The sequence below is a fragment of the Thalassospira sp. genome, assembly GCF_040218635.1.
GTDB lineage: Bacteria > Pseudomonadota > Alphaproteobacteria > Rhodospirillales > Thalassospiraceae > Thalassospira.
In genome coordinates this window covers 1-57,671 of record NZ_JAVJRB010000003.1, presented here as the reverse complement: position 1 = coordinate 57,671, position 57,671 = coordinate 1, and the positions used below count along the sequence as shown (strand labels likewise).

51 protein-coding genes (1 of these 51 running past the window's edge) are annotated in these 57,671 nt (G+C 53.1%); 34 read left to right on the top strand and 17 right to left on the bottom strand.

What is annotated here, in order from left to right; all coding sequences use genetic code 11:
- The 11 genes from RIC05_RS01660 to RIC05_RS01610 form a co-directional block, all read left to right on the top strand.
- Positions 1-318 carry the 3' end of an aspartate kinase gene (locus RIC05_RS01660; RefSeq protein ID WP_350047537.1) on the top strand. The gene continues 903 nt to the left of window position 1, outside the view, so only the last 318 of its 1,221 coding nucleotides appear in the window; its start codon lies beyond the left edge, outside the window; it ends in the stop codon at positions 316-318.
- A gap of 150 nt (positions 319-468) precedes the next feature.
- Positions 469-1,497 (top strand): NAD(P)H-dependent flavin oxidoreductase, encoded by a 1,029-nt coding sequence (locus RIC05_RS01655; protein ID WP_350047535.1) that lies wholly within the window; start codon positions 469-471, stop codon positions 1,495-1,497.
- Between the two features lie 5 nt (positions 1,498-1,502).
- A complete protein-coding gene (gene ptsP, locus RIC05_RS01650; protein WP_350044384.1) occupies positions 1,503-3,785 on the top strand; it encodes a phosphoenolpyruvate--protein phosphotransferase in 2,283 nt (760 codons plus the stop codon).
- A gap of 168 nt (positions 3,786-3,953) precedes the next feature.
- Complete coding sequence (locus tag RIC05_RS01645) at positions 3,954-5,108, top strand: helix-turn-helix domain-containing protein (protein ID WP_350047533.1); 1,155 nt, start codon at positions 3,954-3,956, stop codon at positions 5,106-5,108.
- A gap of 180 nt (positions 5,109-5,288) precedes the next feature.
- Complete coding sequence (ispG, locus tag RIC05_RS01640; protein ID WP_350044382.1) at positions 5,289-6,413, top strand: flavodoxin-dependent (E)-4-hydroxy-3-methylbut-2-enyl-diphosphate synthase; 1,125 nt, start codon at positions 5,289-5,291, stop codon at positions 6,411-6,413.
- A 127-nt stretch (positions 6,414-6,540) separates the two neighbouring features.
- The gene (gene hisS, locus RIC05_RS01635; protein WP_350047531.1) at positions 6,541-7,782 is read left to right on the top strand and encodes a histidine--tRNA ligase; all 1,242 of its coding nucleotides are present in this window, start codon (positions 6,541-6,543) and stop codon (positions 7,780-7,782) included.
- Positions 7,783-7,789: 7 nt separating this feature from the next.
- Positions 7,790-9,136 (top strand): glutamyl-tRNA reductase, encoded by a 1,347-nt coding sequence (gene hemA, locus RIC05_RS01630; RefSeq protein ID WP_350047529.1) that lies wholly within the window; start codon positions 7,790-7,792, stop codon positions 9,134-9,136.
- Positions 9,133-10,215 (top strand): peptide chain release factor 1, encoded by a 1,083-nt coding sequence (gene prfA, locus RIC05_RS01625; RefSeq protein ID WP_350047527.1) that lies wholly within the window; start codon positions 9,133-9,135, stop codon positions 10,213-10,215. The genes hemA and prfA overlap by 4 nt, the downstream gene beginning before the upstream one ends.
- A 3-nt stretch (positions 10,216-10,218) precedes the next feature.
- Complete coding sequence (gene prmC / locus RIC05_RS01620; protein ID WP_350047525.1) at positions 10,219-11,142, top strand: peptide chain release factor N(5)-glutamine methyltransferase; 924 nt, start codon at positions 10,219-10,221, stop codon at positions 11,140-11,142.
- Between the two features lie 292 nt (positions 11,143-11,434).
- On the top strand, positions 11,435-12,289 hold the full coding sequence (locus tag RIC05_RS01615) for a DUF4167 domain-containing protein (RefSeq protein ID WP_350047523.1): 855 nt from the start codon (positions 11,435-11,437) through the stop codon (positions 12,287-12,289).
- 280 nt (positions 12,290-12,569) lie between these two features.
- Positions 12,570-14,159: a type IV secretory system conjugative DNA transfer family protein gene (locus RIC05_RS01610; protein ID WP_350044376.1), complete on the top strand. Its 1,590-nt coding sequence runs from the start codon at positions 12,570-12,572 to the stop codon at positions 14,157-14,159.
- Between the two features lie 72 nt (positions 14,160-14,231).
- Here RIC05_RS01610 and RIC05_RS01605 read toward each other — a convergent pair whose 3' ends face one another.
- On the bottom strand, positions 14,232-14,996 hold the full coding sequence (locus RIC05_RS01605) for an MOSC domain-containing protein (RefSeq protein ID WP_350047521.1): 765 nt from the start codon (positions 14,994-14,996) through the stop codon (positions 14,232-14,234).
- 351 nt (positions 14,997-15,347) lie between these two features.
- Between RIC05_RS01605 and clpB the strand changes: the two genes are divergently transcribed.
- Both clpB and RIC05_RS01595 read left to right on the top strand, forming a co-directional pair.
- Positions 15,348-17,939 (top strand): ATP-dependent chaperone ClpB, encoded by a 2,592-nt coding sequence (gene clpB / locus RIC05_RS01600; protein ID WP_350047519.1) that lies wholly within the window; start codon positions 15,348-15,350, stop codon positions 17,937-17,939.
- A gap of 114 nt (positions 17,940-18,053) precedes the next feature.
- Positions 18,054-18,866 (top strand): DUF4197 domain-containing protein, encoded by an 813-nt coding sequence (locus tag RIC05_RS01595; protein ID WP_350047517.1) that lies wholly within the window; start codon positions 18,054-18,056, stop codon positions 18,864-18,866.
- A 20-nt stretch (positions 18,867-18,886) separates the two neighbouring features.
- On the opposite strand, the gene RIC05_RS01590 is transcribed toward RIC05_RS01595, so the two are convergent.
- Both RIC05_RS01590 and RIC05_RS01585 read right to left on the bottom strand, forming a co-directional pair.
- Positions 18,887-19,312: a P-loop nucleotide/nucleoside kinase family protein gene (locus tag RIC05_RS01590; RefSeq protein WP_350047515.1), complete on the bottom strand. Its 426-nt coding sequence runs from the start codon at positions 19,310-19,312 to the stop codon at positions 18,887-18,889.
- Between the two features lie 8 nt (positions 19,313-19,320).
- Positions 19,321-21,141, bottom strand: a complete 1,821-nt coding sequence (locus tag RIC05_RS01585) for an AMP-dependent synthetase/ligase (RefSeq protein ID WP_350047513.1) — start codon at positions 21,139-21,141, stop codon at positions 19,321-19,323.
- A gap of 448 nt (positions 21,142-21,589) precedes the next feature.
- Here RIC05_RS01585 and RIC05_RS01580 point away from each other — a divergent pair, with 448 nt between their 5' ends.
- From RIC05_RS01580 to RIC05_RS01545, 8 genes are all read left to right on the top strand, one after another.
- A complete protein-coding gene (locus RIC05_RS01580) occupies positions 21,590-23,365 on the top strand; it encodes a M3 family oligoendopeptidase (protein ID WP_350047511.1) in 1,776 nt (591 codons plus the stop codon).
- A 1-nt stretch (position 23,366) separates the two neighbouring features.
- Positions 23,367-24,746, top strand: coding sequence for an ABC1 kinase family protein (locus RIC05_RS01575; protein WP_350047509.1), 1,380 nt, complete (start codon positions 23,367-23,369; stop codon positions 24,744-24,746).
- 720 nt (positions 24,747-25,466) lie between these two features.
- Positions 25,467-26,630: a Re/Si-specific NAD(P)(+) transhydrogenase subunit alpha gene (locus RIC05_RS01570; RefSeq protein WP_350047507.1), complete on the top strand. Its 1,164-nt coding sequence runs from the start codon at positions 25,467-25,469 to the stop codon at positions 26,628-26,630.
- Complete coding sequence (locus RIC05_RS01565; RefSeq protein ID WP_350047505.1) at positions 26,623-27,054, top strand: NAD(P) transhydrogenase subunit alpha part 2; 432 nt, start codon at positions 26,623-26,625, stop codon at positions 27,052-27,054. The genes RIC05_RS01570 and RIC05_RS01565 overlap by 8 nt, the downstream gene beginning before the upstream one ends.
- 12 nt (positions 27,055-27,066) lie before the next feature.
- Entirely contained in the window at positions 27,067-28,464 is a 1,398-nt protein-coding gene (locus tag RIC05_RS01560; RefSeq protein ID WP_350047503.1) for an NAD(P)(+) transhydrogenase (Re/Si-specific) subunit beta, read from the top strand.
- A gap of 114 nt (positions 28,465-28,578) precedes the next feature.
- A complete protein-coding gene (locus RIC05_RS01555; RefSeq protein WP_350047501.1) occupies positions 28,579-29,454 on the top strand; it encodes a DUF4238 domain-containing protein in 876 nt (291 codons plus the stop codon).
- Positions 29,455-29,517: 63 nt separating this feature from the next.
- The gene (locus tag RIC05_RS01550) at positions 29,518-30,105 is read left to right on the top strand and encodes a hypothetical protein (protein ID WP_350047499.1); all 588 of its coding nucleotides are present in this window, start codon (positions 29,518-29,520) and stop codon (positions 30,103-30,105) included.
- 179 nt (positions 30,106-30,284) lie between these two features.
- Positions 30,285-31,049 (top strand): SDR family oxidoreductase, encoded by a 765-nt coding sequence (locus RIC05_RS01545; protein ID WP_350047497.1) that lies wholly within the window; start codon positions 30,285-30,287, stop codon positions 31,047-31,049.
- A gap of 46 nt (positions 31,050-31,095) precedes the next feature.
- Here the strand turns inward: RIC05_RS01545 and RIC05_RS01540 are convergent, their stop codons facing one another.
- From RIC05_RS01540 to rpsU, 3 genes are all read right to left on the bottom strand, one after another.
- Positions 31,096-32,517: a PepSY-associated TM helix domain-containing protein gene (locus RIC05_RS01540; protein WP_350047495.1), complete on the bottom strand. Its 1,422-nt coding sequence runs from the start codon at positions 32,515-32,517 to the stop codon at positions 31,096-31,098.
- A gap of 86 nt (positions 32,518-32,603) precedes the next feature.
- Complete coding sequence (locus tag RIC05_RS01535) at positions 32,604-32,987, bottom strand: hypothetical protein (RefSeq protein ID WP_350047493.1); 384 nt, start codon at positions 32,985-32,987, stop codon at positions 32,604-32,606.
- Positions 32,988-33,256: 269 nt separating this feature from the next.
- Positions 33,257-33,460: a 30S ribosomal protein S21 gene (gene rpsU / locus RIC05_RS01530; protein WP_007091098.1), complete on the bottom strand. Its 204-nt coding sequence runs from the start codon at positions 33,458-33,460 to the stop codon at positions 33,257-33,259.
- Between the two features lie 355 nt (positions 33,461-33,815).
- Between rpsU and RIC05_RS01525 the strand changes: the two genes are divergently transcribed.
- From RIC05_RS01525 to RIC05_RS01510, 4 genes are read left to right on the top strand one after another with little or no spacing between them, the layout of a single operon-like run.
- Positions 33,816-34,304, top strand: coding sequence for a hypothetical protein (locus RIC05_RS01525; RefSeq protein WP_350047491.1), 489 nt, complete (start codon positions 33,816-33,818; stop codon positions 34,302-34,304).
- Positions 34,297-35,529 carry an HlyD family secretion protein gene (locus RIC05_RS01520; RefSeq protein WP_350047489.1) on the top strand — a complete coding sequence of 411 codons (1,233 nt, stop codon included), beginning with the start codon at positions 34,297-34,299 and terminating at the stop codon, positions 35,527-35,529. The genes RIC05_RS01525 and RIC05_RS01520 overlap by 8 nt, the downstream gene beginning before the upstream one ends.
- Positions 35,530-35,582: 53 nt before the next feature.
- Complete coding sequence (gene def / locus RIC05_RS01515; RefSeq protein ID WP_350047487.1) at positions 35,583-36,194, top strand: peptide deformylase; 612 nt, start codon at positions 35,583-35,585, stop codon at positions 36,192-36,194.
- A gap of 1 nt (position 36,195) precedes the next feature.
- On the top strand, positions 36,196-36,891 hold the full coding sequence (locus tag RIC05_RS01510; RefSeq protein ID WP_350047485.1) for a COQ9 family protein: 696 nt from the start codon (positions 36,196-36,198) through the stop codon (positions 36,889-36,891).
- Positions 36,892-36,994: 103 nt separating this feature from the next.
- On the opposite strand, the gene RIC05_RS01505 is transcribed toward RIC05_RS01510, so the two are convergent.
- The 3 genes from RIC05_RS01505 to purE all read right to left on the bottom strand — a co-directional run bounded on the left by RIC05_RS01505 (position 36,995) and on the right by purE (position 39,559).
- A complete protein-coding gene (locus tag RIC05_RS01505; protein ID WP_350047483.1) occupies positions 36,995-37,675 on the bottom strand; it encodes a thermonuclease family protein in 681 nt (226 codons plus the stop codon).
- A gap of 180 nt (positions 37,676-37,855) precedes the next feature.
- The gene (locus tag RIC05_RS01500) at positions 37,856-38,944 is read right to left on the bottom strand and encodes a 5-(carboxyamino)imidazole ribonucleotide synthase (RefSeq protein WP_350047481.1); all 1,089 of its coding nucleotides are present in this window, start codon (positions 38,942-38,944) and stop codon (positions 37,856-37,858) included.
- 114 nt (positions 38,945-39,058) lie between these two features.
- Positions 39,059-39,559, bottom strand: a complete 501-nt coding sequence (gene purE / locus RIC05_RS01495; RefSeq protein ID WP_350044352.1) for a 5-(carboxyamino)imidazole ribonucleotide mutase — start codon at positions 39,557-39,559, stop codon at positions 39,059-39,061.
- Between the two features lie 260 nt (positions 39,560-39,819).
- On the opposite strand from purE, the gene RIC05_RS01490 reads away from it, so the two are divergent.
- On the top strand, positions 39,820-40,656 hold the full coding sequence (locus tag RIC05_RS01490) for a GGDEF domain-containing protein (RefSeq protein WP_350047479.1): 837 nt from the start codon (positions 39,820-39,822) through the stop codon (positions 40,654-40,656).
- A gap of 245 nt (positions 40,657-40,901) precedes the next feature.
- Here RIC05_RS01490 and RIC05_RS01485 read toward each other — a convergent pair whose 3' ends face one another.
- Positions 40,902-41,108: a YdcH family protein gene (locus RIC05_RS01485; RefSeq protein ID WP_350044349.1), complete on the bottom strand. Its 207-nt coding sequence runs from the start codon at positions 41,106-41,108 to the stop codon at positions 40,902-40,904.
- A gap of 108 nt (positions 41,109-41,216) precedes the next feature.
- On the opposite strand from RIC05_RS01485, the gene RIC05_RS01480 reads away from it, so the two are divergent.
- Together RIC05_RS01480 and RIC05_RS01475 are read left to right on the top strand one after the other, a co-directional pair.
- Complete coding sequence (locus RIC05_RS01480) at positions 41,217-42,323, top strand: ATP-dependent 6-phosphofructokinase (protein ID WP_350047477.1); 1,107 nt, start codon at positions 41,217-41,219, stop codon at positions 42,321-42,323.
- A 28-nt stretch (positions 42,324-42,351) separates the two neighbouring features.
- Positions 42,352-42,813 carry a TIGR02444 family protein gene (locus RIC05_RS01475; protein WP_350047475.1) on the top strand — a complete coding sequence of 154 codons (462 nt, stop codon included), beginning with the start codon at positions 42,352-42,354 and terminating at the stop codon, positions 42,811-42,813.
- Here RIC05_RS01475 and RIC05_RS01470 read toward each other — a convergent pair.
- Positions 42,810-43,427: a UbiX family flavin prenyltransferase gene (locus RIC05_RS01470; RefSeq protein WP_350047473.1), complete on the bottom strand. Its 618-nt coding sequence runs from the start codon at positions 43,425-43,427 to the stop codon at positions 42,810-42,812. The two genes, RIC05_RS01475 and RIC05_RS01470, sit on opposite strands and share 4 nt — an antisense overlap.
- 115 nt (positions 43,428-43,542) lie before the next feature.
- Between RIC05_RS01470 and RIC05_RS01465 the strand changes: the two genes are divergently transcribed.
- Together RIC05_RS01465 and RIC05_RS01460 are read left to right on the top strand one after the other, a co-directional pair.
- On the top strand, positions 43,543-43,707 hold the full coding sequence (locus RIC05_RS01465) for a YdcH family protein (RefSeq protein ID WP_350044345.1): 165 nt from the start codon (positions 43,543-43,545) through the stop codon (positions 43,705-43,707).
- A gap of 357 nt (positions 43,708-44,064) precedes the next feature.
- The gene (locus RIC05_RS01460; protein WP_350047471.1) at positions 44,065-45,984 is read left to right on the top strand and encodes a propionyl-CoA synthetase; all 1,920 of its coding nucleotides are present in this window, start codon (positions 44,065-44,067) and stop codon (positions 45,982-45,984) included.
- A gap of 121 nt (positions 45,985-46,105) precedes the next feature.
- Here RIC05_RS01460 and RIC05_RS01455 read toward each other — a convergent pair whose 3' ends face one another.
- The 3 genes from RIC05_RS01455 to RIC05_RS01445 all read right to left on the bottom strand — a co-directional run bounded on the left by RIC05_RS01455 (position 46,106) and on the right by RIC05_RS01445 (position 49,069).
- Positions 46,106-46,918, bottom strand: a complete 813-nt coding sequence (locus RIC05_RS01455) for a DeoR/GlpR family DNA-binding transcription regulator (protein WP_350047469.1) — start codon at positions 46,916-46,918, stop codon at positions 46,106-46,108.
- A gap of 165 nt (positions 46,919-47,083) precedes the next feature.
- Positions 47,084-47,764 carry a DUF1013 domain-containing protein gene (locus RIC05_RS01450; protein WP_350040683.1) on the bottom strand — a complete coding sequence of 227 codons (681 nt, stop codon included), beginning with the start codon at positions 47,762-47,764 and terminating at the stop codon, positions 47,084-47,086.
- Between the two features lie 297 nt (positions 47,765-48,061).
- Positions 48,062-49,069: an NAD(P)H-quinone oxidoreductase gene (locus RIC05_RS01445; protein ID WP_350047467.1), complete on the bottom strand. Its 1,008-nt coding sequence runs from the start codon at positions 49,067-49,069 to the stop codon at positions 48,062-48,064.
- A 129-nt stretch (positions 49,070-49,198) separates the two neighbouring features.
- On the opposite strand from RIC05_RS01445, the gene RIC05_RS01440 reads away from it, so the two are divergent.
- Positions 49,199-49,393 (top strand): DUF1192 domain-containing protein, encoded by a 195-nt coding sequence (locus tag RIC05_RS01440; RefSeq protein WP_350040681.1) that lies wholly within the window; start codon positions 49,199-49,201, stop codon positions 49,391-49,393.
- A 583-nt stretch (positions 49,394-49,976) separates the two neighbouring features.
- Positions 49,977-50,435 (top strand): DUF1465 family protein, encoded by a 459-nt coding sequence (locus tag RIC05_RS01435; protein ID WP_350047465.1) that lies wholly within the window; start codon positions 49,977-49,979, stop codon positions 50,433-50,435.
- Positions 50,436-50,559: 124 nt separating this feature from the next.
- Here the strand turns inward: RIC05_RS01435 and RIC05_RS01430 are convergent, their stop codons facing one another.
- Positions 50,560-52,398, bottom strand: a complete 1,839-nt coding sequence (locus RIC05_RS01430) for an adenylate/guanylate cyclase domain-containing protein (protein ID WP_350047463.1) — start codon at positions 52,396-52,398, stop codon at positions 50,560-50,562.
- Positions 52,399-52,652: 254 nt separating this feature from the next.
- Positions 52,653-52,877, bottom strand: a complete 225-nt coding sequence (gene rpmE / locus RIC05_RS01425; protein WP_350047461.1) for a 50S ribosomal protein L31 — start codon at positions 52,875-52,877, stop codon at positions 52,653-52,655.
- 278 nt (positions 52,878-53,155) lie between these two features.
- On the opposite strand from rpmE, the gene cyaY reads away from it, so the two are divergent.
- Both cyaY and RIC05_RS01415 read left to right on the top strand, forming a co-directional pair.
- Complete coding sequence (cyaY, locus tag RIC05_RS01420; protein WP_350047459.1) at positions 53,156-53,488, top strand: iron donor protein CyaY; 333 nt, start codon at positions 53,156-53,158, stop codon at positions 53,486-53,488.
- A 45-nt stretch (positions 53,489-53,533) separates the two neighbouring features.
- Positions 53,534-55,330 carry an ABC transporter transmembrane domain-containing protein gene (locus RIC05_RS01415; RefSeq protein ID WP_350047457.1) on the top strand — a complete coding sequence of 599 codons (1,797 nt, stop codon included), beginning with the start codon at positions 53,534-53,536 and terminating at the stop codon, positions 55,328-55,330.
- 201 nt (positions 55,331-55,531) lie between these two features.
- Here the strand turns inward: RIC05_RS01415 and RIC05_RS01410 are convergent, their stop codons facing one another.
- On the bottom strand, positions 55,532-56,776 hold the full coding sequence (locus tag RIC05_RS01410) for a M23 family metallopeptidase (protein WP_350047455.1): 1,245 nt from the start codon (positions 56,774-56,776) through the stop codon (positions 55,532-55,534).
- Between the last annotated feature and the right edge of the window lie 895 nt (positions 56,777-57,671).

Below are 57,671 nucleotides of genomic sequence, written 5' to 3'. Positions count from 1 at the left end.
AAAAGCACGGACATGACCTTTACCGTTCCGCGGGGTGAATTCCAGCGTGCGCTTCAGGTTATCGAGAAAAACAAAGGGCAGATCGCCTATCAGGAGCTTCTCAGCACCTCTGATGTGACCAAAGTGTCGATCATTGGCGTTGGCATGCGCTCCCACGTTGGCGTTGCGCGCAAAATGTTTGAGACCCTTGCTGAAAAGGGCATCAACATTCAGGTCATCTCGACTTCGGAAATCAAGGTCAGTGTTCTGATCGCCGAAGAATATACCGAACTTGCGGTTCGTGCCCTGCACACCGCATACGGTCTTGATGACGAATAATTCGACATGGCAATCGCTTTGACGCGATTAAGCCACTGTTAAATTACGTGTAATAATACATACTGGTTGAAGCGAACGTGTTTCGGCCTTTGTAATGAAATGGCAGGGAACCTCGCGTTCCCTGCATTTCTGCTTTGGGGTACAAAGAATATGAGCGATCCGAAATTTGACGCAGCACACGCGCGCCTGGAAAAGCTATGGGCTGCGGGCAAGGATTTCCTTGGAACCGATTATGCGATCATGGCCGGGGCAATGTCGTGGGTGTCTGAACGTCACCTTGTTTCGGCTGTCTCCAATGCGGGTGGTTTTGGTGTTATTGCCTGCGGGTCGATGACCCCGGACCTGCTGTCTGCGGAAATTGCCGCGACCAAGGAAATGACCAAGAAGCCGTTTGGCGTTAACCTGATTACCATGCATCCGATGCTTGATGATCTGATCGAAGTTTGCCGCGAGCACAATGTTGGTCATGTGGTTCTGGCAGGCGGTCTTCCGTCTTCGGCATCGATCAAACAGGCCAAGGAATTTGCCAAGGTCGTTTGTTTTGCCCCGGCACTGGTTCTTGCCAAGAAACTGATCCGTTCGGGTGCCGATGCGCTTGTGATTGAAGGCAGCGAAGCAGGCGGTCATATCGGCCCGGTTTCGCTAACAGTTCTGGTTCAGGAAATCCTGCCAAACATTTCCGACATTCCGGTTTTCTGCGCGGGCGGCATTGGCCGCGGCGAAGCAATTACCGGATTGCTTGAACAGGGGGCAGCCGGGGTTCAGATCGGAACGCGTCTTGTTTGTGCGCAAGAATGTATTGCCCATCCTGATTTCAAAAAGGCCTTCATCCGTGCCAGCGCACGCGATGCGGTGACGACTGTGCAGCTTGATGAACGTTTCCCGGTTATTCCGGTGCGCGCCCTTGCCAACAAAGGCAGCGACGAGTTCCGTGAAAAACAGCGCACCGTCATTGAGAAGTTCCGTTCTGGTGAACTTGATCAGGGCGAAGCGCAGCTTGAAATCGAACATTTCTGGGCGGGTGCATTGCGCCGTGCCGTGATCGATGGTGACGTTGAAAGCGGATCGGTTATGGCAGGGCAGTCGGTTGGTATGGTAAAGAAAGAACAACCGGTAGCCGAAATCCTTCAAGAGTTGGTCGAACAGGCCGTTCAATCCCTGGTCAAGAGAGACATCTAAGCCAAATGAGCATTCCGTCCGCCGCAGTCTCTGGTCCGCGACGCCTTTTAAAGCGCGTCCGAGACGTCATGGCTGGGCCGGGAACTGCCGAGGAACGTCTTGGCAAGATCGTGACCATCATTGCTGCTGATATGGTGGCTGAGGTCTGCTCGGTCTATGTCATGCGGGCGGGCGAGGTGCTTGAGCTTTTTGCGACATGTGGTCTGTCCAAAGAGGCCGTCCACATGACCCGCCTTCGGGTCGGCGAGGGGATTGTCGGTTTCGTTGCGGCGCATGCGCGTCCCTTGAACCTGAAAGATGCGCAGCGCCATCCGAACTTTGCCTATCGTCCGGAAACCGGCGAGGAAATCTATCATTCCATGATCGGTGTGCCGATCTTGCGCGGTGGCCGGATTATTGGTGTTCTTGCGGTCCAGAACCGGACCGAACGGCTTTATTCCGAAGACGAGCAGGAAGCGCTTGAAAACGTCACCATGGTGCTGGCCGAAATGGTCGCCGGGGGTGAGCTTGTCAGCCGGGATGAGTTGATCCAGACCGACGGGATTGCGTTGCTTCCCTTGCGTCTTGGCGGGGCGCGTCTTGCACCGGGGATTGGCAAAGGTCTGGCCGTGCTGCACGAGCCGCGCATTGTCATTGACCGGATGGTTTCCGATGATCCGGAAGAAGAACTGACGCGCTTGCGCGAAGCAATGCACGGGCTGCAAAACCATCTTGATAAGATGCTTGAAGCGGTTTCTGACATTGACGGGATTGATGAGGCGGACGATCCGGGCGACATCCTTGAAGCGTACCGGATGATTGCCCAGGATACCGGCTGGTTGAACCGGATTACCGAAGCGGTTCATACCGGGCTTACCGCCGAAGCTGCCGTACAGAAGGTGCATGACGATACACGTGCCCGTATGGCGCAGGTGTCTGATCCGTATTTGCGCGAACGGTTGCATGATCTTGAAGATCTGGCGAACCGTTTGTTGCAGCATCTTTCAGGGCAATATCAATCCCCGGCATTTGGCGAGCTGCCCGATGATATTATTCTGGTGGCGCGCAATATCGGCCCGGCCGAACTTCTGGATTACGACCATACGCGTTTGCGTGGTCTTGCCCTTGAAGAAGGATCACACACCTCGCATGTGGCGATTGTTGCCCGTGCGCTTGATATCCCGGTACTTGGCGGGGTCAAGGGTGTTCTGGACAAGGTCGAAACGGGCGATTTGCTGATTGTTGATGCCGACAATACCCAGTTGTTTGTCCGCCCGACCGATGATGTGAAATCGGTCATTGACGGGGCCTTGAAGGCACGCGCAGAGCGGAAAGTGCTGTATGCGCAGATGCGCGACATGCCGTCGCGCACGACCGATGGTTTGGATATTTCGCTTAACGTCAATGCCGGGCTTCTGATCGATGTGCCCCATGTTGTTGAAAGTGGTGCGGATGGTATCGGGCTTTATCGCACCGAAATCCCGTTCATGGTGCGATCGGCCATGCCAGATATCACCGATCAGACAAAGCTTTATGACCGGATTTTCGAACAGGCCGAAGGCCGACCTGTTGTTTTTCGTACTCTTGATGTCGGCGGTGACAAATTGCTGCCCTATTGGGAGGATATGACTGAAGAGAACCCGGCAATGGGGTGGCGGTCGATCCGCATTACTTTGGATCGTCCGGCGGTTCTTGTGCATCAGTTGCGTGCATTGATCCGTGCGGGGCATGACCGTGATCTTTACATCATGTTCCCGATGATCGCCGAAGTTGCCGAGTTTGATCAGGCAAAAGCCTTGCTTGACCTGCAGCTTAAACGTGAAGCTGCACGCGGGTTTGTCCCGCGCAAGGTTGAAGTCGGCGCGATGCTTGAAGTGCCGGCTTTGATCTGGCAGGCACCGGCCTTGCTTGAACGTGTGGATTTCCTGTCGGTCGGGACCAATGATTTGCTGCAATTTATGTTTGCAGCCGACCGCGGAAACCCGCGGATCGAAGGACGATATGATACGTTGTCACCAAGTGTGTTTGCTTTTATGCGGCAATTGGTGACATTGTGTGATCAGCGGAATGTACGCTTAACCATTTGTGGCGAAATGGCCGGGCGTCCGCTAGAAGCGATGGCCCTTATCGGGTTGGGAATAAAGCGTTTATCGATGGCTCCTGCTTCTGTCGGTCCTGTAAAGGAAATGGTCAGAAGTATGTGTAAAGCTGAAGTTGAGCGATATGTCCTGACGATAATGGACAATTCAACCAAATCTCTGCGGTCGCGTCTTAAGGCTTTCGCAATAGATCATGGTGTAAAACTTTAAAAACAATCGCTTTTGGTGGGGATATCTGCTACTTTTATTGCTAGATCGTAACGTGGGGGTGCGGAGTTGGCGATCAAAAAGCGAAAGGAAGATCATTTGGGTGACGATGCTCGAGGACGCCTGCGTTTCAGGCCTTTGTCCGGGGATCGGCCATCAAATGATGTCGTTATGGACGCAGAAAATAATCAATCCGATGGCGGACACGCCAAAGTTGGAAGCCTGTTAAAGGCGACCCGAAATGGATTAGGGCAAACAGTCGAAGACGTTTGTCAGATGCTCCGTATTCGAAAAATTTATATCGAAGCCATCGAGAATAGTGACTATTCGCTTCTACCGAATGGTCCTTATGGTCTTGGCTTTGTAAAGGCGTATGCCGCACATCTTGGTTTGGACGGTGCAGAAATCGCCCGTCGTTACCGAGAAGAAAGCAACTCGCCAGCAGTGCGCAGCCATCTGTCTTTCCCGAAACCGGTACAAGAAAGCCGTGTTCCTGGTGGGGCGGTGCTGTTGATTGCGGTGATGCTGGGTCTTGGTGCTTATGGTGGTTGGTACTATCTTTCCAGCCAGGGTAAGACGATTGCCGATCTGGTCGATCCGCTGCCCGAACGTCTGGCAAGCTATTCAACGACGGTTGCGTCTGATCAGACAGAGCCGCGTAACCTTGAAAACGCGGCAGAAGCACAGGCTGCTGAAGCAGAACCGGCGACCACAGCACAGACTGCGTCTGATGCGGCGGAACCCGAGATTGCGCAAGCACCCGAGACATCAGCCAATCCTGTCGAGGACACCACGGCTGCAACGCAGCCTGCGGTGAAGCCGGTTCCTGAAGTTGCCGAAGTAGCAGAGGCTCCTGAGCCGGTTGTGACCGAGGCAGTCCCGGAAGCTGCAGAGCCAGTGACCACCGAAGTGACCGAAGCACCTGCAGCGCAGCCATCAGCGGACGTTCCCGCTGCTGCGCCAGCGCCAGCTGCAGAAGTTGCTTCTGTTCCAGCGGCACCTGAAGTTGATGATGCAGGTGGTGCACGGGTCTTTGGGGCGGTGAATGTTGACAGTCGTGTGATGATTTCAGCGGTCGAAACCAGTTGGGTTCGTATTCGCGAGTCAGATGGCAATGTTCTTCTGACCCGGATGTTGACGGCAGGCGATACCTATCGCGTACCGAATCGCGACGGGTTGAAACTTGAAGTCGGTAATGCCGGGGCATTGACCTACAGCATTGATGGTGCGGAAGCCAAACCCGTTGGCAATTACGGTGCGGTAATTTCGGATTTCTCGCTGAATGTTGATGATCTGACACAGGCCGAACAGCCGACCGTTCAATAATTTCCAGGCCCGTTTTGCGGGCGTGGTGGCGGTTTAAAAGTCAAAGGCGGCCCGTTCGGGTCGCCTTTTTCGTGACAGCTATGCAAAATCTGGCGGAAAATCTGTCACCCAACGGTTTCTAATCCGCGTTTGATAAGCTATATACTCCTGCAAGACATTTTGAACATTTTGGAACCCGAAATGAGCGTCCGCCCATATCGCGACATTGAACGCCGAAAAAGCCGTAAAATCCGCGTTGGTAATGTGGAAGTCGGTGGTGATGCACCGATCTCGGTACAGTCGATGACCAACACCCTGACCACCGATGTGAACGCGACAGTTGCGCAGATCCATCGGTTGGAAGAAGCCGGTGCTGACATCGTTCGTGTATCCTGCCCGGATCAGGAATCCAGTCTTGCGCTGAAAGACATCATCAAACAGGTGAATGTCCCGATCGTTGCCGACATTCATTTCCATTACAAACGCGCCATCGAAGCCGCCGAATCAGGTGCTGCTTGTCTTCGGATCAATCCGGGTAATATCGGATCAACCGAACGGGTGCGCGAAGTGGTCAAGGCCGCCAAGGATCATGGATGTTCGATGCGGATCGGTGTGAATGCCGGATCGCTTGAAAAAGAACTTCTGGAACGCTACGGCGAACCGTGCCCGGAAGCGATGGTCGAAAGTGCGCTGAACCACGCCAAAATTCTCGAAGATCAGGATTTCCGCGAGTTCAAGATTTCGGTCAAGGCGTCTGATGTGTTTCTTGCGGTTGCTGCCTATTACGGGCTGGCAGAAGCCTGCGACTATCCGCTGCATCTTGGCATTACCGAGGCCGGTGGTCTGCGCGGTGGTACGGTCAAGTCATCGATTGGCATGGGCAATCTTCTGTGGGCCGGTATTGGTGATACGCTGCGCGTGTCGCTGTCGGCTGATCCGGTTGAAGAAATCCATGTCGGGTATGACATTTTGAAATCACTGGGTCTTCGCACCCGTGGCGTTCAGATCATTTCCTGCCCGTCCTGTGCACGTCAGGGCTTTAACGTGGTGGAAACGGTTGCCGAGCTTGAACAACGGCTGGCGCATATTTCGACCCCGATTTCGCTGTCGATTATTGGCTGTATCGTCAATGGTCCGGGTGAAGCGCGTGAAACCGATATCGGTCTGACCGGTGGCGGCGGTGGAAACCACAAGATGTATATTTCCGGTCGTCCGGATCACAATATCAGCACGGAAAAAATGGTCGACCATATCGTTGAACTGGTCGAAGAACGTGCGGCAAAGATCGAAGCCGAAGAAGCCGCCAAGCAAACCGCAGCAGAGTAGCAAGGCTGAATTGATCAATTTTGGCTTTCCGCCACACCGGCGGAAAGCTATTTTCATGTTCACATGAGTTTGCGCCGATTGCACGTCGCGTAAATATCTGGAATTCAAGTTAGATCGGAGACCCAAAGTGGCATCGCTTCAACCCGTCCGTGGTACGCATGACCTTCTGCCTGAGCAGAACCGGTTGCAGGATTACATCGCGAATACTGCACGCGAAATCGGCGAGTTGTATGGCTATCATCGCATGACCACGCCGATCTTTGAGTTTACCGACGTCTTTGCCCGGACCCTTGGCGATACATCCGATGTCGTGACCAAGGAAATGTACACATTCGAAGACCGTGGTGGCGAACAGATTACCCTGCGTCCAGAAGGAACCGCCGGTGTTGCACGTGCCTATATCTCGAACGGGATGCAGCAGATGTCGCCGGTCAAGGTCAGCTATTATGGCCCGATGTTCCGCTATGAGCGCCCACAAAAGGGCCGCCAGCGTCAGTTCCACCAAATCGGTGCCGAGTTGCTTGGCGTTGAACAGGTCGCCGGTGATATCGAAATGATCGGCTATGGTGCGCATATTCTTAAACGCCTTGGCCTTTGGGACAGCATCACGCTTGAACTTAATACCCTTGGCGATCCGGAAAGCCGCTTGGCGTATCGCGATGTGCTGGTGGATTATTTCAAAGGGCATTTCGACAAGCTGTCGGAAGACAGCCGCGCACGTCTGGAAAAGAACCCGCTGCGTATCCTTGATTCCAAGGATGACGGTGATCGCGAATTGGTGGCCAATGCGCCGCTGTTTGCCGACTACCTCAATGAAAACAGCAAAGAATTCTTTAAGGGCCTGACCGAAGGTCTGGGCGATATCGGGATCAGTTACGAACTGAACCCGCGTCTGGTGCGGGGTCTGGATTACTATTGCCATACCTGCTTTGAATTCACGACCAACACCCTTGGTGCACAGGGAACCGTGATGGCCGGTGGCCGGTATGACGGCCTGATTTCGACCATGGGTGGTCCGCAGACGGCCGGGGTTGGTTGGGCTGCAGGTGTTGAACGTTTGGCATTGATGGTTGGCGAAGCACCGGCTGGTGCACGACCGGTTGCACTGATCCCGATGGGTGATGCCGCAGAAGCCAGATGTCGCACCCTTGCACAGACCCTGCGCGAAGCGGGTGTTGCGGTCGAGCTTGGCTATTCCGGTAATATGAAAAAACGCATGAAACGTGCCGATAAGGCAAATGCCTATAAGGCCGTCATCCTTGGTGATGATGAATTGGCCAAGGGCGTTGCCCAGCTGCGTGATCTTGACAGCGGTGAACAGCAAGAAGTTGCCCTTGATCAGCTTGCGGATGTGATCGGCAAAAAGTGAGAATGGTGTGACAGACGCGATTTCGCATGATGATGCCGGAGACTGGCCGCTAGATCGCCTTATGGTGATCGGCACCAATCATCGGCGCTCCAGCGAAGACACACGCGACCGTCTGTTCATTGATGAAGCCCGACTGCCGCAGTTTCTGGCCGCGATTGAACAGGCCCGTCTGGGGCAGGCGGTCGTCGTTTCGACCTGTAACCGCACCGAAATTCATCTGCTGGCGTCCGAGGCCGAACGTGGCCGCGAACGGTTGATTGATCTGATGTCGCTTTGGGCGGATGTCGATCGGGATCAACTGGCAAGTGAACTTTATATCCGATCAGGCCGGGATGCCCTGCGCCATATGTTTGCCGTGGCGGCATCGCTTGACAGTATGGTGATTGGCGAACCTGAAGTATTTGGTCAGGTCAAAGACGCGCACAGGATTGCGCGGCGTCATGATCTTGTCGGGCGTGAGTTGGAACTGGTCTATCAGACCGCTTATGCCATTGCCAAAAAGGTCCGCAGTCAAACCGGGATCGGACAGGGGGCGGTTTCGATTGCCGCTGCCGCACAGTCGGTTGCCCGCGATCTGCATGGTGATCTTGCCAATTGCACCTTATTGCTTGCCGGGGCGGGCGATATGGGCGAACTGATTGCAGCATCCCTTGCCGAGCGCGGCATAGGTCGCATTCTGGTCACGGATCGACTGGCAGCACGGGCAAGATTGGTCGCACGGCGTCTGGATTGTCATTGGTCGGAAATGGATGATCTGGATCGGCTTTTGGCCGAGGCCGATCTGGTTCTGACCGCTGGTGGATCACGGCGTTATATGATTGATAAGGATCGGGCATTGGCAGCGGTCAAACGCCGCCGGTATCGTCCGGTCCTGATGATTGATACGGCCGTGCCCGGTGATATTGATCCGCAGGTCGATGAAATTGACGAAGTGTTCTTTTACCGGATCGAAGATCTGGAAAAGATCGCGGCCGAAGGCCGGGGTGGGCGCGAAGAAAAGGCCGATGAAGCCTGGGCACTGATCGAGGCGGAGCTTGACGGTTTTGTCCGTGATCGTGCGCAGCGTGCTGCGGTTCCCGCCATTGCCGATTTGCGCAAACGGTTTGAAACCGTGCGCGAAGATGCCCTTCGGGAAAGTCAGGGCGATGCGGAAAAGGCAACCAGGCTTTTGATTAATCGGTTGTTGCATACACCGACCCAGGCCCTGAAAGATTTGGCGACGACAACAGATGGTGCAGGCACCATTGAATGGGTCAAGGCCCAGAAACTGTTGGCGCGTCTGTTTGAACTTGATGAAAAACCGGTTGGGGGTGCAAATACCCCAAACGATCCGAAGCAGGAGAATAAAGAGTGAGTCTGGACCTTGGTAAGCTTGACGGTGTCGTTCGCCGGTTCGACGAGCTCAATGCCCTTCTTTCAAGTGGCGAGCTGGACGGCGACGGTTTTGTCAAAATGTCGCGCGAGCATGCTGAACTGGCACCGATTGTCGAGGTCATCGAAGCCTATAAACGGCTCCTGAACGATCTTGCCGAAGCCGAAGAAATTCTGGCAGATCCGGCGGGCGATCGTGACATGCGCGAAATGGCCGAAGCTGAGAAATACGAAATTCAGGAAAAGCTGCCCGAGGCAGAGCGTCAGATGAAACTGATGCTGATCCCCAAGGACAGTGCCGATACCAAAAACGCCATTCTTGAAATTCGTGCCGGGACCGGTGGCGAAGAAGCCGCCCTTTTTGCCGCCGACCTGTATCGCATGTATCAGCGGTACGCCGAAGGGCGCGGCTGGAAGTTCGAGCAGATGGATGCCAGCGAGAACGATCTTGGCGGGTATAAGGAAGTGATCGTCAACGTATCGGGAACGGATGTGTTTGCGCGTTTGAAATTTGAAAGTGGCGTGCATCGTGTGCAGCGTGTGCCGGTCACCGAAGGTGGCGGACGCATTCATACGTCGGCTGCGACGGTTGCGGTGTTGCCCGAAGCTGAAGAAGTTGACATTCGCATTGATCCCAAAGATTTGCGTATTGATACCTATCGATCCCAGGGGGCTGGTGGTCAGCACGTTAACACCACCGATAGTGCGGTGCGGATCACGCATATTCCGACCGGTGTGGTTGCCGCCAGTCAGGAAGCCAAATCCCAGCACAAGAACAAAGAAAAAGCGATGAAGATGCTGCTGTCGCGTCTGTATGATCAGGAACGCGAAAGCAAGGACACTGCGCGGGCGGCAGACCGTAAATCACAGGTCGGATCGGGCGATCGGTCCGAGCGCATTCGCACTTATAATTTCCCGCAAGGGCGCGTATCAGATCACCGTATCAACCTGACGCTTTATCGTCTGGATGATTTTATGGCCGGTGGTCCTGCCGTTGATGAAATGTTTGATGCCCTGATTGCCGAAGAACAGGCACAGAAACTTGCCGAGATCGAAGGCTAGGACATGCAGACCGATCCGTTGATCATTGATGCCAACAGTCCATCAACACTTGGTGCCTTAATGGCGCAAGGCGTTGCTGAGCTGAGCGATGCCGGGATTGAAAATGCGCGTATGGATGCGCGTATTTTGCTGTCCCGTGCCGCCGGTGTTGATGGTGGTCGGATTACAGCATGGCCCGAAGAAGAAGTTGCTCCAGACAAAGCCGCAATCTTTAAGGATATGATCGCGCGCCGGGCTGGTCATGAGCCGGTTGGTCGTATTTTGGGGGAACGGGATTTTTGGCGGCATACGTTCAAACTTTCCCCTGAAACGCTTGAACCACGCCCCGATAGCGAAACGCTTGTCGAATGGGCGATTGATTTCCTTGAAGATGCAGATGCGCCCAGCATCATTGATTTTGGCACGGGGACCGGGTGTTTGTTGTTATCCGCGATTGGCGACCTTCCCGGTGCAACCGGGCTTGGTCTTGATATCAGCGAAGGGGCAATTGCCTGCGCACGGGAAAATGCGCGTAGTTTGGATCTTGCTCAGCAGACAGAATTTCGCGTTTCGGACTGGGACAGCGCCCTAAGCGATGCGGAACGTGAAGCGGGGTTTGATCTTGTGATGTCAAATCCGCCCTATATCACCGCCGATGAGATGAAAACTTTATCCGCCGAGGTGCAAAAGTTTGATCCGCGTCAGGCCTTAACTGATGAAGGCGACGGGCTTGCGGCCTATCGGATATTGGCACAGGTCGCGTTCAGTCTGGCAAAGCCGGCCGGTTTTGTGATCTTTGAGATCGGGCGCGGTCAGGAAAAAGATGTCGGGCAACTGTTGATCGAGGCCGGATTTGTCGGGGTCGAATACCGTGAAGACCTTGGCGGTATTGTTCGCTGCGTCGCGGCAAAGAAAACCCGCTGTTCTGTCGGGCGCTGCGTAATTTGATCGTTCGGGACTCACGGACGCAAAAAAAGCGAATGGCAGTGAAAAAAACAGTTGGAATAACCGAACAAGCCATATAGGTTGGTTTGAACGGGCCGGGTGCCCGACGCGCTTATGAAAGCGCCGTGTTCCCCAGTAAACAGTCAGCAATCTCCGTTCCTTCAATGGTTCTCGGCAGATTTGTACGGATGCCGTTTAATCGGTGCTGTTTAGCGGGAAATATGTTTTTCAGACGGAGTGGTTCCGGGGCCGATGATGTCACCGGATTGTCCTTCAACACCAAAGTCATGTTGATATGAGAAATAACAATAAACGTCCGCGCGGACGGCAACAGCCTACTAAACGTCCAGTAAATCCAAAATTTCAGAATTTTGACAGTAATGGGCCGGATGGCCGTGTTCGTGGGAACGCGCAACAGGTCCATGAAAAATATGTTTCGCTGGCCAAGGATTGCACTGACGATCCTGTTTTGGCGGAAAACTATTACCAGCACGCTGAACACTACCATCGCATCCTTCAGGCTGCGCAGGAGTGGGAAAATCAGCGTCGCGACGAGCGGGTCGGTGACAATAACAACAACCGTAACCGCAACAACAATCGCAACGGCCGTGATGACCGCAACGAAGCCCAGCCAAATCAGGGCGACGATCAGCGAAGTGACAACACCGAAAACGCAGCAAATGCTGCGGCAGATGGTGCCCCGACTTCGAATGATGCGGAAAATACAGCTGGCGAAAACACCGAAGGCACATCTGCCGCCGGTGGTGATGATCGACCAAGACGCGCACCGCGTGCCCGTCGTACGGAAGGCCGTCCTGCCGGTCGTGGTCGCCCACGCCGTTCGGATGATGCCGATCATAACACTTCTGCCCCGGCAGCAAGCAATGCACCTGTAAATGCGGTCAGCGATGACGCACCTGCTGCTGCACCTGCGCCTGTTGCTGCGGAACCTGCTGCACCGGCATCTTCGGATGCGGATAGTGCGGATCAGGGGGATGACGGCGAAAAGAAAACCCGCCGCGCATCAAGCAGTACGACCCGGACACGGGGCCGTCACCCAACAGCACGCCGCGGACGTAGCCGCGCTGCGGGCCGGGATGACGAAGAAACAGCGTCATCTGATGAAGGGTCCGAACCCGTTTCGGCCTGATCCATTCAGAAATGATGTTTTTACATGACAAACACCCCTGCAAGTCGATGACTTGCGGGGGTGTTGTCGTTTGGGAATGGTCACGCGCAAAACTCTGTATCTTTTACAGAACAAACCGGTAAAATTATAAACCTTAATAAGGCGTGCAACCGTTGATTATTGTTGGTATCAATTGATTTAAGGGGTCTTGACCCCAAAATAACAAACAATTCCGTGAAGTTATCAATAGAAGCAGTTTGATTGCAATTTACGGAACGGCTGCAATATTGGGGGTTCTTTGATGGGAGCTGGCTTTTTTCGGATCGTCATGGTGGTGTTATGGGCACTTGGCGGAATGGTTATTGCCCTCGGATTGTTCAATGGCGACTATGAACTGGCCCTGCTTGGCGGGGTGTGTTTCATCATCCCGATGTTCTTGCCGTTGGTCGTCCTTGCGGTAAACAAAGCCAAATCTCCTTCTCCTTCGAAGTCAAAGCAATCAATGACCCCGGCACAGGCTGCCAAGGCCAAAACGGAAGGCCAGTGGGCCAAGCTTGAAGACCTGACGGGGCGCAAGCTGCTTGAAAACAATCCGCCTTTTGTGCTGGGCCGTTGGGGCGATGAGAAAAGGTTGCTGGGCGCTGCGGGGCTCAAGCGTGTTTTGACCTTTGCCACCACGCCCCAGGAATATTACCGCGCATCGGCAGAACCAAATGCGCTGATGCATCCGGGGAACCTGTTTGTATATGAGCGCCATGGCAGCATTTTTCGCGCCATTCATGACCGCCGGACCAAGATGGGCCAAAGGTTGATCGTCATTGATCCGCATGGCCAGACCGGTGTTGAGTCTCAGCAATTCAATCCGTTTGATTTTATTCGCCAGAAGGGTGAAGCGCTGATCACGGATACAGCGTTGATCGCAGATACGCTTTTGGCGCCGATGTTTGTCAAGGATCTTGATGAAAAGGAAGTCCGTGTTGCGCGGACACTTTTGCAGGGCTTTATCGTTTTCACGATCCAGACAAGCGACAAGGAAAACCGCAATCTTGGCGAGGTTCGGCGTAACCTGATCATGCCGTCGCACCGTTTCTATAAAATCCTCGAAGATCTGATGGGGATTGAATCGGCAGACGGGCGTATTTCCGAAGTTGCCCTTAACATCCTTGATATGACCGAAGATCAGCGGATGAAGATTATCGAAGCCTGCCGGTTGGCAACGGAGGAATTTGATAATCCGCAAATTTCGCGTCTGTTGAGCAAAAGCAGTTTCACGATTGAGGACATTACCAGTGGCGGAGTTTCAATATTTGTCATTGGTCAGCTTGGTGGGGACACGCCGGACGTTCAGCCATCCTTTAGCCGTGTGATGCTTGCCGGGATGATGAACCTGATCAATCAACGTGGGTGGAAGTCCGGTGATCCGGAATTCTTAGTGTTGCTTGACGGGATCGAGCATGTCGGGCGTATGCCGCTGTTTGAACGCCTTCTTGGTGGCGGATTTGGCGATGGCATGATTGTCTGGCCGGGCTTTAGCGGGGTCAGTGGCCTGATGGATGTTTGTCTTAACTGGGAAAACGTTGTTGGCCGTGTTGATGCGATTTCCGTACTTAGTCAGGATGGTGCATTTAATCTTGATTGGGTTTCGGGCCTGACCGCGATGTCGCGATTTGAAGATACGGGGGGAAGTGGTGACACAACCCGTCCGGTGCATTTGCGATCACGTGACAATCAACCGATCCTGCGGTCGGCCGAAGTTGCGCGTTTCCCGAAAGAAGAACAAATTCTGTTCCGCAAAGGCTGCCCACCGATCCGGGCCCACCGGATTGACTGGTATCACGACGAATTATTCACCGGCATGGCCGTACACGCCCCGACCTTCAGTTCAGACTGAAATCATTTGCGATGAGGTGCCGCGCACTTGCCAGAAATACCATATCTGGCAAGTGCAATCTGATCGGCGGTTTTAGGCAATCGTGATGCTGTCGCCAGGTGTCAGGACGGTATCGTCAAGGGCTTCGACATACACGCCCATATAGAGATGATTGACCCCCTTGCGCAGCATAAGCGGCACATTGATATCCGAGACAGCCGTATCGGGATTGATGCTAGTGGCTTTGCAGCGCGTGATGGGGTGAATGACCCGGAATTTCGCATCATTGATCAATATGATCTGACCTTCTTCCCATTCCAGTTCTTTCCACGGTGCCAGCCCGTCAATCAACAGGTTGCCGCGGAAACGCATGGGATCAATTTCGGCCTGAACGATACGTTCGCCAAAATCACGGATCGAGGCCAAATTCAGAACCGAAATATACGGCTCCTTCATATCGCCAAACTGGGTGTCGGGAACGGCATAGATTTTTGGGGTGCCGGCAACATCGTTTTTCAGAAACGCTTTGAGGAAATCCTCAATCACGGTGCGGCCCATAGACTCATCCAGCTTGCCTTTGCAGATCGCGCGGTTGTTGCGCAGAACCGTCAGCGTGCAGGTGGCTTCATCATATTCCGTGCCAAGTTCGGTCAGTTTCGGGGTGTTGACCAATTGCAGGAAATTGCTTTTGCGGACCCATTCATGAACGCCGTCCTGACCAACCGCCGATTGGCTGGCAATGACAAAGCGGCGGTCATCCGTAAGCATGCGATGGGCGGTGATTTTTGCGCTTGGCATATCCACGCCGCGCAGTCCCTTGACCGGATAGCGTTTTATGGCTTTTAGCTCGACCGTCATTTTCTGGTTTCCTGTGTGGCGCGTGGGCATGCTGTTGGTGCGGGGCGAAATGCATGCCGTCATCGCAGACGTTAAAACGTTGTTTTGCCAAGGGCAACCCTGATCGCGCTGGATATTTCATACGCGTCGGGTGCAAGCTGGAATAATGCCAGAAAACCGTGCTGCGGCGCACAATTAATTCTTGCAACTTTTGTAGGGGTATCTGGTTGCAAACGGGGTAGACTGATACATATCAATGTTGTCGATGTCGGAATAATCTATAATTTGAAAATAGGTAATAACGACAAGGTCGTGGATGCTTCCAAGAAGGTCCACATTGCATAAAATCTGTTGGCTCAAGGAGTGACAGGAATGGAATTTGAAAAGTTTACCGATCGGTCCAAAGGATTTCTCCAGTCGGCGCAATCGCTCGCACTGCGTGAAAACCATCAACAATTTGTCCCGATCCATCTTCTGAAGGTCCTTCTGGACGACGAAGAAGGTTTGGCGGCCAATCTGATCAAGGCATCCGGGGGCAAGCCAAAGCTTGCACAGGAACGCTGCGCACAGGAACTGGCGAAATTGCCAAAGGTTTCTGGCGGCAATGGTCAGATTTATCTTTCATCGGAATTTGCCCGCCTGATCGATCAGGCACAGGAAGTCGCCAAGAAGGCCGGTGACAGTTATGTCACGGCTGAACGGCTGCTTTTGACCATTGCACTTGATCCCAAATCAATTGCGGGCAAGGTGCTGGCCGATGCCGGTGTGACCGCGCAAGGCCTGAACGGGGCGATCAATGATATCCGCAAAGGGCGTACTGCGGACAGTTCCGGTGCGGAAAGCCAGTATGACGCATTGAAAAAATATGCCCGTGATCTGACCGAAGCCGCCCGCGACGGCAAGCTTGACCCGGTGATTGGCCGTGATGAAGAAATCCGTCGTGCGGTGCAGGTTCTGTCGCGCCGGACCAAGAACAATCCGGTGATGATCGGGGAACCCGGCGTTGGTAAAACCGCCATCGCCGAAGGTCTGGCCTTGCGGATCATCAAGGGCGATGTTCCCGAGACGCTGAAGGAAAAGAAGCTTCTGTCGCTTGACCTTGGCGCGTTGATTGCCGGGGCAAAATTCCGTGGCGAGTTCGAAGAACGCTTGAAAGCTGTGCTCAGCGAAATTGAATCCGAAGCAGGCCAGGTCATTCTGTTTATTGATGAGCTTCACACCCTTGTCGGGGCAGGGGCGGCAGAAGGGTCGATGGATGCCTCCAACCTTCTTAAACCCGCCTTGGCGCGTGGTGAGTTGCATTGTATTGGTGCGACGACGCTCGATGAATATCGCAAGCATATCGAAAAGGACGCAGCCCTTGCCCGGCGGTTCCAGCCGGTATTTGTGTCTGAGCCATCTGTAAGTGACACGGTATCGATCCTGCGCGGGATCAAGGATAAGTACGAGCTTCATCACGGGGTCCGGATTGCCGATGCCGCACTTGTTGCGGCGGCGACCTTGTCAAACCGTTACATCACTGATCGGTTCTTGCCGGATAAGGCGATTGATCTGATGGATGAGGCATCATCGCGTCTGCGCATGGAACTTGATTCCAAGCCGGAAGAAATTGATGAACTTGACCGCCGGATCATTCAGCTCAAGATCGAACGCGAAGCGCTTAAGAAAGAAGACGATACTGCATCGAAAGACCGCCTTGGCCGGTTGGACAAGGAGCTGATCGAGCTTGAAGGCAAATCGACCCTTCTGACCGCAAAATGGGAAGCCCAGAAAACCGAACTAGCCGCATCGACCCATATCAAGGAACAGCTTGATCAGTCGCGCAGCGAACTTGAACGTGCGATGCGCGATGGCAAACTTGAACGTGCCGGACAGCTTCAATACGAAGAAATCCCGGCTCTTGAGCGTTTGCTTGAAAAGGCTGAAAACGATCAGGCTGACGGGATGAAGGAAGAGGCGGTTACGGAAAAGCATATCGCATCCATCGTGTCGCGCTGGACCGGGATTCCTGTCGACAAGATGTTGGAAGGTGAGCGCGAAAAGCTGCTTGAAATGGAAGACATCCTGCGCAAACGGGTTGTCGGCCAGGACGATGCCGTGCGGTCCATTTCCAATGCGGTGCGCCGTGCCCGTGCGGGGCTTCAGGATCCGAACCGACCGATCGGTTCGTTCCTGTTCCTTGGCCCGACCGGGGTTGGTAAGACAGAACTGACCAAGGCACTTGCGCAGTTCCTGTTTGATGATGAACAGGCGATGGTTCGGATTGATATGTCCGAATTCATGGAAAAACATGCGGTTGCGCGTCTGATCGGCGCACCTCCGGGCTATGTCGGCTACGAAGAAGGTGGGTCTTTGACCGAGGCAGTCCGTCGTCGCCCTTATCAGGTGGTCCTGTTTGACGAGGTCGAAAAGGCACATCCGGATGTGTTCAACATTTTGTTGCAGGTTCTTGACGAAGGTCGCTTGACCGACGGGCAGGGCCGGGTTGTCGATTTCCGCAACACGCTGATTATTCTGACCTCGAACCTTGGTGGTGAAATTCTTGCCAATCAGGAACCGGGTCACGATAGCGGCGAGTTGCGCGGTCAGGTGATGGAAATTGTCCGGGCATCGTTCCGTCCGGAATTCCTCAACCGTCTGGATGAAGTGATCCTGTTCCATCGATTGGCTCGCGCGCAGATGGGCAAGATTGTTGATATCCAGCTTGGTCGTCTGGAAAAACTTCTGTTTGATCGCAAGATTGAACTTGATCTTGATGATGCGGCCAAGGACTGGTTGGCCTCAAAAGGCTATGACCCGGTTTACGGTGCCCGTCCGCTTAAACGCGTGATCCAGCGATATTTGCAAAACCCGCTGGCGATGCAGATCCTTGAAGGCGGGATAAATGACGGGGATAAAATCCCTGTGTCTGCCGAAGGATCCGATCTTTTGCTGAATGGTAAAAAGGTCGAAGTTAGCGAATAATCAACCGCGATACCTATTGATGCAAAACCCCGGTTTCGACCGGGGTTTTGTCTTGTTCGGGCCATGATTGTTCGCCATTCTGTTTTCCACACCCCACAACCAGCAGGACTTCACATGCAGATCGTAAGCTTCCCTTCTGTGCGTCGCTTTGGTGTCATCGCAATCGCAACCGGCCTGTTGTCCGTTACGGTGTTGCCATCGGCACATGCGCAATCGTTTTTTGACAAGGCAAAGCAAGCATTGGGCGATGCGGTCAATTCATCGGGCACTGGTGCGTCATCCGGCACGGGCGGCAGTGGAAGTTCGGCCTTGTCCGGTTTGTCGTCAGACACGGTCGAGAAGGGGCTGAAACAGGCCCTTGATGTCGGGGTGGAAGCCGTGACCGCCCAGCTTGGCGCGAAAGATGGCTTTAACGCCGATCCGGTGGCGCATATTCCGTTGCCCGAGACGGTTAAGAGTGCGCAAAAATTGCTGAGTGCGGCCGGGCTTGGCAGTTATGCCGATGAAATTGAATTGCGCATGAACCGTGCGGCCGAACAAACCATGAGTGATGCGGGCGATATTCTGATCAATGCGGTAAGCCAGATGACTCTTGAAGATGCCAAGGGCATCCTTAATGGCCCGGATGATGCCGCCACCAGTTATCTGCGCCGGGTTTCAGGTTCGGATATCGAAGCACGCCTGCGCCCGGTTCTGACCGACGCATTGGCCGATACGGGTGCGCTGTCACTTTATGATCAGATGGTCGGACAATATGACACATTGCCGTTTGTCCCGGATTTGGAAGCATCGCTTACCGATCATGCAACGAACGAGGCAATGGATGGATTGTTCCATTATATCGCCGTGCAGGAAGCAGACATTCGAAGTGATCCGACCCGCTGGACGACAGATATCCTCAAACAGGTGTTCTCGGTCGCACAGTAATTAGCCGTGATTAGCGGTAACTAGCGGTATTTGACCGGAAGTTCTTCCCAGCGATCGCGCATATCGGCAAGCGTTTCGTCTGGGACCTGATGAATGCTGCGGAATTTGCCGTGGCATTCTATGATCTGAAGTGGAATGCCAAGTTCTTCGGCGATTTCGATATAGCTTTGCAGTTCCCAGAAACGTGTGAAAGTGTTTGAAACAACAGCACTTTCACCATCCTCAAGCGCTTCGCGGCACGCGGTCTGGCACTTGGTATGGGTCGCATTCAGGCGCCTTGGATCAAACTCATAGAACCCCTGACGGTCGACCATGAACATGTCGGCTTCAAGATGTGTTGCACCTGTGGCCTTGGCCAGATGTTTTGCCAAGGTTGACTTCCCTGAACCGGGAAGGCCCCGGATCAGGGTAAGAGTTTGGCGTGCTTCACTTTTATTTTCAGGCATCGCGTTGATTACTGGCCTTTGCGCTTACGCTGATAGAGGCCATCAAGCTGCGTGCCATAAGCTTCGCGGATTTTGTGACGGCGGATTTTCATCGACGGGGTCAGCATTTCGTTATCAATGCCAAAGGGTGCCTCGGCAAACATGAAGCTGCGCACTTTTTCAATTGTCGACAGGCGCGTGTTTACCCGATCAATCGCCGCACGGATGATTTTGCGGAATTCGTCATTCTTGGCGAGGTCTTCGATATTGTTATCAATCGAATTGTCGCGGGCAAATTCACGCATGAAATCTTCGTCCGGCCAGAGGACCGCAACCAGATAAGGCATGGCATCACCCGACACCATTGCTTGGGAAATCTCGGTTTCCAGTGTCATCAGGCCTTCGATCCGCTGGGGTGAAATGTTATCCCCGCCGGAATTGACAATGATGTCTTTCTTCCGGTCCGTGATCATCACACTGCCCTGTTCATCGAACTGGCCGATATCACCGGTATGAAGCCATCCATCGACAATGGTTGCCGCCGTAACGTCGGGCAGGTTCCAATAGCCCTTCATCATGCTTTCACCGCGCAGAAGGATTTCACCGTCTTCGGCGATTTTGACTTCTGCCCCGACCATCGGCGGGCCAACCGTGCGCAGTTTGTTGTTTTCGGCCCGGTTGCACGAAACAACGGGGGCAAATTCGGTTTGGCCGTATCCTTGTAAAATACGAATGCCACAGGACACAAACAGAACGCCCAATTCATAATTCAGCGGTCCGCCACCTGACACCATCGCCTTGATGCGCCCGCCAAAACGTTGGCGCAATTTGCGGCGCAACAGCAGTTCACAGGCAAGGTTCTGGAGTTTCTCGACAAAGCTGAGACGCTGACCTTCGTAATTTTTGCGGCCAAGGCGCAGGGTCAGGTCAAACAGCTTTTGTTTGATCCCGCCTTCTTTTTCGACCATGCGGCTCATGCGCTGATAGAGCATTTCATACAGGCGCGGCACGGCGGTCATGATGGTCGGGCGGACTTCGGCCAGATTGGCCGCCAGTCTATCAAGGCTTTCGGCGTAATAGATTTGCGCGCCAATACTGATCGGGAAATACAACCCGGCTGTATGTTCATAAGAATGCGAAAGCGGCAGGAAGGACAGGAAGATTTCATCATCAATGCCAAGGGTTTCGATGATATCAAACGCCCCCATGCAGTTTGAAATGATCGCCCCGTGGCTGAGCATCACACCCTTGGGCGAGCCACCCGTACCCGATGTATAGATCAGACAGGCAAGATCATCACGTTTGATGCCGGCAACCCAGTTATCCACATCATCGGAAAGACCACGCCCCTTGGCGATCAGATCATCCCAGCGCGAAATGGTGATATCCCCGACAAAGCTTTGACCCCATTCTTCCATCATGATGGCATGACGGCAGCGCCCGCTATCAAGGGCAGCATGCAAAAACGGCTGGGCCAGTTTCTTGGTCGAGATGATGGCGATTGCCGCACCACTGTCTTCAATGGCGTGCAGATGGTCGCGTTCGGTATTGGTGGTATAGGCCGGAACCGTCATTGCGCCGACACACATGACAGCAAGGTCGGCGATGCTCCATTCCGTGCGGTTTTCCGAGACCAGCAAAACCCGATCACCCGGGCGCACCCCGATGTCATAAAGCGCACGCGCCAATGCCCGAACCTGATCAGCGGTTTCTTGCCAGGTGGTTGGGACAAATTCATCTGTTTCATTGCTTTTGGTCCAAAGAAACGGCGCATCGCCATATTTCTTTGCCTGAGCAAAAAACATCTCGGGCAAGTTTTGCCAATCGGCATAACTTTGCAAATTTGTCATGACATCCCCTTGCCTTGTTGTTTTTCCCATGGTCGGACAATCTTTGCGCTGTCCTGATTTGGTTTGGTTCACCTGAATCATTGTACCGGAAGTCTCCGGCATCAGATCGAAAATAAATGAATATTCCAAGATGATTTTGTTAGCAGGGATTGGGGTGTTTCGCAGCCGGAAAATGACAATTCTTTTACCAAGATGCCCGCTTTTGCCAAATATCTCCGGATTTGGGCCAAAATTTCACAGCTTTTGAACCGTTATGGCGTCTTTGGAACATATTCTTGATGCTTTGCTGTTGTTCACATGGCCAGTAAAGATATGATCACAGGTATGGTGAAAAACCGCATGTGTGATCAGGGCTGGTGATCTTGGGATGAGCCGCTATATATCGGTATCGGGATTGCCTTAGAGCGACCATGCGAATGCATATGGACTTAGACTGTCTGGAGGACAAATGAACGCGATCAACAAGAATTTGCCGACCTGGGATCTGACGGATCTCTATAACGATCCAAAAGACCCGACCATCCGGCGCGATCTTGATGATGCCAAAGCTCGCAGCCAAGCGTTCCAGAAAAACTATCAGGGTAAGCTCAATGACCTTTCGGGGGATGAACTTGCCGCTGCGATTGTCGAATATGAAGCCATCAGCGAAATTTGCGGCAAGATCGGCTCCTTTGCCCAGTTGCTGTATGCAGGCGATAGTTCGGACGCTGCCATCGGACAGTTCTATCAGTCGGTTCAGGAAGAAATGACCAGCATTTCAAGCCTGTCGCTGTTCTTCGGGCTTGAGATTAACCGGATCGAAGACGCATCCCTTGATGCGAAATATGCAGAATCCGGGGAACTTCGCCGTTATCGCCCGTGGCTTGATGAAAACCGTGCGTTCCGCCCCCATCAGCTGTCTGATGAAGTCGAACAGGTTCTGCACGAACGCCGCGTTGCCGGGTCGGCCGCATGGGTGCGTTTGTTTGATCAGACCATGGCCGAGTTGCGTTTCCCGATTGATGGCAAAGACCTGACCATGTCCGATGCAGCCAATATGCTGTCGTCGAACAAGGTCGAGGATCGCAAAAAGGCCGCCAAATCCATCGGTGATGTGTTGGGCAAGAACATCAAACTTCTGGCACACGTGACCAACACCCTTGCCAAAGACAAGGAAATCGATGATCGCCTGCGCAAATTTGCCACCCCGGTGTCATCGCGCAACCTGTCCAATCAGGTCGAAGACGAAGTCGTCGAAGCGCTGAACACGGCTGTTCAAAACAGTCACGCCGATCTGTCGCACCGTTATTACCGTTTGAAAGCCAAATGGTTCGGTGTTGATCAGCTTGATTACTGGGACCGCAATGCGCCGCTTCCTGATGATGATGATCGTCAGATTGATTGGGATACCGCACGTTCGACCGTATTGAAGGCGTATGGTGAATTTTCACCGGAACTGGCCGATGTTGGTCAGAAATTCTTTGATAATCCGTGGATCGATGTCCCGCCGCGTGCAGGCAAGTCATCGGGCGCCTTTGCCCATCCGACCGTGCCATCGGCACACCCTTATTTGCTTTTGAACTATCACGGTAAAACCCGTGATGTGATGACGCTGGCCCATGAACTTGGCCATGGGGTGCATCAGGTCTTGGCGGGCGAGCAGGGATATTTCCTGTCTGATACGCCGCTGACACTGGCGGAAACCGCATCTGTGTTTGGGGAAATGCTGACCTTCCAGTCGATGCTGCGTTCGGAAAGTGATCCGAAGATGAAACGCATCATGCTGGCCGGTAAGGTCGAAGATATGCTCAACACCGTTGTGCGTCAGATTGCGTTCTTCGAGTTCGAGAAACGCGTTCATGACAAGCGCCGCGAAGGTGAATTGACGGTTGATGAGATCTGCGACATCTGGATTGCCGTACAGCATGAAAGTCTGGGCGATGCCATCCGGTATGAGGACGAGTACAAATATTACTGGTCCTACATTCCGCACTTCATCCATTCGCCGTTCTATGTGTATGCCTATGCCTTTGGCGATTGCCTTGTGAACTCGCTATACGATGTTTACCAAGGGGCTGAAGACGGCTTCCAGCAGAAGTATCTTGATATGCTGAAAGCTGGCGGCACCAAGCGTCACCAGGAACTTCTGGCACCGTTCGGACTTGATGCATCTGACCCGGCCTTCTGGCAACGGGGTCTGAATATGATCAAGGGCATGATCGACGAGCTGGAGGAGCTTTCCTGATATGAGTGATAACGACGATAACTATACCGCCCGGTCAGAAGAAAACAGATTTGGCGGACGGGTTCGTCGTTATGCAAAGGTGGGGGCGTCGGCCAGTAAGCTGGCCGCGCGTCTTGCCACGGGAAAAGTGTTCGGCGGCGAAATCGATCATGCGAAATACGCCGCCGAACTGACATCTGCCCTTGGCGGGCTTAAAGGCCCGCTGATGAAGGTCGCCCAAATCCTATCGACCATCCCCGATGCCCTGCCCAAGGAATATACCCAAGCCTTGGCAACCCTTCAGGCCGATGCGCCCAGCATGGGCTGGTTGTTTGTCAAACGCCGCATGCGTAGCGAACTGGGGGCGGGGTGGCAGTCAAACTTCACGGAATTTAGCCACGATGCGGTGGCCGCCGCATCCCTTGGTCAGGTCCATAAGGCAACCTTGCCCAATGGGGATGAAGTGGCCTGTAAGCTGCAATATCCCGATATGTCGGCAACGGTTGAGGCCGATCTCAAACAGCTTCGTGCGGCCTTTGCGATCTATAAGCGCTATGACAGCGCGATTGATGCGCAAAACATTCAGGAAGAACTTTCTGCCCGCCTGCGCGAAGAACTTGATTATGCGCGGGAAGCCAAACATATGCGGCTTTATCGCCATATGTTGGCCGATGAAAGTGCGGTGCATGTGCCCGAACCGGTGGATGAACTCACCACCAGCCGGCTTTTGACCATGACATGGCAGAGCGGGCAAAAATTTCAGCATTTCCTAGATAGCGACCCGGATCAGGATGCGCGCAATACGGTTGCGCTTAATATGTTTCGGGCGTGGTATGTGCCGTTTTATCGCTGCGGGGTTATTCATGGCGATCCGCATTTGGGCAATTACACGTTGCGCGATGATCATTCGGTCAATCTTCTGGATTTTGGCTGCATCCGGATTTTCAAACCCGATTTCGTCAATGCGGTGATCACGCTGTATGAGGCGCTGCGTGATAATGACGATGAAAAGGCGGTTTCTGCCTATGAAAGTTGGGGGTTTGAAAACCCGTCACGCGAACTGATTGATGTTCTTAATATCTGGGCCAGTTTTGTGTATGGCCCGATCCTTGATGATCGGGAACGCAAGATGGGCGAAACCAATTCGGTTGCCTATGGCGCGGAAGTCGCCGGGAAGGTGCATCGGGAACTTCGACGGGTGGGCGGGGTCAAGCCGCCGCGTGAGTTTGTTCTGGTGGATCGTGCTGCGGTGGGGCTGGGGGCGGTGTTCTTGCGCCTTGATGCGCATGTGAACTGGTATCGCCTGTTCCATGATCTGGTCGGGGATTTTGACGTCGACAAGCTTGCCGCACGTCAAAAAGAAGCCCTTGATCTTGTCGGGTTGGAACGCCCTGACGCCTGATTTGGCGAAATGTAGGGTGCCATCGCACCGCGATTCGGCTTTCAAGGCATGGAATCGGGTACGCTGTTTGCGCTTTTTCACGCCATAGAGCGTCAATTTCACCGCAAAATCCCGACTATTTAAAAAAGGCCGGCAAAAAATTTGCGAACTTTTTGCGTCCGCTTGCGTTTCGTAAAGACTGTTATCACGGTGATTGATGCAGACTTATGCGTTTTTTTGTAAGATAATGTTCACTTACTGCGCGGGGTAAAAATAGGGGAAACTACCGTAAATCAAAGACCTATTACATACTGGTGAGGATAAAGACCTGTTCCAGCGTGGAAATAAAGTGTGCGGTTTTCCGCGCATTCCGGATTTTCAATGTAATTAACTGAATTAAAGTTAAACAGGTTTTTTGTTGGTTTTTGATATTGTGGTTGTCGGTTGGAAATCGCATCTTGCTTTCAACGCAGACATGGCGGGGCGTCATTGATTGTTTGTCCTGAGCAGCAATGACGGGTGGGACCTGACATGTCACCAAGGCTTTACGGCTTTGGAATGCGTGGTGGGAAAGTGGGCGGTTTCTTCTGCATTTGCTGGAAGAACCGCCTTTTTCTTTTCTGGCAAGGGTGCTTGTGATCGGTCCGAAAGGAACGCGTTCGACGTTCTGGAACCGGTTACTGGAATAAAAACAACAATTACCGTGCTTACCAAATACATTAGGGAAGGAGGTCGAACGCGATGAAACTGGCCGTTCCAAAAGAAATATGGCCCGGAGAGAAGCGCGTTGCTGTCACACCAGATACCGTCAAGAAATTGATTGCTCTGGGGTTTGACGTTGCAATTGAAGCTGGTGCCGGAATAGATGCTGCCATACCCGACGATCGATTTGTCGATGCCGGGGCAACCATTGCCAAAACAATGAAAACCACCGTGAAGGATGCCGATGTCATCTTCAAGGTGCGCCCACCCGTCATTGATGGCAAAACCAACGAATTAACCGCCTATAAAAAGGGGGCCGCTGTTGTGGCCCTGCTTGAGCCATTTGATCGTAAAGAACTGATCGAAGCCATGGCAGCGGCGGGTGTTGATGGCTATTCCATGGAATTGATGCCGCGTATTTCGCGGGCGCAATCGATGGATGTGCTGTCGTCGCAATCCAACCTTGCGGGCTATCGCGCGGTTCTGGATGCTGCGCATGAATTTGGCCGCATTTACCCGATGATGATGACCGCTGCCGGGACTTTGGCACCGGCACGTATTGTTGTGGTCGGGGCCGGTGTTGCCGGTCTTCAGGCAATTGCAACCGCCAAGCGCCTTGGTGCCGTGGTATCGGCATTTGATGTGCGCCCGGCGGTAAAAGAACAGGTTCAGTCGCTTGGCGGGACCTTTATTGAAGTCGAAGATGACGCTGCATCCGATGCCGAAACGTCCGGTGGCTATGCCAAGGAAATGTCGGACGATTACAAGAAAAAGCAGGCCGATAAGCTTAAAGACGTTCTGTCAAAAACCGATATCGTGATCACCACGGCCCTTATTCCGGGGCGTCCGGCACCAGAAATTGTCACAGCCGACATGGTTGCCGGCATGAAACCGGGTTCCGTGATCATTGATCTGGCGGCTGAACGCGGTGGCAACGTTGCCGGTGTCAAACTGGGCGAAACAGTTATCACCGCCAATGGTGTTAAGCTTATTGGGTCGGAAAACATCACCAGTTCGGTGGCAACCGATGCGACGGCGATGTATGCCAAGAACCTTTTGAACTTCATCACCCTTTCTGTCGATAAGGACAAAGGTGGTTTGGTGTTTGATGGCGAAGATCAAATCATCAAGGAAACCCGTCTGACCCATGACGGAAAGGTCGTTCATCCTAAATTCGGTGGGGAGGAGATCGCAAATGGCTGATCAATCCGTAGCCCAGAATGCAAATGAACTGCGCGATGCTGCGCTTGGTCTGGCTGAAAAGGCCGCCCAGCTTGCCGATAGTCTGGCCAATGGTGCCAATGACGCGGCAAATACGGCAACCGTTGTGGTTCAATCATCGGGTGTCAGCCCGACGGTCATTGGACTTACCGTGTTCGTACTGGCCTGCTTTGTTGGCTATTACGTCGTGTGGAAAGTCACCCCGGCCCTTCATTCACCCTTGATGGCGGTAACCAACGCCATTTCATCGGTGATTATTGTCGGTGCGCTTCTTGCAGCAGGTCCGGTGGAGATGAATTTCTCCAAAATGATGGGCTTCATGGCGGTGATATTGGCTTCGGTCAATATCTTTGGCGGCTTTATCGTCGCCCAGCGCATGCTGCAAATGTTCAAGAAAAAGAAGTAGGGGGAACACACAATGTCGGAAAACCTATCGGCTTTCCTGTATCTGGTGGCTTCGGTCTGCTTCATCTTGTCGTTGCGCGGACTTTCGTCACCTGAGTCAGCCCGGAACGGGAATATCCTTGGCATGGTTGGTATGGCAATCGCCATCTTTACCACGCTGGCATCCCCGTCGGTTCTGTCATACACAACCATCATTGTCGGTATTTTGATCGGTGGATCGATCGGTACGATCATTGCGCTCAAGATCAAAATGACCGCATTGCCACAGCTTGTGGCGGCCTTTCACTCGCTTGTCGGTCTGGCGGCGGTGTTTGTTGCCGGTGCGGCACTTTATTCGCCGGGGGCCTATGGCCTTGGCACGGCAGGCAACATCGGGGCCGCCAGCCTGATTGAAATGGGTCTCGGCGTTGCGATTGGTGCGATTACCTTTACCGGATCGCTTGTTGCCTTTGGCAAGTTGCAGGGCATTGTTTCGGGAACGCCCGTTCGTTTTCCCGGTCAGCATATGCTTAACCTTGCGATTGCGATTGGGATTGTCGTCTTTGCCGTGATTATGGTGGCAACCGAAAGCCATACGGCGTTCTGGATCTTGGTTGCGCTTGCGCTTGTTCTGGGCATCACGCTGATCATTCCGATTGGCGGGGCGGATATGCCTGTTGTTGTTTCCATGCTGAATTCCTATTCCGGGTGGGCAGCATGTGGCATCGGCTTTACGCTTCAGAACAATGCTCTGATCATTACCGGTGCGCTGGTGGGTGCGTCGGGTGCGATCCTGTCTTACATCATGTGTAAGGGCATGAACCGGTCGATCTTTAACGTCATCTTTGGTGGTTTCGGTGCCGAAGGCGAAAGTGCCGCCGCCGCGGGTGGCGACAATGACCGTCCGGTCAAATCCGGCTCGGCCGATGATGCGTCCTTTATTATGAAAAACGCATCAAGCGTCATTATCGTTCCGGGCTATGGCATGGCCGTGGCACAGGCACAGCACGCCTTGCGTGAAATGGCCGATATCCTTAAGGCCGAAGGTGTCAAGGTCCGCTATGCCATCCATCCGGTGGCCGGACGTATGCCGGGCCATATGAACGTGCTGTTGGCCGAGGCCAATGTGCCTTATGACGACGTTCTGGAAATGGATGAAATCAACCGTGATTTCGGATCCGCCGACGTTGCCTTTGTCATTGGCGCGAACGACATCACCAACCCGGCGGCGAAAACCGACCCGGCAAGCCCGATCTTCGGCATGCCGATCCTTGAGGTCGAAAAAGCCAAAACGGTGCTGTTCATCAAACGTGGTATGTCGGCAGGCTATGCCGGTATTCAGAACGAGTTGTTCTTTAAAGACAACACCATGATGCTGTTTGGGGATGCCAAAAAGATGTGCGAAGAAATCGTCACGCATCTTGATAGCTGATCAAGCCATCTGGTTTGAAAAACGAAAGGCGGCTCCGTTGGGGCCGCCTTTTTTCATTTAGGATGTACCATCTTGAAATATGCGACGTTTTTATTGTGAGAGAAGGAGTAATAGATGGTTGCCAAGAAGGCGCACCATTTCGTTCCCCGTATGCTGTTGAGGAACTTTGCAAACGAACGAAATAAACTCTGGTGGTTCCGCAATGCGAGTGGGCTTCCTTGCCCGCAGGAGCGGCTGCCAGAGAGTATTTTTTTCCAGAACCATTTGCACGCAGAGCAGCTAAAGAGCGGAGAGAAGGACGTCAGTTTGGAGGATGAATTTGAAGCATTGGAGAATTTGATCGCCCCTTTGTTCGCGAAGATAATCCAGCGATCTGAAGCAGGGGAAAACCTTATGCTCAGTGATGAAGAGCGAACCTTATGTGCTGTGTATATATATACTCAGTGGAAGCGAACACCTCAGTCTTTTGGTCAACAGCTGATTCAAGATCAGTTTTTAGCTTATCGTGATCGTGCGATTTCTCGTCTTAGACAGAAATCTGACAAATTTGACGATGAGATTGAGGATTGGTTGTCTGACGAGGTGGCGCAGGAGAGGGTTAAGCAAAATATTCGCGTAGGCATAATGCGTAGAATGGATCCGCAAGTTTCTGATTGGTTGAGTAAGCTAAGTATTGGTGTTGGGCGCATTTCTAACGCCAAGAAGGCATTCGTGATCACGAGTAACCCGGTTGTTAAATTAACGACTAGAGACAGTTCCACTTTGGGAGAGCCGGGGGTTGGATTTTATTTGCCTATTTCAAAGCGGGTGGTCTTGTTCACTTCTACATTTGGGGATGAGACCCATGGTATGTCGATTGTTAATGATCGCTGGATTAGAAATTTTAACCTCGCATTATGCGGGCAATCGGAAGAAATTGCGGGGCATTCAAAAGAGTTGGTGCATTCTCTAACAAAGGTTAGAGGAAAAAAGAAATGTTCTGAGAAGTAAGTTTCGCTAATTTTTTCGCCAAATTTTGGAAATATTATTTCTGAAAATTTTTGGGAAATTTTCATGTTTCGGTTGGTAAAGGTCTCGTTTTCTTTGGTGTTTATTCTGTCGGTCGCGCTGGTCGCATCGATGGGGCTGACGATCCTGACCTATGTGCGCCTGACGGCTGAAAAGCCGATTGCCGCGATGTATTTTGAGCCCGTGTCCGAGGATGTTTTTACCGCCCATCTGGTGTCAGAAGATCAGGGTGTGAATGGCACCTATGAGATCTACGGCGATCAGTGGCGGATTGATGCGGAGTTTATCAAGCTGAAACCTTGGGCCAATGTGATGGGCATGGATGCCCGGTATCAGTTGGTCCGGTTTGAAGGGCGCTACGGCGATATCGAGGCGGAAAACACCCGCCCGCATCTTGCCTATGATCTGGGGGTGGGGGATGTGCTTGATCTTGCGAACTATCTTGCACAGTGGAATTTCTTTGTTGATGCCGAATATGGCAGCTCGACCTTTACCGATATCGATCCGGACATGGTCTATACGGTCTATCGGACCCAGTCAGGGATCATTGTCCGGTCTGAACCGATGCCCGAACCCATCGGTTATGAGCCGACCATGCTGGATCAGGTTCAAGGTTGGGTTTCGGGCAAATAGGGTTGGTATCCGTTAGGTCAGTTTTGTCTGGTTTGAAATATTTCAACTTACTGTTTTTAAATACATAAAATGTCAGGTCCGAAACTGGCGAGCAGGGATTTGGGCCCCGACGTAATCTTCCTTCATCGTTAATTGCACCGCGCTTCTGTGAGCCGGTGCCAGATGGATTGGAAGACATCATGTTACTTCAAGACAAGATTATCATCATCACCGGGGCCAGCAGCGGCATCGGTGCGGCGTCTGCCAAATTGTTTGCATCCGAGGGGGCCAAGCTTGTGCTCGGCGCACGTGGTGCGGACCGGCTTGATCAGGTTGTTACTGAAATCGTTGGTGCCGGTGGAGAAGCCTTTGCACTGGCGGGCGATGTTTGTGACGAAGCTTATGCCAAGGCGCTGGTCAATGCCGCCGTCGGGGAATATGGCGGGCTTGATGTCGGCTTTAACAATGCTGGACGGTTGGGAACACTTGGGTCGCTTGATGATATTTCGGTTGATGACTGGGACAAGACGCTGCGTGCCAATCTGACATCGGCGATGTTTGGCGCAAAGTATCAACTGCCCGAGATTGCCAAGCGGGGCGGTGGATCGGTGATTTTTACCTCGACCTTTGTGGGGCATACCATCGGAATGCCCGGCATGACGGCCTATGCCGCCAGCAAGATGGGACTGCTTGGCATGGCGCAGTGTTTGGCCGTGGAATATGGCGGGGCAAATGTTCGGGTGAATGCATTGGTGCCTGGCGGTACGGATACACCAATGGCGGCAAGCTTTACCTCTGATCCTGAAACCCGTGCGATGGTTGAAAAGTTCCATGCTTTGGGGCGGATTGCTGATCCGGTTGAAATCGCCAAGGCGGCAATGTTTTTGGCATCAGATGCTGCCAGCTTTGTGACGGGAACAGCCATGATTGTTGATGGTGGAAATTCGATCTGCAAGGCAGCGTAAAATGGTGACCCCCGCCCGAATATATCCGGGCGGGGGTGCTTTTGTCTTAGCCAAATGCGCGTTTGAGAACCGGCACGTTCGAGACAATCAAAACATCAATCGCCAGCACCGTTACCAGCGTAATGCCGGTCAGCGGGAAGGCCAATGATAGCGCTAACATCACAAACACGGCCCCCTTCCAAAGCGGCAGGTTTTTGGGCATTGGCGGTGGGGACAGGCGGATGGGGCTGTTGGACGGGCGGCGCAGCCACCACATGACAATGCCGCTGATGCACAGGAAAATCACCGTCAGGCAAAACAGGGTATTGGCAATCACGTTCCACCAGCCGAGATCCCCCTGATGAAGGGCGGTTCCGACCGCCATGCTTTTGGCACCCAGCGAATAATCGGCAAAGCCGACTTCGGCAAGAACCTTGCCGCTATATTGATCGATATGGATGGTGCGATCCCCGGTCGGCATGACGCTATCGCCGCTCATGGTGTCGGCGGAAAGGGTGTAAACGCCGTTTTCGCCGCGCGGCAGATTGACGCGGAACTGGCCACTAAAGCCGATGCTGTGGGCAAAGGCCGTGACTGTATCAAGATTAACCGGTGTGCCATCGGCAAGACCGGTCATGCCGACATCCGATCCGGATGCAGGCATCGGGGTTTGCTCCAGCCCCCAGGGGGCATCATGAAGTGCGCCGTGGTTCATATCGGCATGAATGTCATCAGACAGCGGGACATTATCCCATTTTTCAGCGGGAAAAGTGCTCCAGGCCTGAACAAACTGTCCACCCCAGATGCCCGCCCATGACAGGCCGGTGATCAGGAAAAAGAACAGAATGACCGAGATGTAAAACCCGCTGGTGACATGGAGTTCTTTCCAGAACGTCCGGCGGGTTGCACGGAAGTCCGGCCATAAAACGGATCGCAATCCTTTGCCGTCGCGTGGCCACCACATATAAAGCCCGGTGACGATCAGAACGATGGCAAGGCCGGCAGCAATTTCAATCAACCGATCGCCAAGATCACCGATCAGAAGTTCGCCGTGAATGCCACTTGCCCAGTAAAACCAGCTGTCATCGGTCACAATGGTTTTGCGGATTTCGGTGGTGACAGGATCAAGTGTGACAACATGCTGCTTGCCGCCACTATCGACCAGAAACATGGTGGCAAGATCGTCTTCGATCGGGGCGATATATTGGCTAACCGTCGCATCGGGTAAGGAGGCACGTGCGGCTTCTGCCTGTATCTCAAGGCTTTGGCGGGTGCCGTCGGATGCAAGGATGCGGTCGCCAAACCGGGTTTCAATGACATTGAAATACATCATCAGAAGGCCGGTAATCGCCAGCATGAGCAGGAAGGGAACAACATAAAGCCCGGCATAAAAATGCCAGCGCCATGCGGCGTTGTAAAACTTGCGCGACAGGCTGCGGGATCCTGGATCGGTGGTGGTTTCGCGCGCGGGCGAAGCATTCTGTTTCATCAGAAAGAACCTTTTATGATCGGATATGCAAAACACCGCAGGCACGCGGGAATGGCGCGCATTGACTGCGATGAAAGGACGGCAGATCAGACGATAAAGGGCGGGGCACGCGGGATGTTTGGCGTGTCACGGGTGTTCAGCCGATGTTCAAGCCGCTTGGGCAGGTGGGCAAATACACGTGTGGCGAATTCAATGCGTTCGGGAATTGACGGGTTATCGGGCAGGATAACCGCCGATGCAATGCGACAGAATTCGCAAGAGTCGAGCAAACCGGCATTATTGTCCGGGTCGCTGATCTGACCGCTCAGACACAGGACGGGAAGAGTACCATCGGGCAGGGCAAAGCTTGCCAGATCGCTATCGGGTATCGGGCCAAAGGATGCCAGCTTGTGCGAGACGCCAACAAGCATCAGGGCGATCACGCATAGAATGCGGACCGTGATCTGAACCCGTGATCGTAATGCAGGCATTTAATTTTCCCCAGCCGTTGCCATCGAATGTGTTGTCGATGACAGATACGCGACACGCGTTTAACGGGTTTCAGGATTTTTCGCCATGACATTTATCATGTTCGATAAATTTGAGTTTGGGCAGGGTGGGAAGGCGGAAAGCAGAAAGCAGATAAACCAAACCCGCCTGGATTGCTCCGAGGCGGGTTTGGTGCACGGGTCCGAACTTAGCAAGCTAAATTCGACCATGCAGTATCACGTTCGAGGAACCCCGAAAGTGAAAAAGAAGACTAGAAGCCTTCACGCTCGATGCGCTTACGCTCCAGCTTGCGGGAACGACGGACTGCTTCCGCCCCTTCGCGAGCTTTCTTCTCCGACGGCTTTTCAAAGTGACGACGGAGTTTCATCTCACGGAAAATGCCCTCACGCTGCATCTTTTTCTTAAGGGCTTTCAGAGCCTGATCGACATTGTTGTCGCGAACGATTACCTGCACGGAAACCACGCTCCTTTCAAAAAAACAAAAACACCCGGAGAAGCGGAATGCCCTCCGGTTGGATCTACGGTCAACATGACCGTGGCCTGTATATAGTGCAAACCGGCCAAAAAGAAAAGAGGGAAGAGGATGTTCGCCTTGGGCGTTCATTCCACCGATCAAAGCAAACGCCCACGCAAAAAGTCGCGTCAGAACCGCTATATTCAGACCCTGAATGCGTCAATTTCCAATGTCGTTTTTGTGATTGCTATCACGAGGTGAATTAATTGGGTAAAAACTCGGTAAAAAGTTGGGTATAGTGCTTTGACAAAATTGGCTTATTGCATTTTAGCCATACAAAAGGTGGGATTTGGATATGGAAAGCTCTCTGCGGGAGGCGGCAATCGCACATGCGCCGTTCTTCATTACCGGACCCGGACAGTCAGATGTCCTGTTTACGATTATTGTCTGGTTCGTTGTGCTGGCGGTGTTTGGTGTTGGCGCGCTGTATCTAAGCCTGCATGCGCTGCCGGAAAGACTGGCCCATCACGCCAATCACACGCAGCTTCAGCTGATCAGTATCCTGACCCTTCTTGCGCTGTTTACCCATAACAACCTGTTCTGGTTGGCGGCATTGGTGATTGCGGTTGTTCAGGTGCCTGACTTTTATACCCCGATCAATGCGATTGCCGACGCGGTCAAGGCGATGGCACGTCAAAGAGGTGCGATAAGCGACTCGGTCTTGCCAACAATGGCAACCGACGGCGCTGTTGCCACGGAAACCACGAACATGAGCGTTGAAACCACCAACACGGGTGCTGAAACAGGCAAGACGACCGCGCAGGAGAACCATAAAGATGTTTGAGCTTCTTCTGTGTTCAATTTTCACCATCCTGCCGGATTACCTGTTCCGCCGTTTTCGGCAGGGCAAACGTCTTGGCAAGGAAATCACACTGTTTTCCGTCTGGTATGAGTTGCGCTACGGCATTGTTGCCTGTGCGATCCTGACGATTTCGCTGATCACGCTGATATTCTATTTCCATCCATCCAGCCAGAATGTCGCGTCGTTCTATAGAACGCTGACAATCCTTCCGGAAAAGAACGGCCGGGTGGTCGAGATTTATACCGGCAATGATGATCAGGTGACATCAGGGCAACCCTTGTTCCGCCTTGATGATCGTACCGAAACCGAAGCGGTCGAAATGGCCACGCAGGAAGTCGCACAAATCCGTGCGCAGATGGCCGTAGCCGAAGCTGATCTTGCGGTCGCTGCCGGTAATCTTGAAGAAGCACAAGGTGCCTATGCGCAGGTTCGCGATGAATTGAACGTCAAGTCAGACCTTCTGTCGCGCGGAACCAACGCTGTTTCCCGGCGTGAGGTCGAAAGACTCGAAGTTTCCCTGACAACGCGCCAGGGCGGGGTCAATGCCGCACGGGCGAATATGACAGCGGTCCAAACCAAACTGGACACATTGTTGCCTGCACAGCTTGCCAGTGCAGAGGCATCTTTACGTTCGGCCGAAGTTGCCCTGTCAAAAACGGTTGTCCGGGCCGGTGTGGATGGCGAGGTGCAACAATTTGCCCTGCAGATTGGTGATGTTGTGAACCCGCTGTTGCGTCCGGCCGGTATCTTGATTCCCAAAAAGCCTGACGAAGTTGTGTTTCAGGCCGGGTTCCAGCAGGTGTCTGCACAGGTTGTCAAAGCCGGGGTTCTTGCCGAAATGGCCTGTGCGTCGCTTCCGTTTGAAGTTATCCCGATGCTGGTAACAAGTGTGCAGCCGGTCATTGCGGCCGGTCAGTTCCGCCCGACCGACAGATTGCTTGATATCTCTGAACGCAGCACACCGGGTACGTTTTTGGCTAAAATGGTCCCGCTTTATCCAGAACAGGTCAAAGATGTGCCATGGGGTAGCCAGTGTATCGCCAATGCGTACACCAATACCCATGATCAGCTTGACGATCCGGATATTGGAACCGGCGAATGGCTGTTCCTGCATATGGTACAGACCGTCGGGATCGTGCATGCCTTGCTGTTGCGTGTTCAGGCATTGCTGTGGCCGATCCAGACATTGGTGTTCTCTGGCCACTAGGGATTTCCGCATAGGGTCTTTACAGAAGGGCGGTTTTGGTTGGATATAGGGATATGTCGATCCTTAAAATTGCCCGGATGGGCCACCCGGTTTTGCGCCATGTCGCAGGCCGGGTTGAAGACCCGCTTGATCCTGAAATTCAGCGTCTGATTGCTGACATGAAGGACACCATGAAGGATGCCGGTGGTGTTGGCCTTGCGGCACCACAGGTGTTTCAGTCAAAGGCGATCATGGTCTTTTTCGTGCCGGTCTTTCGCAAAAGCGATGACCCGGATGACGGTGAAATTCCGCTGAGCGTTCTGATCAACCCGGAAATTGAACCGATTGGCGATGAAATCGTCGATGGATGGGAAGGCTGTTTGTCCATTCCGGGGCTTCAGGGTGTGGTGCCGCGTTGGAACAAAATCCGTTATCGCGGGTTAAATGAGAAGGGCGAGGAAGTCGAACGCCTTGCCGGTGGGTTCCATGCCCGCGTGGTTCAACATGAATATGATCATTTGATCGGAGTCATGTATCCCGAACGTATGGAAGACATGACGCTTCTTGGGTTTAACGAAGAATTGCGTGAGTACCCGCCCGAGACGACCTTTAGGCAGTCAGACGTATCAGAAGATGCCAACGATACAGATGCCGATGACGCCACCATAAGTGATGAGGAGGCCTGATATGACCGTGTCCGAAAGCATGAGCCGTCTGGATGCCCAGCGCCAAGCTCTGGTTGAAGCCGCCCTTGAACATGTGCCGTTTGATGGCTGGACGAAACAGTCGCTTTTGGCCGGTGCGGAGGATCTTGACCTTGCACCCGGTGAAGTTGACCGTTTGCTGCCCGACGGCATTCGTCAGGCGATCATTACCTATGTTGAACTGGTGGATCGTAAAATGGTCGCAGCCCTTGATGAAAAGGGGCTTGATGACATGAAAATTCGTCAGCGGATTGCAACTGCGGTCAAGACCCGCCTTGATCTGGTCGAAGATCAAAAAGATGCCGTCCGTGCGGCCTTGGCCAATCTTGCCTTGCCGCAAAATGTTGCTATTGGTCTTAAACTGACCCATGGCACGGTGGACAAGATGTGGGTTGCCGCCGGGGATACATCGACCGACCATAATTGGTACACCAAGCGGATGTTGCTTGCCGGTGTGTATGGATCGACATTGGCCTTCTGGCTTGATGATAAATCCGACGGCCATGCCGATAGCTGGGCATTTTTGGATCGCCGGATCAGCAATGTGCTGCAGATCCCGAAAATCACCGCCAAGTTCGGGCAGGTTGGCAAGTTTGCCGCAGCGCCCTTCAAACTCGGGGCGAAGCTTTCGCGCTGTATCCCGACCGCCGGGCGTATGCGCCGCCAGTTTGGTGGATAGGTCCGCCGTCTGACATTGGATGTTTAGTAGAAAACGCCACCGGCATGATATGCGGTGGCGTTTTTTTGTATGCTCTGGTTTGGAAACTCGGCGACCTTTCGGGTCAGAACGTGTTTTCGAGGAAGCTTAAAAGAGAACGGTCCGGTGCATTGGCCCGTTTGGTTTCTTCGGCCAGATCAATGTTGAAGGCTTTGCCAAACAGATGGGTCGGGGCCTTTTCAAGCGCCTTGTCTTCGCGATCAAGAGCATCATCATCTGACTGGATTTCCTGACGCGTCGGTTTGGCGGCAAGGGCAACCAGTTCAGACGGGGGTGTGCCCATCCAGATGCCTTTGCGGTTTTCCTTGGCAAAGTCCTGATCACGCAAATAGGTTTCGCAACTTGGATGGCTATCGCAGCTTACCATATCGACCATCGCCCAACCGGCCCGCAGGATCAGGCGGTTCAGATCGTTCCGGCCAATGGTGCATTCGGTCAGCATCGGGAAAAGCTGAACGTCCGATACCTGCTGACATTTAATCGCATAGTTATCAATGATGCGATCAAGCGCCTGTGTTGCGGCGGCACCGCATTTAAATTCGACATTTCCGGCCCGGCAGATCATGCCGGGTTTTGGCGCACGAATGCCAAACAGCTCGACAATCATATTGCCAAAGCGAAGCTTGTCGCCTTCGACAACATCGGGGAAGCCAGCAGCACCGGGTGCCGCATTGGCATGGTTCATCTGGCTTTCGATGGCGTTCAGGCCAAGGGCCAGTGAAAGAAGGATCAGAAGTTTCTTCATCTCGTTCCGTCCATAAAGAGTTTCCTGTCCCTACAACAGCAAACCCGATGCCAATCGACTGGGCATAAAATGCCATTCGATGGTGTTTGGTCGTAACGCTATGAATGTCATACGAAAAAGCCCCGGATAGGTTTGGCATCCGGGGCTTCTGTCATGCGTATGATCGCAAATTCTGTCGGGTTATTTTGGCAAGACCCATGTGACATGGCCCATTTTGCGGCCGGGTTTTGCTTCGGCCTTGCCATAGAGGTGCAGTTTGGCATTTGGCTCGGTCAAAATTGCCTGCCAGTCATTGATGTCATCGCCCAGAAGGTTCTTCATCCGGGCCCTGGAATGGTGGGCGGGATCGCCCAAGGGCAGGCCACAGACTGCACGGATGAACTGTTCGAACTGGCTGGTGATGCAGGCATCAATCGTCCAGTGCCCTGAATTATGCGGGCGCGGGGCGACTTCATTGACCAGAATAGTGCCATCAGTGGTGACAAACATCTCGACCGCCAACAGACCGACAAATTCCATGGCACTAACAAGCTTGATCGCCATGTCTTCGGCTTTTTTGGTCAGATTATCTGCGATTTCAGCCGGGGCAACCGTCACATCCAGAATGTGATTGGTGTGGACGTTTTCAACCGGGCAGAAGCAGGCGGTGTCGCCTTTTACGCCGCGGGCAACGATCACGGATATTTCGCGTTCAAAGGAAATAAATCCTTCAAGGATGGCTTCGGCATCCTTCATTTCTGCCCATGCTTGCGCAAGATCGGTCTCGGCGGTGATTTTGACCTGACCTTTGCCGTCATAACCCATTTCGGTGGTTTTAAGAACCGATGGACGGCCCAGTTTGGCAACGGCGGCTTCAAGATCAGCCAAGGAGCGCACGGCTTCAAACGGGGCAGTTCCGATGCCATGATCATTGCAGAAGGTTTTTTCGCGCAGGCGGTTTTGCGAAATATGCAGGCATTTCCAGCCCGGCCGTACCGGTACGAGTTCCGAGAGAAGCTTCACGCTGTCATGGGGGACGTTTTCAAATTCAAACGTCACGACATCGACATCTTGGGCAAAGGCCCGCAGGGCATCGAGATCGCTGTAATCGGCAATGGTTGCCTTGGCAGATACCTGTTCGGTCGGGCTATCGGCACCGGGGCCGAAGACATGAACCTTATAGCCAAGCTCTGCGGCACAGAAGGCGGCCATGCGGCCGAGTTGGCCATTGCCCATAATGCCAATCGTGCTGCCCGGTGCAATGATGCGCGTGTCGAAATCCTGCGTCATGTATTCCTCGATCAAAAATCTTTCCGCCGGGAAAGCATTACCTTAATTCAGGCAACGATAAAACTTGTTTGGGACAAACAAAAACGCGCCCGATGGGGCGCGTCTGTTTGCAGATCACGGTGCCGGATCAACCGGTTCGTCTGCGACCGATGCGGTCTGGGCTGCGCGCCAGTCATCAAGGCGCGTGGCAAGATCGTCATCCATCAGCGCCATGATACCAGCCGCCATCAAACCGGCATTCTTTGCACCCGCTGAACCAATGGCAAGGGTCCCGACCGGAACGCCACCGGGCATCTGAACGATGGAAAGCAGGCTATCAAGACCTTTAAGAGTGCGGCTTTGAACCGGAACGCCCAAAACCGGAAGCGGGGTCATGGCCGCAGCCATGCCCGGAAGATGGGCCGCACCGCCCGCACCGGCAATGATGACCTTAAGGCCGCGCGACTTTGCCGATTTGGCATAATCATACAGGCGATCAGGTGTGCGATGGGCCGAGACAATTCTGGTCTCATACGCGACGTTCAGCGCATCAAGGACATCTGCTGCGTTTTTCATGGTTTCCCAGTCAGACTGGCTTCCCATGATAATGCCGATGACCGGTGTTTGATCGCTCATATTGGCGGCTCCGTTTCGGGCGGTTTCGTGAAGGGCCGCATTATATGCAGCAGGGCCTGGCATGCAAGCTTGCTTATGCCATTGCAGATCGGTTGAAACTTGTATATCTCAGGCCTGCCTAATCAAGCAAATTCGACTATTCAAACGTATGGAGTGGCTATTCTTACTGCGGATTGAAAATGGGGGTGAACTGATTGCCCTTTTGATGTATTCTTTACCAATAGCTCATATAACTGTGCAGGTAGCACGGAAGGTCAGACATGAAAGTCACGCGACCCACTTCAATGACACCCTCTATGGGGGGAGGGGATGGAAGATATCCATCAAGTCAGTACGGTGTTTTTGCCTATGGCAAGGACGCCGGACGTCGTCGTGGGCCAAATCAGCAGCATCAAGTTGATATTGATACCGAAAACCTTCCGGAACCTGTGGAAGACGTGCATTTTCATACGCCTGATATCGCCAATGTATTGGGCATCCCCGATGATCAGGTGACGCCAGCGGTGGAACAGGCAATTGGCCGCTTGATGGTGCGGATCAATAATCTTACCGATAGTTCGGCTGATCTGAAGAAACGTTTGGCACAACTTTCCCGTACCGAAGGCCGCGATCCGTTTACCGGTGCGCTGAGCCGCCCGGCATTCATGCAGATTCTTGAAAACGAAGCGTCTCTTTTGGGGACTGATCGGACCAACCGGACGATCTTGATTTGTGAGTTGTCAAATATCGAAGATATTTTGCAGCGCTATGGTCAGGAATGCAAAGACGGGCTGTTCAATTACGTGCGGAGTATTATTGGCGATTTCGTCATGGCGCCGCATCATCTTGGATATCTTGGCTGCAATGACTTTGTTGCCTTGATGTATAATGTGGATCGCGACGATATCTTGCAGCGTATTGATGCCATCACCCGTTGGCTTAACCAGCATCCCTATACCCATAAAGACAAAGAAATCACTGTTGTTCCGGTCTTTGGCATGTATCAGGCTGTCGGTGGCGATACCGCTATATCAGCATTGAACGCAGCGGATTCGGCCTTGCGGGCGCAAAAGGAAATGTATTTCGCACAAATTGATCGCATCCCGTACGGGATTTGATCGGTCAGCTTATCATTGTCCCATCATTGCAAGGCCCCACCTTGCAGGGCACTCTTTCCCAAAATCGGCTCCCGATCTCATCCCCACACACAATGCCAGACACATCCGGATTTAAGTCAAAAATCCGAAATCACGTGCCAGATGCGCGCGATTGATTGTTCGGTATGATCCGATGGTTGGACGGCCGGAATTTTATGAAAATATGTGTGCGTTGCGAAAGCAATGGCCCAAGATCGCGCCCGAAATCAGGCGATGATGTCGGGAACCAGTTGCGACTCGATATACAGGATTTCGTCTTTGAGGGCGAGTTTACGCTTTTTCATGCGGCCCAGACGCAGTTGATCGTGGTGTGGGGCCAACACCATTTGTCCGATAGCGACATCAAGGTCGCGGTGTTCCTCGCGTAAAGAATGAAGTCTTTTTTCAATCTCGATCTGATTGATTTCGTCCATTTTTGATCCAGCTTAATAACCAACGCGAAGTGATCTTGATATTAACAGATATCAGATGGGCAACCCATATGATTTATAACAATGATAACCATATCGGGAAGGAAACGCATGCGGATCGGGATTTTGACCAGTGGTGGTGACTGCGCGGGATTGAATGCGGTTATTCTTGCCGTCGTGCGCCGGGCCGTTCTTGGCTATGGCTGGGACGTTGTTGGTATTCGCCAGGGCACACATGGCCTGATGCAAGACCCGCCACAGGCGATTGATCTGAATGATCAGGTGAACAATGACGGGATGCTGCGGCTTGGTGGCACCATATTGGGAACGATCAACAAAGGGGATCCGTTTGATTATCCGATGCCCGATGGTAGCTTCGCTGATCGTTCCAACGAAGTGATTGAGGGATATCGCAAGCTTGGCCTTGATGCCCTGATCGGCGTTGGCGGGGATGGCAGCATGGCGATCTTGCATCGGCTGGCCCAGATGGGCGGGATCAATCTGGTGGGCATTCCCAAGACCATTGATAATGATCTGGCACAGACCGAATATTCGGTGGGCTTTACCACGGCGGTGAATGTCGCGGTCGAGGCCCTTGATCGGTTGCAGCCCACGGCGGCTTCGCATGACCGCATCATGATATTGGAAGTCATGGGACGCGATGCCGGGCATATCGCCCTGTTTGCCGGGGTGGCCGGTGGGGCGGATGCCATATTGATCCCGGAAATGGATTATGATCTGGATGCGCTCAGCGAACATTGTCTCAATATCCGTAAACGCGGGCGCAATCATGCCTTGGTCATCGTGGCAGAGGCCGTAAAGCGCGATGATGGCAGTGCCGTGACCCAAGGCAATGACGGGCAAAAAATCCGCTATGGCGGGATTGGTCATTGGTTGGCCGAAGAATTGGGGGCGCGGACCGGCTGGGAAACACGGGTGACGGTTTTGGGCCATGTTCAACGCGGTGGCATTCCATCCCCGCGGGACCGCGTGATAGCATCGGCCTTTGGCGTGCATGCGGTTGATCTGATTGCGCAGCAGAAATTTGACCGGGTGGTTGCCTGGTCAAAACGCAAGGTGATCGATGTGGCGATGAAAGATGTTATTGTCGGACCACGGCTTGTCGATACAAAGGGCACCATGGTTTCAACAGCCAAGGGGTTGGGGGCCTATCTTGGAACCCCGCCCAAGAAAGTCCGAACAGCAAAGACCGTCTGAGCAAACCAGATAAATGAACGGGTTGGGCATGAATCAGGACGAAGTCTGGACTTTTACGGTCGAGATGTATGGGCGAAGCGGTGTGGCCAAGCTGTGTCTGGATCTTCAGGATCGCTGTGGTCTGGACGTCAATATGCTGCTGTTCATGTTCTTCCTTGGCCAGAAGGGCCTGGCCCCGCACAGCATATCGTCACTTGAAGAAACCGTGCGCGATTGGCGCGATAACGTGATTGTGCCACTGCGGACGACGCGCAGGTTTCTGCGCGATGCGCCGTCCGACAGTGCGCAGGAATTACGTCAACGGGTCAAGACCGACGAATTACAGGCCGAACGCATTGAACAACACATATTATGTACCGCTGTTCAGCCGATCCCCTGTGATGACCCGTATGCCGGCGCACATGCCTATCTTTCGCCAACCCGGTTTGATCTGAGCCAGAATGAATGTGATGCCGCCCTTAAAACCCTGATCGCGTTGACGGGGCTTTAATCGCGGTTTTTAGGCACACCTGTGACCGGGATGTGATTGGCGGCATCTTCATCGCCCCAGCGTGCGGTTTCGGGCAAATCAATGTCAAACAGATCAAGAATCCGGCCGCAGCTTTGTGTCACCATTTCATCAATCGATGTTGGACGGGCGTAAAATGCCGGAACGGGTGGGGCGATAATCGCGCCATTTTCTGTGGCTTGCGCCATGTTGCGGATATGTCCGGCATGCAGCGGGGTTTCACGCGCCATCAGGACAAGACGGCGGCGTTCTTTGAGCATCACATCGGCCGCGCGCGCGATCAGATTGTCTGCGACTCCGCTGGCAACCTCGGCCAGAGACTTCATAGAACAGGGGGCAATCACCATACCGCGGGCGCGAAAGGATCCCGATGCAATCGGGGCACCGATGTCGGCATTGTCATGGAGGATGTCAGCCATCTCCTTGATTTCGCGGATTTTAAAATCGGTCTCATACGCGATGGTGCGCTCTGCTGCCTTGGAAAGGACCAGATGAGTCTCGATTGGCGTGTTTTTCAGCAATTGTAAAAAACGTATGCCGTAAATCACACCGGATGCACCGGTTATGCCAATGATAAGTCGATCTTTTTGCGTCATGCCGTTCCTTGTTCGACTGTGTTCTCGATCACGTCGGTGATTGAAACACTGGAAATCATGTTACGAAATTAATACCATCTTCCTGTGGGCAATGTCAGATATAAGGAGTAGGCGAATGAGCGTTCAAGGTCATATCGAAGCTCTTACTGCCAAACATGCTGCACTTGAGCAGGAACTCCACCTCGAGACGCGCCGTCCGGCGCCCGATGATTCCCTAGTCGCAGACATTAAACGTCGCAAGCTTGAAATCAAAGACGAGATAAACCGAATAACCCATTAGCCGTCCGGGCATGGATAAACGTGTGATAAAAAACACGCGATTCCCCATGCTGACGGTTTGACGACCTCATAGATTTCCATACTCTTGCTTTTGCCGCCTCCGATTGTAGCCCACGCGTGAGGCGGCAATTTTATGTCTGTTCTTCCAATTCCTCTGTGACTCCCCAGATATGAAACATACGCATGCACGCACCAAAGCGATCATGTAAGCGGTATGTTTTGAGTAATTGTAATCCGCAAAAACCCGGGGATTACAGACGTCTACCAATGTCTAAGGGGTATTGCTAAAATAAATCGGTATCATGATGCCGATTTATTTGACATCATACAGACGCGCTCTATTTGGGCAAAAGATCCAATGTCGCGGGAGGAAGTTTTACCAATGACCGGTCGCTATCAGGAAATCTATGATCGTTCGATTGCAGATAAGGAAGGCTTTTGGGCAGAGGCCGCAGAAGACCTTTCATGGTATCGCAAATGGGACCGTGTTCTTGATGACAGTAACGCGCCATTTTACCGCTGGTTCGTCGGTGGCGAGGTCAATACCTGCTATAATGCGCTGGACCGCCATATCGAAAACGGCCGCGGCGATCAGGCAGCCCTGATTTACGACAGCCCGGTCACGGAAACGGTTGAAACGTTCACCTATACCCAATTGCGCGATGATGTCGCCCGGCTTGCTGGTGCCTTGCATGCCCATGGTGTGAGCAAAGGCGACGTTGTCATCATCTATATGCCAATGATCCCGCAGGCCGCGATGGCGATGCTGGCCTGTGCGCGGATCGGGGCTATTCATTCTGTGGTGTTTGGTGGCTTTGCGTCGAACGAATTGGCGACCCGTATCAATGATGCCAAACCCAAGCTGATCCTGTCTGCCAGTTGCGGTGTCGAAGGATCACGGGTGATTGAATACAAGCCGTTGCTTGATCGTGCGATTGAGCTGGCAGACCACAAACCATCAAGCGTGATTTTATTTGCGCGTCCGCAATGCGATGCGGCGCTGATCGAAGGACGTGATTACGACTGGGTCGTTGAATGTGCCAAGGCGGCACCGTCTGACTGTGTGCCGGTTGCCGCGACCGATCCGCTTTATGTTTTGTATACGTCCGGAACGACAGGACAGCCCAAAGGGGTCGTGCGCGACAATGGCGGGCATATGGTTGCCCTGCAATGGTCGATGACCAACATCTATGATGTCAAAGCCGGTGACGTCTATTGGGCGGCATCGGATGTCGGCTGGGTGGTTGGGCATTCCTATATCGTTTATGCGCCGCTTCTGGCGGGCTGTACGACCGTGATGTATGAAGGAAAGCCGGTTGGAACACCCGATGCGGGGGCGTTTTGGCGGGTGATTTCACAGCATAAAGTCAAAGTGTTGTTCACGGCACCAACGGCATTTCGCGCGATCAAGCGTGATGATCCGAATGCGAGCCTTATGGGCAATTATGATCTTAGTTGCTTTGAGGCGCTTTATTTGGCGGGGGAACGTTCGGACCCTGATACATTGCAATGGGCGGAAAAAAGCTTGGGCGTTCCGGTCATTGACCACTGGTGGCAAACCGAAACCGGCTGGTCGATCTGTGCCAATCCGCGCGGGATTGAATTATTGCCGATCAAGTATGGTTCACCAACGGTTGCGGCGTGTGGCTGGGATGTTCAGGTTCTTGATGAGGTCGGAAAGCCGCTTGAACGCGGAAAGATCGGGGCCCTTGCAGCCAAACTTCCATTGCCGCCGGGAACCTTACCCACACTTTGGCAGAACGATGATCGGTTTAAATCATCCTATCTTGATGAATTTCCGGGATTCTATGCCACGGGGGATGCCGGTTTTATCGATGAGGATGGCTATATCTATGTCATGTCGCGTACTGACGACATCATCAATGTCGCGGGGCACCGCCTGTCGACCGGGGCGATGGAAGAAGTCCTGTCAGGACATCAGGATGTGGCCGAATGTGCAGTGATCGGCGTGCATGATGATCTTAAGGGGCAATTGCCGCTTGGGTTTGTTGTGCTGAAATCGGGTGTGACCCGTCCGTATGAAGCCATTCTGGCCGAAATCGTTGCGATGGTCCGTGATCAGATTGGCCCGGTTGCAGCCTTTAAGAAGGCAACTGTGGTTGATCGCCTGCCCAAAACCCGGTCGGGTAAAATCCTGCGCAAAACCATGCGGTCGATTGCCGATGGTGAAAATTACAACACACCCGCAACAATTGATGATCCGGCCATTTTGCCCGAAATCGCCGAGGCGTTGAAGGAAATCGGTTACGCCAAATAACCTTCACGCTTTGACCTCCAGACTTTCCGATTAACCTTAAAAAGGCACCCGTCACGGTTTTACCTGACGGGTGCCTTTTTGTCAGAACGCTATGCGGAATCCGGAGGCATCAGGCCCCTGATCACGTGTCCTGTTCGGGGATGATAAATGTCGGAAACTCTGTATTGGGTTCTGGCATATGCAACGCAACACCGGCCTTCGTGATCATTTGATGGATAGGGGCGGGCGGTGAAACGTCTGTAAAGAACGCGCTGACATCGCTGACCGATCCGCCTCTGACAACGGCGTTGCGGCCAAACTTGGTGTGATCGGCGACGAGATAAGACTGACGGGCATTGTTCAGGATGGCGGATCTGGCGCGGACTTCTTGTTCGTCAAAATCAAGCAGGCTGCCGTCGGGATCAATGCCGCCCACGCCAAAGATGCCGTAATCGACCTTATAGCTGTTAAAGAACGCTTCGACATCCGGGCCCAAAACATCACGATCCCGGTTGCGCAAGCGTCCGCCAATCAGGGTGACTTCAAAGCTGTCATTGGTGGCTGCGACATAGGCGACATTGAGATTGTTGGTAAATATCCGCAAATCACGATGCTGCAGCAGTGCACTGGCCACCAGTTCTGGCGTTGTGCCGATTGAAAAGAACAGCGATGCCCCGTTGGGGATTTCACGCGCGACAAGGGCTGCGATCTTACGCTTTTCATTTACGTTAAGAACTTTGCGTGCCCGATAGGCAATGTTTTCGTGTTCAAGGGCCGGTTCAACCCCGCCATGGCGACGACGGAGCAATCCTTCGTCACATAACGCGCTGACATCGCGGCGGATGGTTTGTGGGGTTACGTCAAAGCGTTCGGCGAGTTGTTCAATGGTGCGGAAACCATCGGCGCGGACAAGTTCAACAATACCCGCTTGGCGTTCGGTCGGACGTTTTTGCATGGAAACGTTTCTTCGGTGTTGTTCGTCTGAGTTCAGGCGAATGGTATGCAGGGCGCATGTCGGTTGCGTTACGGTTTTGCGGCATTCCTGTGAAACAAACTTAACGCGCTTCTTGACCACTGCCCAAAGAAAAAGGCCGCCCATCGGGCGACCTTTTGAATTGGATTAGGAACGGAAGAGGTTTTCGGCAGCTTCCATATAGTCGGAAGTTTTCGGTTCTGACTTCTTCTCGTTGGCCTTTTTACCCGGATAATCTGGTTCCGGATTGATCTGCAACTCTTCTGGAAGCGGATCCGGCTCGACATTTTTGGCAATTTTTTCCGGGTTTTTGGAACGCGCGATCACGACCTGTTTTTCAAGATCAAGCTCGGTGCAAAGGCCCATGGTCACCGGGTTACGCGGTGTCAGGTTTGCCGAGTTCCAATGGGTCCGGTCACGGATTTTGCCGATGGTGTCCTTGGTGGTCCCGATCAGCTTGCAAACCTGTGCATCGGAAAGTTCCGGGTGATGCTTCAGCAGCCAAGCAATCGCGTTCGGGCGATCCTGGCGCTTGGATACCGGGGTATAGCGGGCACCTTTGGACTGCGAGCGCGGGCGCGGCAGATCGGATTTCGCCATTTTCAGCAATTCACGCGGGTCTTTTTCACAGCGCGCAATTTCATCCTTGGTCAGCTGACTATTGGCGACCGGATCAAGGCCGACAATACCCTGGCCAACATCGCCATCGGCGATTGCCTGGATTTCAAGCTCATGCAGCTCGGTAAAAGCAGCAATTTGCCGGAACGACAAGCCGGTATTGTCGATAAGCCATACGGCGGTTGCTTTGGGCATGAGGGGCTGTGCCATAGTTCCTCCTGTTTCTTTCTTTCTCTCTGGAGACCGGCGTTGGGCTAGGCCCAAAAAGCGCGGGAATATCTGTCCCAGAATATAATCTCTTTTGGTGGTCCGGCAATGCAGCAAAGGCAACCACGAGTGTTGCTGCGCATCGTCGGACCCGCCATTGCGTTCTTTTCGATCAATGTGCGGGTAAATGCAACAATCTGTTGCGGACGAATGGAAAGAATATTTCTTTTCGATCCGCAATCATAGTCATGTTGCCATGGATTGGTCAGTTAAATTCGTCAGACCGGCATCCATAAACGATCATGCGACTTCCAGTATCACTTTTCCGATGTGCGCGCCACCCTTCAATATGTCGTGTGCTTTTGCCGCATCGCCAAGGGAGAGGGTTTTATAGACCACAGGACGGATTTTTTGATCCTCGATCAATGGCCAGACCTGTTGACGAAGGGCATCAGCAATCGCCCCCTTATTGGCAACCGGCTGTGCGCGCAAGGTGGACCCCATCAGGGTCAGGCGTTTTAGCAGCAATGGCGTGAAATTGGTTTCGGCCTTTGGGCCGCGCAAAAACGCAATAATCAGGATGCGGGCCTCGAACGCGGCGGCCTTGAAATTTCGACTGACATAATCACCTGCAACCATATCAAGGATGACATTCGCCCCTTTGCCATCGGTTGCGGTTTTGACTTCTTCGACAAAGTCCTGCGTTTTGTAGTTGATTGCGACATCCGCACCCAGATCAAGACAGGCTTGGCATTTTTCATCTGTGCCGGCCGTGGCAATCACGCGCGCCCCAAATGCCTTGGCAAGCTGGATGGCGGTTGTGCCAATGCCCGACGTGCCGCCGTGAACCAGAAATGTCTCGCCAGCTTTGAGTTGGGCTTTATCAAAAACATTATGCCAGACCGTAAAATACGTTTCGGGTAAGGATGCGGCTTCGATCATGCTGAAACCCTTGGGGACCGGCAGGCACTGCGCGGCGGGGACGCTGGCAAATTCGGCATATGCACCCCCGGTGACCAATGCACAGACTGGGTCACCGATCTTCCAGTCCTTAACGTCTGCGCCAAGTTTTATAATCTCGCCGGCCAATTCCAGTCCGGGGATTTCCGATGCGCCAGGCGGCGGTGGATACATGCCCGCGACCTGCATCAAATCCGGCCGGTTCACACCGGCGGCCCGGATACGCACCAAAACATCCTCAGACCCGAATTCCGGGATATCGGCTGTGCCAAGTGCGAGATAAGGTTTCTCCGCGTCTTTTCGAATTTCGATGACGTGCATTTGCGCGGGTAAATCTTGATTGGACATGACGACCTCTGTGGCGAACAGTAAATTCTATACCTATCTAATAGCCGCAAACGGCTATCGGTTAAACTAGACGATCAACCAATCGGGCTTGGGCCCAAATTGGGGATGTTTGTTGTCGGGGAAAGGATGATGAGTGTGAATGACGATGATGACGGTCTGAAAAAGGCAGCAGAGTTTGGCTTGCCGCGTAATCTTGAAGGCATGTCGGTCGATAGCCTGAAAGACTATCGCGCAGCTCTTGAGGCAGAAATCAAACATGTTGAAGACGCGCTGGCACATCGCGAAGGCGCGGTCGCCGGGGCAGAGGCATTGTTCAAGATTTAAAGGTTGTGCCCAAGCGATGAGGTCTTCCTGAGTTTTGTTATGTTGATTGCGGTGATGCCAATTCGATCCGCAAAGGGTGCATGGACCTTACGGCGCAGTAACGCTAAGGGACGAAACGGTGCTTACCAGTTGATCCAATTACTAGACTTGAGGATAGATATTTTAGACCTGGGGTTAATTGAAATTTAAACTTCCCGTATTATATGTTGATTAGAGGGTCATCTGTTGACCCCCTTGTCGAACGTGATGTTTCGATGCCTCCCTGTTAAACTTGAGCCGCCCTTTTTTGGGCGGTTCTTTTTATTTGTGTTGATATCGTAATGGTTTGAAAGCGGTTTGTGGCGGGGATTTAGGAATATTTCGGCTGTTAAACGCGTAAATCAGTACGTGTTAATACGTATTGTCACAATTGTGCAATTAATAGCCTTGACCGCTTATGAACCGCTGGCTAAAGTTCGCTCCACAAGAAGAACAAAATCAAAAAGTCCGGCAAGTTTAGCAGGTTGAGGTAAGGCCGCCCCGAAAGTGGGCGGTCTTTCTATTTGGGGCGCGCTGCCTTGAAGCCGCCAACCCTGTTTCCAATATGTTTTGGATGACATACGAGCATCCACCAGCCTCGGAAGAGGCGTCGTATCACAGTAATTTTGCAGTTGTTCATTTTTCACGGACATATGACGAGGCCTTCGCCTTGCTCGTAGAAGCACGCAATTACCTTACCGCTCATAGAAGTCAGCGGAACAAGAATCTCCATAGCCGCGAAGCACTTGCGCAATGCATAGAAGAAATGCGGATGACCACGCGCCTCATTCGGGCGATGGCATGGTTACTGGCTGTGCGTGCGGTGGAAAAGGGCGAAATTCCTTGGGAAGAGGCGGTTGATGTTGACGATCTGATGGTCGACCTGCGCCTGTGCATTGAAGACCGGCACAAGGACTGTCAATTCCTTTCGCCGCCACTGCTTGACCTTATGGGGCGTGCCTATGCGCTTTATATGCGGGCGGCTAGAATGGAACTTCAGGTCGCGGCACGCTGCAACGCTTAAGGCAGCTTGATTTCCCCAAACAGCAATATGCTTTGGCACCCTATGACGGTCTCAACCGTATTACTGTCAGGCTTTTTATTGGGGAAACTGGTTTGGCAGGTGAAAGGTCGAAAGACGCTTTAGGTCACGTGCGCGATTGAACCTGAAAGACTTCAATCGGATCGCTAAAGCCCTTCATCGTGCGTGTGCCCTGGGACACAAACGCCGCACGGCTGCCGCTATAAGTATTCTTGACGTTCTCGGACACCAGTGTTTCATCGCCACCCGCCTGTGCGCAAACACGCGCAGCAAGCTGCACGACGCTGCCGAACAGGTCATTTTCTTCGGCAATGGCTTCACCGGCATTGATCCCGATACGGATCTGGAATTTCATGTCCTGACTGGCATTGTGCGAAGCCATGTTTTTCTGGATTTCAATCGCCGCTTCGACCGAACTCGCAGAAGACGGGAACACAGCCATGATGCCATCCCCCATATGTTTGACTTCCTTGCCATAGTTATTGATCAGGGCCGTACGCACGATCTGGTTATGGATATGAACCATCTGTTGCGCACCATGATCGCCCAATTCCTGGGTTTTGGCGGTTGAATTGACAATGTCGGTAAACATCAGGGCATGAAGTTTCTTGCCGGGTCCTGCCTGTGGGCCACCTGCAGGCTTTTCGGTCCAGTCGGCAATGGCTTTTGAAACCGATGTGGTGATGCTTTTCTCGTCCTTGATATAGGCATCCATCGATTTGCGTCCGGCGCCGTACATATCCTTGTATTTTGGCTCAAGGATATAGTTGTCGACATTCTTGCAGAACGTATCGGCCATGCTTTTGTTGGCACCAAGGGCGGAGATGCAATCACGCAAGACCGTCCGGCAATCCTTCTGATCAAGCGAATTGGTTTCGCTGCAGGCATCACACGCACCAGCAACGTACAGATTGACGCCAAATTTGTGATAGGCGTCCAATGTCGGAACCGTGCGTTTGATCGCCTGCATGGAACCCGAGATAAATGACTTCATCTGCTCGCGGGTTGCGCGCATTTCTTTGTTTTCGACCAAAGGTTTTTCGGGCGTGTCGTCAATTGTCTGATCTTCGTTATCGTCGGCTGTCGTATCGTCATTCTTTTGGGTTTCGTCTGATTCTGTCGCGTCAGAAGAACCCTCATTAAGCATTTCAGCCGCCATTTCGGCTGCTGACTTGCGCGATGCCGATGTTTGACCCGCACTGTTGGTGCCGCCAGATTGAGCCGGTCGGGATGCCTTCGTGCGCGGCTGGCGCGAACTGGTCCTTGATGCCGACGGGGACCGTGAACGGCCTTTGAATTTTTGCGTTAAATTCATCAACATCGGGACGACACTGGCAAGGAACCCGACCGTAAAGGAGATAAAGTTGGCCTTGTCAAAGAAGCCCTGACTGATATTGACGCCCATGCTTGGCAGGAATTCGAGACCCTTGGCGGACAAAAGCATGACCGCTAGGCCAATGGCAATGGCCACACAAAAGGCAATCATCATCTTAAGCGCCAGACCGACAATGCTTTGTCCTTCTGACGACGCACTGCGCGGTTGCACGGCTGCCGGGGCTGTCTTTGGTGCCGCCTCGTCCGCATCCGAACCACTTTTCGCAGCCGTGTCATAGGATGGCGCAGAAGCAGGGGAGGGTTCAGGGCGTTTCGCCGGGGCCTTGGCTTTGGCTGCGGGGCGGTTGCTTTTTGGGGTGCTGCTTTCAAGTTTTCCTTGGCCGCGGGTCTCATAGATCACGTATTCGTCGGAACTGTTGGTTTCGTGATTGTAAACCTCACGAATCACTTTCACCCCGGAAACGTGATTCGCCCGCTCGACCTGCTTTGCTTCTTCTTCAGCCTGCTTTTTTTGCGCACCGGTAAAGTGGCCGTGGATTTGCCAACGGCCGGAACGGTCTTTAACGTAGACCTCATAGCTTACCTGGTTACGCGCAGCCACTTGGTTCATCTATAACCCTGGTGGTATTGACAAGCAAAAAGGGGCAGCGGAAACAGGCTACCCTATCCTAACAGATGTGATTATGGCAAAAAAATGTCTGAATAACCATCAGATATGGTGCATGGCAGACCAGACGTTATGATATCCGCGGTTTTTTGCCGTGCGGTGACTGTCAATCAACGGTTTTGACAAAGAAAAACGCCCGCAGCATCAAGAAGATGCGGCGGGCGCTGATCCCACAGAACACATGATGTGTTCTTTGATTAGTTGCCGATATTGAAACCAGCGAAGCGCTTTTTGAATTTCGCAAGCTGCCCGCCGCTGTCGAGAAGACGGTGTACACCAGTCCAAGCCGGGTGGCTTTTTGGATCGATGTCGAGCTTCATCACATCGCCCGGTTTACCCCAGGTCGACTGCGTGGTGAAGGTCGTGCCGTCAGTCATCTGAACGGTGATTTCATGGTAATCGGGATGGATATCTTTTTTCATCGCCTAATCACTCCGGAATTTGAAGCGCGGTGTATAGTGTAAAAAATCGGCTCGCGCAACCCCTGTAACCGGGAATTATCCGATTAACGTCAAAAGAAGGGAGTGCAGTAGCGATCTCGCGGTCGTTTAGCAGTCGCAAGCCGAGGTTTCAAGCTTTTCTCGCATGGGGGTTCTTATGCATACTTGCACAGCACTCTTTATATAGTATGGTGCGCCAACAATTGATTATCGCCTTGCCGGGGGCAGGATTCCCCCGATGACAGACGGAGAATAAGACTGTGGCCCTTGAGGAAACCCGCTTCCATCAGATTGCAGATGAAACCATCGAAAGTCTCTCTGATATCATTGATGACGCGCTGGGCGACGATATTGATGTCGATCTGGAGTCCGGAATCCTGACAATCGAACTCGATTCGGGTGAACAATTCATCATCAATAAGCATGGTCCGAACCGTCAGGTATGGCTTTCTTCGCCGGTGAGTGGTGCAAGTCACTATGATTTTGACGAAGATAATGAAACCTGGACCTCGACCCGTGGGTCGACGACGCTCAATGATCAGCTTTCTGCCGATCTTGCCGTCAAAACCGGAAACAAGCTTGATCTCGGCTGATATTCAATCGGCTTTGTGGTTCCCATCGCATACGGATAAGGTGCCTTGGCGCGTATACCTACTGCTTCAGCAAAACTGATCGATCGTGAAACAAGTCGGGATTTGTCCTCGTTGCGGGCAATCATCCCGTTTGTCACAAAATATCGTTTGCAGCTGTTTGGTGCCCTGATTGCACTGATCGTTGCATCGGGAACCGTTCTTGCCCTTGGCAACGGCTTGCGCATGCTTGTCGATGACGGGTTTGCCGATGGGGACGGGGCGCTGCTTGATCGCGCATTGTTCGTTCTGTTTGCGGTAACCTTGCTTCTGGCCGGGGCAAGCTATATGCGGTTTTTCCTGGTTTCATGGATCGGGGAACGGGTTGTTGCCGATATCCGGTCCGCGGTGTATCGCCATATCATTCGACTTGATTCGTCATTTTACGAAGTCACCCGCACCGGCGAAGTCCTGTCGCGTCTGACCACCGATACCACCTTGCTACAATCTGTTATCGGATCAAGCGTCTCCATTGCGCTGCGCAATGCGCTGATGTTTGTCGGCGGTTTGACCATGCTTGCGATCACAAGCCCGAAGCTGACAGCGCTTGTTTTGCTGGTTGTGCCATTGGTGGTGGTGCCGATCATTGGCTATGGCCGTCGGGTCCGCCGCTTGTCGCGCGAATCGCAAGATCGCATTGCCGATGTAAGTGCCTTTTCTGAAGAAACGCTCAATGCGCTGCGCACGGTTCAGGCATATACCCACGAAGAAATCGAAAGCACGCGTTTTAGCGGCCATGTCGAAGGGGCCTTCAAAACGGCTGTTTCCCGGATTTCAGCCCGCGCACTTCTAACCGCCATTGTGATTGTGATGGTGTTTGGGGCCGTGGGGACGATCCTTTGGATTGGCGGTCATGACGTTCTTGATGGCACGATTTCGGCGGGCGAACTTTCGGCCTTCGTTTTTTATGCTGTCGTGGTTGCCGGATCGGTTGGCGCAATCAGTGAAGTGATCGGTGATTTGCAGCGTGCAGCCGGGGCGGCGGAACGCTTGGTTGCCCTGCTTGGCACCGAACCTGAAATCAGGGCGCCACAAAACCCGGTTGCCTTGCCGATCCCGCATCAGGGCAATGTCAGCTTTGAAGACGTTACCTTCCACTATCCGGCCCGACCGGATCGCTCAGCACTCGAAGGACTAAGCCTTTCGGTCAAGCCCGGCGAAACGGTTGCCCTTGTCGGGCCATCGGGTGCGGGCAAGACCACCGTGTTTCAGTTGCTGCTGCGGTTCTATGATCCGGCAAGTGGTGTCATTCGGGTTGATGGGGTCGATATCCGGATGGCGGATCCGGTGGATGTGCGTGAACGCATTGGTCTGGTCGCACAGGACCCGGTGATCTTTGCCGCCAGTGCATGGGAAAACATCCGCTACGGTCGCCCCGATGCCAGTGATGCAGATGTCCGGGCTGCTGCGGATGCCGCACATGCCAGCGAGTTTCTTGACCGTCTGCCCGATGGTTTTGCCACCTTCTTGGGTGAAAAGGGTGTGCGCCTGTCCGGGGGGCAACGCCAACGCATTGCCATTGCCCGTGCCATCTTGCGCAATCCTTCAATCTTGCTGCTTGATGAAGCAACCAGTGCCCTGGATGCCGAAAGCGAACAGGTGGTGCAAAAGGCACTTGAAACCATCATGGCAGAACGCACGACATTGGTGATTGCCCATCGTCTGGCAACGGTTCTGCATGCAGACCGGATTGCCGTGATTGATGATGGGAAGCTGGTGGCGATTGGCACCCATCAGGAATTGATGGAAAGCTCACCACTTTATGGTCGGTTGGCCAAACTGCAATTTGATCAGGATGCCGCCTGAGGGTGACTTTGAGATATCCTGAAGACGAACAAAGCCTCAGCCTTATGGTCTGGGGCTTTTTGCTGTCTGTGCGACCTGCGGTCAGGCACTTCTAAGACACGCGGCCGAACCTTCTTCTGGTAAGACAATACGCCCGCCCGCAGGCATCAAAAAAGCCCGCCGAATGTTCAGGCGGGCTTTTCATCTGTATCAACCATGGCCTTACTCGGCGCTGGCGATCTTTCTGTTATCAAGCGACAGCTCGGCATATTGCTTGCGCAGGATATCTGCCCCTGCAAGGAATGTTTTAAGCTCCTTGCCTTCAAGCGTCTTGCCGCTGGGCATTTTGACCCGGATCGGGTTGACCTGCGCATTATTTTTCAGGATCTCGTAATGCAGGTGCGGTCCGGTTGAACGGCCCGTTGTTCCGACATAACCGATAATGTCACCCTGCTTAACCCGTGATCCCTGTTTCAGACCTTTGGCAAAGCCCTTCATGTGGGCATAGGCGGTATCATAAGAATCGTTGTGGCGAATGCGGATATAGTTGCCGTAACCGCCATTGCGACCGATTTTATCGATTGTGCCGTTACCGGCTGCAAAGATCGGTGTGCCACGTGGGGCAGCAAAATCGATGCCTTTGTGCATTTTGGTATAACCAAGGATCGGATGCTTGCGCTTGCCGTAGCCCGATGACAGGCGTGCGCCATTGATCGGGGTCCGCATCAGGGCACGACGATAAGACTCACCCTTCTGGTTATAGAAGTCGGCGTCACCGTTGCTATCGACATAGGAATAAAGCCGGACCTCATGACCGCTGAGCGTCATGCTGGCATATAAAATATCGCCATAGCGCACGCGCTCGCCAGCATCGTTCTTAAGTTCCTGATACATGACTTCAAAACTGTCGCCCGGCTGAATGTCACGCTGGAAGTCGACTTCATAGGAATAAAGTTCGATCATTTCCATCAGGACCGGCAAAGGAACGCCGGTGCGCTCCGCCGCTAGGAACAGGCTTTGTTCAATGGTGCCCGCGGCAACATTGCGCGACGTGGTCAGTTCAATTTTGTCTGATGATGCCTGATACCCGTCTTCGGTACGTGAAACCGAGACAATGGTTTCCGGGTCTGGCTGGAAGCTGAGTTCTTCTAAAAGCTCGTCGGTTTCTTGCGGATCGGCTGAATAAACAAGATCGAATTCCTGACCTGCACGCAGCTTGCGCGGATTATAAACATCGCGCAGTGCTTCAATTGCGTTAAAGGCGCTCGTGCGCTGAAGGCCGGTCGCCGTCAGGGTCGCCATCAGGTTGGAACCCTGTTCAAGAACAACCGTCTCTCGGCGGGGTTCTTGTTCAGGAATGCTTGCCGTCTCGGTAACGTTCGCGACGTTACCTTCCATAACATAGCTCTCAGCAGCACTGGCAGAAAGGGCTGTATCTGTGGCGTTGGAATAATGATCGGATAACAAGTATCCTGTCGTCCCCCCCAGAATTGCCATAACGCTAGCAATAGATACCAAGTCTCTTCCGGCCATTGCCGTAGAACTCCCCTAGAAACCAATACTCAGTTCACTCAGCCCGTCGCTCTTTTGGCAACATCGGCTCAAACCTTATACCGAAAAGTTTGATCGATGTGAAATGCCAATTCACATGGGCAAAAGCCACTACCATCCGACCATAATGGCGCGATTTCCTTTACGAACCGTTGAAGGGGTGATCGGCTTTTAATCATGATGGGCGGGGCTGAAATGCCAGCCGACCGTGGCAACAAGAAGGCAAATGAAAACCGATCCATATTTTCTTTGGGTGAAGCGTGAAATGCGGCGGGATTTGTAAGGTTACACGACGTGCGTTCGTGCCGCGTTTTGAAGCCGGATTGAGCACATATATATAAGTCGTGATTTTGCGGCAGGTCTTAGGGCGGGCTTGGTAAGGCTTATCGCTCTGTCTGATCGGGTTCGTGGCACTACTATATATGTATCGCTTTTTACCGTGGCGCCCTGAGCATTCTTGTGAGGCCCAATATCTCAAACGCCTTGAAATCTGATTGGCAGAAACAGGATGCTTTTCGCATCAATGAAGGGTGTGTGATTTAGTGTCCGCACGGGATGATCAACCAACGGGCGATGTGTGATTTTTAGCAGAAACAGGCCATTTCAAACGAAATGCAGTTTTTTGTGTTTTTCTGCACTTTTTTCAGAAAAAGGTATTTACAGGTCGATGTTAGGGCCCTATAACCCGCCTCCACCGACGGGGTGCGGCGCTGCGGAGCGGCGACGCGGACTTGAGGTAACGGAGCTACGGTTTCGGTAAAGTTCTTTGACATTGTTGATCAGTAGGAAGGGATGCGCGGGCAGCGTTATG

Coding starts and splice junctions, on each gene's coding strand:
- ptsP (WP_350044384.1), top strand. CDS start 1,503: ATGAGCATTCCGTCCGCCGCAGTCTCTGGTCCGCGACGCCTTTTAAAG.
- def (WP_350047487.1), top strand. CDS start 35,583: ATGTCGATCCTTAAAATTGCCCGGATGGGCCACCCGGTTTTGCGCCAT.
- RIC05_RS01585 (WP_350047513.1), bottom strand. CDS start 21,141: ATGACAAATTTGCAAAGTTATGCCGATTGGCAAAACTTGCCCGAGATG.
- RIC05_RS01580 (WP_350047511.1), top strand. CDS start 21,590: ATGAACGCGATCAACAAGAATTTGCCGACCTGGGATCTGACGGATCTC.
- RIC05_RS01525 (WP_350047491.1), top strand. CDS start 33,816: ATGGAAAGCTCTCTGCGGGAGGCGGCAATCGCACATGCGCCGTTCTTC.
- RIC05_RS01435 (WP_350047465.1), top strand. CDS start 49,977: ATGTTTTGGATGACATACGAGCATCCACCAGCCTCGGAAGAGGCGTCG.
- RIC05_RS01610 (WP_350044376.1), top strand. CDS start 12,570: ATGGGAGCTGGCTTTTTTCGGATCGTCATGGTGGTGTTATGGGCACTT.
- RIC05_RS01505 (WP_350047483.1), bottom strand. CDS start 37,675: ATGAAGAAACTTCTGATCCTTCTTTCACTGGCCCTTGGCCTGAACGCC.
- RIC05_RS01595 (WP_350047517.1), top strand. CDS start 18,054: ATGCAGATCGTAAGCTTCCCTTCTGTGCGTCGCTTTGGTGTCATCGCA.
- prmC (WP_350047525.1), top strand. CDS start 10,219: ATGCAGACCGATCCGTTGATCATTGATGCCAACAGTCCATCAACACTT.
- RIC05_RS01520 (WP_350047489.1), top strand. CDS start 34,297: ATGTTTGAGCTTCTTCTGTGTTCAATTTTCACCATCCTGCCGGATTAC.
- clpB (WP_350047519.1), top strand. CDS start 15,348: ATGGAATTTGAAAAGTTTACCGATCGGTCCAAAGGATTTCTCCAGTCG.
- RIC05_RS01655 (WP_350047535.1), top strand. CDS start 469: ATGAGCGATCCGAAATTTGACGCAGCACACGCGCGCCTGGAAAAGCTA.
- RIC05_RS01550 (WP_350047499.1), top strand. CDS start 29,518: ATGTTTCGGTTGGTAAAGGTCTCGTTTTCTTTGGTGTTTATTCTGTCG.
- RIC05_RS01445 (WP_350047467.1), bottom strand. CDS start 49,069: ATGTCCAATCAAGATTTACCCGCGCAAATGCACGTCATCGAAATTCGA.
- RIC05_RS01565 (WP_350047505.1), top strand. CDS start 26,623: ATGGCTGATCAATCCGTAGCCCAGAATGCAAATGAACTGCGCGATGCT.
- RIC05_RS01430 (WP_350047463.1), bottom strand. CDS start 52,398: ATGAACCAAGTGGCTGCGCGTAACCAGGTAAGCTATGAGGTCTACGTT.
- purE (WP_350044352.1), bottom strand. CDS start 39,559: ATGAGCGATCAAACACCGGTCATCGGCATTATCATGGGAAGCCAGTCT.
- RIC05_RS01485 (WP_350044349.1), bottom strand. CDS start 41,108: ATGGACGAAATCAATCAGATCGAGATTGAAAAAAGACTTCATTCTTTA.
- RIC05_RS01545 (WP_350047497.1), top strand. CDS start 30,285: ATGTTACTTCAAGACAAGATTATCATCATCACCGGGGCCAGCAGCGGC.
- RIC05_RS01570 (WP_350047507.1), top strand. CDS start 25,467: ATGAAACTGGCCGTTCCAAAAGAAATATGGCCCGGAGAGAAGCGCGTT.
- RIC05_RS01490 (WP_350047479.1), top strand. CDS start 39,820: ATGAAAGTCACGCGACCCACTTCAATGACACCCTCTATGGGGGGAGGG.
- RIC05_RS01605 (WP_350047521.1), bottom strand. CDS start 14,996: ATGACGGTCGAGCTAAAAGCCATAAAACGCTATCCGGTCAAGGGACTG.
- RIC05_RS01535 (WP_350047493.1), bottom strand. CDS start 32,987: ATGCCTGCATTACGATCACGGGTTCAGATCACGGTCCGCATTCTATGC.
- RIC05_RS01465 (WP_350044345.1), top strand. CDS start 43,543: ATGAGCGTTCAAGGTCATATCGAAGCTCTTACTGCCAAACATGCTGCA.
- RIC05_RS01590 (WP_350047515.1), bottom strand. CDS start 19,312: ATGCCTGAAAATAAAAGTGAAGCACGCCAAACTCTTACCCTGATCCGG.
- RIC05_RS01460 (WP_350047471.1), top strand. CDS start 44,065: ATGTCGCGGGAGGAAGTTTTACCAATGACCGGTCGCTATCAGGAAATC.
- RIC05_RS01555 (WP_350047501.1), top strand. CDS start 28,579: ATGGTTGCCAAGAAGGCGCACCATTTCGTTCCCCGTATGCTGTTGAGG.
- RIC05_RS01615 (WP_350047523.1), top strand. CDS start 11,435: ATGAGAAATAACAATAAACGTCCGCGCGGACGGCAACAGCCTACTAAA.
- RIC05_RS01450 (WP_350040683.1), bottom strand. CDS start 47,764: ATGGCACAGCCCCTCATGCCCAAAGCAACCGCCGTATGGCTTATCGAC.
- RIC05_RS01500 (WP_350047481.1), bottom strand. CDS start 38,944: ATGACGCAGGATTTCGACACGCGCATCATTGCACCGGGCAGCACGATT.
- RIC05_RS01480 (WP_350047477.1), top strand. CDS start 41,217: ATGCGGATCGGGATTTTGACCAGTGGTGGTGACTGCGCGGGATTGAAT.
- RIC05_RS01645 (WP_350047533.1), top strand. CDS start 3,954: ATGGACGCAGAAAATAATCAATCCGATGGCGGACACGCCAAAGTTGGA.
- rpmE (WP_350047461.1), bottom strand. CDS start 52,877: ATGAAAAAAGATATCCATCCCGATTACCATGAAATCACCGTTCAGATG.
- RIC05_RS01560 (WP_350047503.1), top strand. CDS start 27,067: ATGTCGGAAAACCTATCGGCTTTCCTGTATCTGGTGGCTTCGGTCTGC.
- RIC05_RS01475 (WP_350047475.1), top strand. CDS start 42,352: ATGAATCAGGACGAAGTCTGGACTTTTACGGTCGAGATGTATGGGCGA.
- RIC05_RS01470 (WP_350047473.1), bottom strand. CDS start 43,427: ATGACGCAAAAAGATCGACTTATCATTGGCATAACCGGTGCATCCGGT.
- RIC05_RS01575 (WP_350047509.1), top strand. CDS start 23,367: ATGAGTGATAACGACGATAACTATACCGCCCGGTCAGAAGAAAACAGA.
- RIC05_RS01455 (WP_350047469.1), bottom strand. CDS start 46,918: ATGCAAAAACGTCCGACCGAACGCCAAGCGGGTATTGTTGAACTTGTC.
- RIC05_RS01440 (WP_350040681.1), top strand. CDS start 49,199: ATGAGTGTGAATGACGATGATGACGGTCTGAAAAAGGCAGCAGAGTTT.
- RIC05_RS01540 (WP_350047495.1), bottom strand. CDS start 32,517: ATGAAACAGAATGCTTCGCCCGCGCGCGAAACCACCACCGATCCAGGA.
- ispG (WP_350044382.1), top strand. CDS start 5,289: ATGAGCGTCCGCCCATATCGCGACATTGAACGCCGAAAAAGCCGTAAA.
- RIC05_RS01510 (WP_350047485.1), top strand. CDS start 36,196: ATGACCGTGTCCGAAAGCATGAGCCGTCTGGATGCCCAGCGCCAAGCT.